At 70.5% G+C, this 56,474-nt stretch carries 52 protein-coding genes and 1 pseudogene (1 of these 53 running past the window's edge); 40 read left to right on the forward strand and 13 right to left on the reverse strand.

Annotated features, from left to right (window positions below):
• Window positions 1-120: 120 nt before the first annotated feature.
• On the reverse strand, window positions 121-594 hold the full coding sequence (locus ACFYNU_RS17415; RefSeq protein WP_356586605.1) for a PLD nuclease N-terminal domain-containing protein: 474 nt from the start codon (window positions 592-594) through the stop codon (window positions 121-123).
• An 86-nt stretch (window positions 595-680) separates the two neighbouring features.
• Between ACFYNU_RS17415 and ACFYNU_RS17420 the strand changes: the two genes are divergently transcribed.
• Complete coding sequence (locus ACFYNU_RS17420) at window positions 681-2,138, forward strand: menaquinone biosynthesis decarboxylase (RefSeq protein ID WP_356586607.1); 1,458 nt, start codon at window positions 681-683, stop codon at window positions 2,136-2,138.
• Window positions 2,135-3,112: a menaquinone biosynthesis prenyltransferase MqnP gene (mqnP, locus tag ACFYNU_RS17425; RefSeq protein WP_356586609.1), complete on the forward strand. Its 978-nt coding sequence runs from the start codon at window positions 2,135-2,137 to the stop codon at window positions 3,110-3,112. The genes ACFYNU_RS17420 and mqnP overlap by 4 nt, the downstream gene beginning before the upstream one ends.
• 51 nt (window positions 3,113-3,163) lie before the next feature.
• Here mqnP and ACFYNU_RS17430 read toward each other — a convergent pair whose 3' ends face one another.
• A complete protein-coding gene (locus ACFYNU_RS17430; RefSeq protein ID WP_356586611.1) occupies window positions 3,164-3,769 on the reverse strand; it encodes a rhomboid family intramembrane serine protease in 606 nt (201 codons plus the stop codon).
• 104 nt (window positions 3,770-3,873) lie between these two features.
• Between ACFYNU_RS17430 and ACFYNU_RS17435 the strand changes: the two genes are divergently transcribed.
• From ACFYNU_RS17435 to ACFYNU_RS17460, 6 genes are all read left to right on the forward strand, one after another.
• Window positions 3,874-4,632 carry a UbiX family flavin prenyltransferase gene (locus ACFYNU_RS17435; RefSeq protein WP_356586613.1) on the forward strand — a complete coding sequence of 253 codons (759 nt, stop codon included), beginning with the start codon at window positions 3,874-3,876 and terminating at the stop codon, window positions 4,630-4,632.
• A 99-nt stretch (window positions 4,633-4,731) separates the two neighbouring features.
• Entirely contained in the window at window positions 4,732-5,187 is a 456-nt protein-coding gene (locus ACFYNU_RS17440) for an Lrp/AsnC family transcriptional regulator (RefSeq protein ID WP_023539462.1), read from the forward strand.
• 85 nt (window positions 5,188-5,272) lie between these two features.
• Window positions 5,273-6,436: an aminofutalosine synthase MqnE gene (gene mqnE, locus ACFYNU_RS17445; protein WP_356586973.1), complete on the forward strand. Its 1,164-nt coding sequence runs from the start codon at window positions 5,273-5,275 to the stop codon at window positions 6,434-6,436.
• 140 nt (window positions 6,437-6,576) lie between these two features.
• A complete protein-coding gene (locus ACFYNU_RS17450) occupies window positions 6,577-7,116 on the forward strand; it encodes a GNAT family N-acetyltransferase (RefSeq protein ID WP_356586615.1) in 540 nt (179 codons plus the stop codon).
• Window positions 7,117-7,224: 108 nt separating this feature from the next.
• Entirely contained in the window at window positions 7,225-7,521 is a 297-nt protein-coding gene (locus tag ACFYNU_RS17455; protein WP_356586617.1) for a DUF4229 domain-containing protein, read from the forward strand.
• Window positions 7,522-7,954: 433 nt separating this feature from the next.
• Window positions 7,955-9,322 carry a dicarboxylate/amino acid:cation symporter gene (locus ACFYNU_RS17460; protein WP_356586619.1) on the forward strand — a complete coding sequence of 456 codons (1,368 nt, stop codon included), beginning with the start codon at window positions 7,955-7,957 and terminating at the stop codon, window positions 9,320-9,322.
• A gap of 66 nt (window positions 9,323-9,388) precedes the next feature.
• Here the strand turns inward: ACFYNU_RS17460 and ACFYNU_RS17465 are convergent, their stop codons facing one another.
• Window positions 9,389-10,315 carry an alpha/beta hydrolase gene (locus ACFYNU_RS17465; protein WP_356586975.1) on the reverse strand — a complete coding sequence of 309 codons (927 nt, stop codon included), beginning with the start codon at window positions 10,313-10,315 and terminating at the stop codon, window positions 9,389-9,391.
• Window positions 10,316-10,583: 268 nt separating this feature from the next.
• Here ACFYNU_RS17465 and ACFYNU_RS17470 point away from each other — a divergent pair, with 268 nt between their 5' ends.
• On the forward strand, window positions 10,584-11,198 hold the full coding sequence (locus ACFYNU_RS17470; RefSeq protein WP_356586978.1) for a TetR/AcrR family transcriptional regulator: 615 nt from the start codon (window positions 10,584-10,586) through the stop codon (window positions 11,196-11,198).
• Window positions 11,199-11,427: 229 nt separating this feature from the next.
• Window positions 11,428-13,311, forward strand: a complete 1,884-nt coding sequence (locus ACFYNU_RS17475; RefSeq protein WP_356586980.1) for an AMP-dependent synthetase/ligase — start codon at window positions 11,428-11,430, stop codon at window positions 13,309-13,311.
• Between the two features lie 12 nt (window positions 13,312-13,323).
• Here the strand turns inward: ACFYNU_RS17475 and ACFYNU_RS17480 are convergent, their stop codons facing one another.
• Window positions 13,324-14,247, reverse strand: coding sequence for a MurR/RpiR family transcriptional regulator (locus ACFYNU_RS17480; protein WP_356586621.1), 924 nt, complete (start codon window positions 14,245-14,247; stop codon window positions 13,324-13,326).
• Window positions 14,248-14,366: 119 nt separating this feature from the next.
• On the opposite strand from ACFYNU_RS17480, the gene ACFYNU_RS17485 reads away from it, so the two are divergent.
• From ACFYNU_RS17485 to ACFYNU_RS17510, 6 genes are read left to right on the forward strand one after another with little or no spacing between them, the layout of a single operon-like run.
• On the forward strand, window positions 14,367-15,629 hold the full coding sequence (locus tag ACFYNU_RS17485; RefSeq protein ID WP_356586623.1) for a C45 family peptidase: 1,263 nt from the start codon (window positions 14,367-14,369) through the stop codon (window positions 15,627-15,629).
• A complete protein-coding gene (locus ACFYNU_RS17490) occupies window positions 15,626-17,317 on the forward strand; it encodes an ABC transporter substrate-binding protein (RefSeq protein ID WP_356586625.1) in 1,692 nt (563 codons plus the stop codon). The genes ACFYNU_RS17485 and ACFYNU_RS17490 overlap by 4 nt, the downstream gene beginning before the upstream one ends.
• Before the next feature lie 5 nt (window positions 17,318-17,322).
• Entirely contained in the window at window positions 17,323-18,270 is a 948-nt protein-coding gene (locus ACFYNU_RS17495; protein WP_356586627.1) for an ABC transporter permease, read from the forward strand.
• Window positions 18,267-19,112, forward strand: coding sequence for an ABC transporter permease (locus tag ACFYNU_RS17500; RefSeq protein ID WP_356586629.1), 846 nt, complete (start codon window positions 18,267-18,269; stop codon window positions 19,110-19,112). The genes ACFYNU_RS17495 and ACFYNU_RS17500 overlap by 4 nt, the downstream gene beginning before the upstream one ends.
• Before the next feature lie 4 nt (window positions 19,113-19,116).
• The gene (locus tag ACFYNU_RS17505; protein ID WP_356586631.1) at window positions 19,117-20,115 is read left to right on the forward strand and encodes an ABC transporter ATP-binding protein; all 999 of its coding nucleotides are present in this window, start codon (window positions 19,117-19,119) and stop codon (window positions 20,113-20,115) included.
• Window positions 20,112-20,918, forward strand: a complete 807-nt coding sequence (locus ACFYNU_RS17510; protein ID WP_356586633.1) for an ATP-binding cassette domain-containing protein — start codon at window positions 20,112-20,114, stop codon at window positions 20,916-20,918. Before ACFYNU_RS17505 ends, ACFYNU_RS17510 begins: the two co-directional genes overlap by 4 nt.
• Before the next feature lie 100 nt (window positions 20,919-21,018).
• Here the strand turns inward: ACFYNU_RS17510 and ACFYNU_RS17515 are convergent, their stop codons facing one another.
• Window positions 21,019-21,222 carry a cold-shock protein gene (locus tag ACFYNU_RS17515; RefSeq protein ID WP_003967102.1) on the reverse strand — a complete coding sequence of 68 codons (204 nt, stop codon included), beginning with the start codon at window positions 21,220-21,222 and terminating at the stop codon, window positions 21,019-21,021.
• Between the two features lie 385 nt (window positions 21,223-21,607).
• Between ACFYNU_RS17515 and ACFYNU_RS17520 the strand changes: the two genes are divergently transcribed.
• The 5 genes from ACFYNU_RS17520 to ACFYNU_RS17540 all read left to right on the forward strand — a co-directional run bounded on the left by ACFYNU_RS17520 (window position 21,608) and on the right by ACFYNU_RS17540 (window position 27,104).
• Window positions 21,608-22,501 carry a menaquinone biosynthetic enzyme MqnA/MqnD family protein gene (locus tag ACFYNU_RS17520; RefSeq protein ID WP_388766591.1) on the forward strand — a complete coding sequence of 298 codons (894 nt, stop codon included), beginning with the start codon at window positions 21,608-21,610 and terminating at the stop codon, window positions 22,499-22,501.
• Between the two features lie 48 nt (window positions 22,502-22,549).
• The gene (locus tag ACFYNU_RS17525) at window positions 22,550-24,307 is read left to right on the forward strand and encodes a serine/threonine-protein kinase (RefSeq protein ID WP_356586635.1); all 1,758 of its coding nucleotides are present in this window, start codon (window positions 22,550-22,552) and stop codon (window positions 24,305-24,307) included.
• 140 nt (window positions 24,308-24,447) lie between these two features.
• Window positions 24,448-25,647, forward strand: coding sequence for a cyclic dehypoxanthinyl futalosine synthase (mqnC, locus tag ACFYNU_RS17530; protein ID WP_356586637.1), 1,200 nt, complete (start codon window positions 24,448-24,450; stop codon window positions 25,645-25,647).
• Window positions 25,648-25,651: 4 nt separating this feature from the next.
• Window positions 25,652-26,320 carry a hypothetical protein gene (locus ACFYNU_RS17535; RefSeq protein WP_388766595.1) on the forward strand — a complete coding sequence of 223 codons (669 nt, stop codon included), beginning with the start codon at window positions 25,652-25,654 and terminating at the stop codon, window positions 26,318-26,320.
• 34 nt (window positions 26,321-26,354) lie between these two features.
• On the forward strand, window positions 26,355-27,104 hold the full coding sequence (locus ACFYNU_RS17540; protein WP_356586639.1) for a demethylmenaquinone methyltransferase: 750 nt from the start codon (window positions 26,355-26,357) through the stop codon (window positions 27,102-27,104).
• Here ACFYNU_RS17540 and ACFYNU_RS17545 read toward each other — a convergent pair.
• On the reverse strand, window positions 27,085-27,600 hold the full coding sequence (locus tag ACFYNU_RS17545) for a GNAT family N-acetyltransferase (RefSeq protein ID WP_356586986.1): 516 nt from the start codon (window positions 27,598-27,600) through the stop codon (window positions 27,085-27,087). The two genes, ACFYNU_RS17540 and ACFYNU_RS17545, sit on opposite strands and share 20 nt — an antisense overlap.
• 157 nt (window positions 27,601-27,757) lie before the next feature.
• Here ACFYNU_RS17545 and ACFYNU_RS17550 point away from each other — a divergent pair, with 157 nt between their 5' ends.
• On the forward strand, window positions 27,758-29,041 hold the full coding sequence (locus ACFYNU_RS17550; RefSeq protein ID WP_356586641.1) for a geranylgeranyl reductase family protein: 1,284 nt from the start codon (window positions 27,758-27,760) through the stop codon (window positions 29,039-29,041).
• Window positions 29,042-29,084: 43 nt separating this feature from the next.
• Here the strand turns inward: ACFYNU_RS17550 and ACFYNU_RS17555 are convergent, their stop codons facing one another.
• On the reverse strand, window positions 29,085-29,633 hold the full coding sequence (locus ACFYNU_RS17555) for a GH25 family lysozyme (RefSeq protein ID WP_356586643.1): 549 nt from the start codon (window positions 29,631-29,633) through the stop codon (window positions 29,085-29,087).
• Window positions 29,634-29,894: 261 nt separating this feature from the next.
• On the reverse strand, window positions 29,895-30,707 hold the full coding sequence (locus ACFYNU_RS17560) for a C40 family peptidase (RefSeq protein ID WP_356586645.1): 813 nt from the start codon (window positions 30,705-30,707) through the stop codon (window positions 29,895-29,897).
• 829 nt (window positions 30,708-31,536) lie between these two features.
• Between ACFYNU_RS17560 and ACFYNU_RS17565 the strand changes: the two genes are divergently transcribed.
• Genes ACFYNU_RS17565 through nuoN form a run of 14 tightly spaced genes read left to right on the forward strand, consistent with a single transcriptional unit; the run spans window position 31,537 to window position 47,609 of the window.
• A complete protein-coding gene (locus ACFYNU_RS17565) occupies window positions 31,537-31,896 on the forward strand; it encodes an NADH-quinone oxidoreductase subunit A (RefSeq protein WP_023539436.1) in 360 nt (119 codons plus the stop codon).
• 19 nt (window positions 31,897-31,915) lie between these two features.
• Window positions 31,916-32,470 (forward strand): NADH-quinone oxidoreductase subunit B family protein, encoded by a 555-nt coding sequence (locus tag ACFYNU_RS17570; protein ID WP_023539435.1) that lies wholly within the window; start codon window positions 31,916-31,918, stop codon window positions 32,468-32,470.
• Window positions 32,467-33,246: an NADH-quinone oxidoreductase subunit C gene (locus ACFYNU_RS17575; protein WP_388766600.1), complete on the forward strand. Its 780-nt coding sequence runs from the start codon at window positions 32,467-32,469 to the stop codon at window positions 33,244-33,246. Before ACFYNU_RS17570 ends, ACFYNU_RS17575 begins: the two co-directional genes overlap by 4 nt.
• Window positions 33,243-34,565: an NADH-quinone oxidoreductase subunit D gene (locus tag ACFYNU_RS17580; protein ID WP_356586648.1), complete on the forward strand. Its 1,323-nt coding sequence runs from the start codon at window positions 33,243-33,245 to the stop codon at window positions 34,563-34,565. Before ACFYNU_RS17575 ends, ACFYNU_RS17580 begins: the two co-directional genes overlap by 4 nt.
• A gap of 32 nt (window positions 34,566-34,597) precedes the next feature.
• Window positions 34,598-35,416 (forward strand): NADH-quinone oxidoreductase subunit NuoE, encoded by an 819-nt coding sequence (nuoE, locus tag ACFYNU_RS17585; protein ID WP_356586990.1) that lies wholly within the window; start codon window positions 34,598-34,600, stop codon window positions 35,414-35,416.
• Complete coding sequence (gene nuoF / locus ACFYNU_RS17590; RefSeq protein ID WP_356586650.1) at window positions 35,416-36,771, forward strand: NADH-quinone oxidoreductase subunit NuoF; 1,356 nt, start codon at window positions 35,416-35,418, stop codon at window positions 36,769-36,771. The genes nuoE and nuoF overlap by 1 nt, the downstream gene beginning before the upstream one ends.
• Window positions 36,768-39,305, forward strand: coding sequence for an NADH-quinone oxidoreductase subunit G (locus ACFYNU_RS17595; RefSeq protein WP_356586652.1), 2,538 nt, complete (start codon window positions 36,768-36,770; stop codon window positions 39,303-39,305). Before nuoF ends, ACFYNU_RS17595 begins: the two co-directional genes overlap by 4 nt.
• Entirely contained in the window at window positions 39,302-40,696 is a 1,395-nt protein-coding gene (gene nuoH, locus ACFYNU_RS17600; RefSeq protein ID WP_356586654.1) for an NADH-quinone oxidoreductase subunit NuoH, read from the forward strand. Before ACFYNU_RS17595 ends, nuoH begins: the two co-directional genes overlap by 4 nt.
• On the forward strand, window positions 40,689-41,348 hold the full coding sequence (nuoI, locus tag ACFYNU_RS17605) for an NADH-quinone oxidoreductase subunit NuoI (protein WP_356586656.1): 660 nt from the start codon (window positions 40,689-40,691) through the stop codon (window positions 41,346-41,348). Before nuoH ends, nuoI begins: the two co-directional genes overlap by 8 nt.
• Window positions 41,345-42,178: an NADH-quinone oxidoreductase subunit J gene (locus ACFYNU_RS17610; RefSeq protein ID WP_356586658.1), complete on the forward strand. Its 834-nt coding sequence runs from the start codon at window positions 41,345-41,347 to the stop codon at window positions 42,176-42,178. Before nuoI ends, ACFYNU_RS17610 begins: the two co-directional genes overlap by 4 nt.
• The gene (gene nuoK / locus ACFYNU_RS17615; RefSeq protein ID WP_069927518.1) at window positions 42,175-42,474 is read left to right on the forward strand and encodes an NADH-quinone oxidoreductase subunit NuoK; all 300 of its coding nucleotides are present in this window, start codon (window positions 42,175-42,177) and stop codon (window positions 42,472-42,474) included. The genes ACFYNU_RS17610 and nuoK overlap by 4 nt, the downstream gene beginning before the upstream one ends.
• A gap of 14 nt (window positions 42,475-42,488) precedes the next feature.
• Window positions 42,489-44,384: an NADH-quinone oxidoreductase subunit L gene (nuoL, locus tag ACFYNU_RS17620; protein WP_356586661.1), complete on the forward strand. Its 1,896-nt coding sequence runs from the start codon at window positions 42,489-42,491 to the stop codon at window positions 44,382-44,384.
• A gap of 4 nt (window positions 44,385-44,388) precedes the next feature.
• Complete coding sequence (locus ACFYNU_RS17625; protein ID WP_356586663.1) at window positions 44,389-45,960, forward strand: NADH-quinone oxidoreductase subunit M; 1,572 nt, start codon at window positions 44,389-44,391, stop codon at window positions 45,958-45,960.
• Window positions 45,957-47,609 carry an NADH-quinone oxidoreductase subunit NuoN gene (nuoN, locus tag ACFYNU_RS17630; protein ID WP_356586665.1) on the forward strand — a complete coding sequence of 551 codons (1,653 nt, stop codon included), beginning with the start codon at window positions 45,957-45,959 and terminating at the stop codon, window positions 47,607-47,609. Before ACFYNU_RS17625 ends, nuoN begins: the two co-directional genes overlap by 4 nt.
• Before the next feature lie 90 nt (window positions 47,610-47,699).
• Here the strand turns inward: nuoN and ACFYNU_RS17635 are convergent, their stop codons facing one another.
• Window positions 47,700-47,993 carry a hypothetical protein gene (locus ACFYNU_RS17635; RefSeq protein ID WP_356586667.1) on the reverse strand — a complete coding sequence of 98 codons (294 nt, stop codon included), beginning with the start codon at window positions 47,991-47,993 and terminating at the stop codon, window positions 47,700-47,702.
• Entirely contained in the window at window positions 47,990-49,213 is a 1,224-nt protein-coding gene (gene fahA, locus ACFYNU_RS17640) for a fumarylacetoacetase (RefSeq protein ID WP_356586669.1), read from the reverse strand. The genes ACFYNU_RS17635 and fahA overlap by 4 nt, the downstream gene beginning before the upstream one ends.
• Before the next feature lie 318 nt (window positions 49,214-49,531).
• On the opposite strand from fahA, the gene ACFYNU_RS17645 reads away from it, so the two are divergent.
• From ACFYNU_RS17645 to ACFYNU_RS17660, 4 genes are all read left to right on the forward strand, one after another.
• Window positions 49,532-50,542 carry a polyprenyl synthetase family protein gene (locus ACFYNU_RS17645; protein WP_356586671.1) on the forward strand — a complete coding sequence of 337 codons (1,011 nt, stop codon included), beginning with the start codon at window positions 49,532-49,534 and terminating at the stop codon, window positions 50,540-50,542.
• A gap of 269 nt (window positions 50,543-50,811) precedes the next feature.
• Window positions 50,812-52,080 carry a DUF2092 domain-containing protein gene (locus ACFYNU_RS17650; RefSeq protein WP_356586673.1) on the forward strand — a complete coding sequence of 423 codons (1,269 nt, stop codon included), beginning with the start codon at window positions 50,812-50,814 and terminating at the stop codon, window positions 52,078-52,080.
• 137 nt (window positions 52,081-52,217) lie between these two features.
• Complete coding sequence (locus ACFYNU_RS17655) at window positions 52,218-53,168, forward strand: ABC transporter ATP-binding protein (RefSeq protein WP_356586675.1); 951 nt, start codon at window positions 52,218-52,220, stop codon at window positions 53,166-53,168.
• On the forward strand, window positions 53,155-54,114 hold the full coding sequence (locus ACFYNU_RS17660; RefSeq protein ID WP_388766612.1) for an ABC transporter permease: 960 nt from the start codon (window positions 53,155-53,157) through the stop codon (window positions 54,112-54,114). The genes ACFYNU_RS17655 and ACFYNU_RS17660 overlap by 14 nt, the downstream gene beginning before the upstream one ends.
• Window positions 54,115-54,129: 15 nt before the next feature.
• On the opposite strand, the pseudogene ACFYNU_RS17665 reads toward ACFYNU_RS17660, so the two are convergent.
• The 3 genes and pseudogenes from ACFYNU_RS17665 to ACFYNU_RS17675 all read right to left on the reverse strand — a co-directional run.
• Window positions 54,130-55,044, reverse strand: a pseudogene (locus tag ACFYNU_RS17665) (M28 family metallopeptidase); the annotation flags it as partial.
• A gap of 593 nt (window positions 55,045-55,637) precedes the next feature.
• A complete protein-coding gene (locus ACFYNU_RS17670) occupies window positions 55,638-56,192 on the reverse strand; it encodes a GNAT family N-acetyltransferase (RefSeq protein WP_356586677.1) in 555 nt (184 codons plus the stop codon).
• A 58-nt stretch (window positions 56,193-56,250) separates the two neighbouring features.
• Window positions 56,251-56,474, reverse strand: the final stretch of a protein-coding gene (locus tag ACFYNU_RS17675; RefSeq protein ID WP_356586679.1) for a VOC family protein. The gene runs 226 nt beyond the window's last position; the window shows 224 of its 450 coding nt (coding positions 227-450); its start codon lies beyond the right edge, outside the window; it ends in the stop codon at window positions 56,251-56,253.

Genomic DNA, 56,474 nt, shown 5'->3' on the forward strand with positions numbered 1-56,474 from the left:
GCGCCCCCCCCGGCCGCGGGCCCGCCCCGCCGCCCCCCCCCCGCCCCCCCCCCCCCCCCCCCCCCCCCCCCCCCCCCCCCCCCCCCCCCCCCCGCCGCTGTGTCGTGGTGAAGCTCGGGCTCAGGCCGTCGGCGGGACGTCGTCGGCGCTGCCGCCCTTCTCGCGGCGCTCGATCTCGGCCTCCCGGCGGCGCAGATCGGCCTCGCGCCGCTCCAGTTCGGCCAGCGCGTCCGTGCTGCCCGTGTCGTCCGCGCGATCCGCGACCGGCGACTCTTCCTTCTTCCCGTCGTCCTTCGCCGCCGCGTCCGTCTTGCCGTCCTTCTTGCCGTCCCTCTCAAGGGACTTGAGGAAGTCGGGGTTGTCGTCCGGCGCGACCCAGCCGCCCCGGCGGCCACCCGCCGAGCCGATGCCGGCCGTGGGCTTCTTGCCCACCATCAGCCACGCGATCGAGCCGACCAGCGGGAAGAGCAGCACCAGGATGGCCCAGATGGGCTTGGGGATATGACGGATGTCCTTCTCGTCGGTGGTGATGCAGTCGATGAACGCGTAGATGCTGAGAGCCAGCGGCACCAGAATCATCAGCACCCGAAGCATGGCGGTCCCCCTGGGAATGGAGATCGAGTACGGGGCGGTGGCCCCGGTTACAGGTCCAGGGTAGCGAGTAGCAGATACTGGACGGCATGGCTTACGACGATCTTCGCTCTCTGCTCCGGGCGCTGGAGCGCGACGGCGACCTCAAGCGTGTCAAGGCGGAGGTCGATCCTTATCTGGAAGTCGGCGAGATCGTCGACCGGGTGAACAAGGCCGGCGGGCCGGCGCTCCTCTTCGAGAACGTCAAGGGCTCCGACATGCCCCTGGCGATGAACGTGTACGGGACGGACCGCCGGCTCCTCAAGGCGCTCGGCCTCACCTCGTACACGGACATCAGTGACAAGATCGGCGGGCTGCTCAAGCCCGAACTGCCGCAGGGCTTCGTGGGAGTACGCGAGGCGTTCGGGAAGCTCGGCACGATGACGCACGTGCCGCCGAAGAAGGTGAAGCCCGGCAGCGCGCCCGTGCAGGAGGTCGTCCTCACCGGTGACGACGTGGATCTGGACCGGCTGCCCGCGCTGTTCACCTGGCCCGAGGACGGCGGCTCCTTCTTCAACCTCGGTCTGACACACACCAAGCACCCGGAGACGGGTGTCCGCAACCTCGGGCTCTACCGGCTCCAGCGCCACGACAAGCGCACCATCGGCATGCACTGGCAGATCCACAAGGACAGCCGCAACCACTACCAGGTCGCCGCCAAGCGCGGTGAACGGCTGCCCGTCGCCATCGCCTTCGGCTGTCCGCCCGCCGTGACGTACGCCTCCACCGCCCCGCTGCCCGGTGACATCGACGAGTACCTGTTCGCCGGCTTCGTCCAGGGCAAGCGGATCGAGATGGTCGACTGCCGTACGGTGCCGCTCCAGGTGCCGGCCAACGCCGAGGTCGTCATCGAGGGCTGGCTGGAGCCGGGGGAGACGCTGCCCGAGGGGCCGTTCGGCGACCACACCGGTTTCTACACACCGCAGGAGCCGTTCCCGGCGCTGACCATCGACTGCGTGACGATGCGCAAGCGTCCGCTGCTCCAGTCGATCGTGGTCGGCCGGCCGCCGACGGAGGACGGGCCGCTGGGGCGCGCGACGGAACGGTTCTTCCTGCCGCTGCTCAAGATCATCGTGCCCGACATCGTGGACTACCACCTGCCGGAGTCGGGCGGCTTCCACAACTGCGCGATCGTCTCGATCGACAAGAAGTACCCGAAGCACGCGCAGAAGGTGATGCACGCCATCTGGGGCGCCCACATGATGTCGCTCACCAAACTGATCGTCGTCGTGGACGCCGACTGCGACGTCCACAATCTGCACGAGGTGTCCTGGCGGGCGCTGGGCAACACCGACTACTCGCGGGACCTGACGGTCGTGGAGGGCCCGGTCGACCATCTCGACCACTCCTCGTACCAGCAGTTCTGGGGCGGCAAGGCCGGTATCGACGCGACGCGCAAACTCCCCGAGGAGGGGTACACGCGGGACGGCGGCTGGCCGGAGATGGTCGAGTCCGACCCGGAGACCGCGGACCGGGTGACGAAGCGCTGGAGGGAGTACGGCCTGTGACCAGTGCCGCCGAGGGAGCCGACGGTCTCGTCGGGCAAGGACGACAGGGACGGCAGGGCAGGCCGGGACGGCCGGGGGGGCCGGGCGGCCCCGCGTCGTCGGGCGGCAGAACGCGGGCGTTCCTGCGGCTCGTGATGATCGAGCACTCGGTCTTCGCGCTGCCGTTCGCGTACATCGCCGCGCTGACGGCCATGTTCCAGCTCGACAAGACCATCCACTGGGGCCGGCTGCTGCTCGTCACGGTCGCCATGGTGGGCCTGCGGACCTTCGCGATGGCCTGCAACCGGATCATCGACCGCGAGATCGACGCCCGTAACCCCCGTACCGCGGGCCGTGAGTTGGTGACCGGCGCGGTGTCGGTGCGCTCCGCGTGGACGGGCGCGCTCGTCGCCCTCGTGGTGTTCCTGGGCGCCGCCGCCCTGCTCAATCCGCTCTGTCTGGTGCTCGCTCCCGTCGCCGTGGTCCCGATGGTCGTCTATCCGTACGGGAAGCGCTTCACGAACTTCCCGCACGCCATCCTCGGCCTCGCCCAGGCCATGGGCCCGGTCGGCGCCTGGATCGCCGTCACCGGCGAGTGGTCGTGGGACGCGGTCATCCTCGGGCTGGCCGTCGGCATCTGGATCGGCGGCTTCGACCTGATCTTCGGCAGCCAGGACGTCGAGGCGGACCGCGCGCACGGCGTGAAGTCCGTCCCGGCGCGCTTCGGCATCCCGGCCGCGCTGTACGGCGCACGTGTCGCGCACGCCGTGACCACGGGCCTGCTGGTCTGGTACGCGCTGGCCACCGACGCCGGGGTGTTCTTCTGGGTCGGGCTGCTGATCGTCGCCGCGGCGTTCCTCTACGAGCACCAGGTCGTGAAGCCGAACGATCTGTCCCGGCTCAACCGGGCCTTCTTCACCGTGAACGGCTTCATCGGGATCGCGCTCTTCATCTGCGCGCTGCTCGACCTGCTCGTACGGGGACTGACCCCCTGACGCGACGCGACGTGACGTGATGTGGCGTGACGGAGCGGTCGGTGGGCGCGGTCAGTAGTTGAGCGCGCCCGCCGGGGCCCGGCGCCCCGGGCGGCGGAACATGAACGCCGCCACCACGCCGCCTATCAGCCCGAAGAGATGCCCCTGCCAGCTCACGGTCGGATTCGTCGGCAGGACGCCCCACAGCGCCGACCCGTACATCACCAGGACCAGCACGCCGACCACGATGTCGACCATGCTGCGATTGACGAAGCCGCGCACCAGCAGATAGCCGAGCAGCCCGAAGACCACACCGGACGCCCCGGCCGTGACGGAGTTGTCCGCCGCCGTGAGCCAGACGCCCAGGCCGCCGACCACCATGATCGTGAGAACCACGCGCAGGAAGTGGCCCGTGCCGCTGAGGGCGGCGAGGAAGCCGAGCACGAGCAACGGCACGGAGTTGGCCATCAGATGGTCGAAACCGTGGTGCAGGAAGGCCATCGGGATGACATCGCGCAGCTCGCCCAGGTCACGCGGGCTCAGCCCGTACGTGTCGAGCGCGCCCGTCGAGGAGTCCACGGCCTCCAGGACCCAGAGCAGCGCCAGCCAGCCCAGCATCAGCGCCGCCGCGGCCTTGATACGGCCCACAGCGTTCCTGTCGATGGATGAATCCGGCATGTCGCCCCCCAAGGGTCGTCGCGCTCCCATCCCTGGAACGCGCGAGGCCCCGTCCCCGGTTCCTGCTTCCGGACGCCTTCTGGACGCCGGATAGGGTCGGACGCGTGAACCCCGGATCGGACCCAGCGGACCAGCGCCCTGTCGAGCGGCCCACGGCGGCGCCCCGGCGCCCGTGGGTCGTCGGAGTCTCCGGCGCGTCGGGGACCCCGTACGCGGCGGCCGTGCTGCGCGGACTGCTGGCCGCCGGCGAGAGCGTGGACCTGATCGTCAGCCGCGCCTCACGCCTCACGCTGCTCGACGAGACGGGCATCTCCTTCCGGGACGCGCACTGGCGGGACGATCTGCGTACGTGGCTGGCCCGGGGCGCCGACGGCAAGCCGGACACCTTCGACCCCGATGTGTCGGACGTACGGCACTGGGCCGCCGGTGATCTGGCGGCCGGGCCGTCCTCGGGGTCGTACGCGACGCGGGGGATGCTGATCGTCCCCGCCTCCACGGCCTGTGTGGCGGGCGTCGCGCTCGGGCTGTCGAAGGATCTGCTGCAACGCGCGGCGAGTGTCACGCTCAAGGAGCGCCGCACACTGGTGGTCGCCGTCCGGGAGACCCCGTTGGGCGGACAGACCCTCAAGCATCTGGTGACCCTGGACGAGGCGGGCGCCGTGGTGCTGCCCGCGTCCCCGGGCTTCTACGCGGGGGCGACGCACATCCAGGATCTGGTGGACTTCGTCGCCGGGCGCGTGCTGGACGCGGCGGGGGTGCCGCACCGGCTGTACCGCCGCTGGGAGGGGGAGCTGGGCCGGGCGATCTCCGCCGGGCCCGGACAGGACCCGGGCGGCTCCCGTACGGAACCGGAAGCACCCTAGTCGGCCCCGTACCCCGTACATACACCGCTGTACCGCCACACTGCCTTAGATTGCATACATCACTTGCGAGATTGCTGAACAATGGAAGGCTTCAGGCATATGGACGCCGTGGATAGGCAGCTCATCCAGGCCCTCAGGGAGAACGGCAGAGCCTCGTACGCCGAGCTGGGCCGGCTCGTCGGGCTCTCCGGGCCCAGCGTGACCGACCGCATCAACCGGCTGGAGGCGGCGGGCGTCATCATCGGCTACCGCGCCACCGTCGACTCGGCCTCGCTCGGCCTCGGTGTCACCGCGCTGATCGGCATCTCGCTCTCGGACGCCGCCGACCACGAGGACGTCGCGCACCGGCTGCGCGGACTGAGCGAGATCGAGGACTGCTGGTTCATCGCGGGCGACGACTCGTACATGCTCAAGGTCCGCGCCGGTGACGTCGACGGTCTGGAGAAGACGATCCGCCGCCTCGGCAGTACGAAGGGCGTCTCGCGGACCCGTACGACCATCGTGCTCTCCACCAAATGGGAGAACCGGGTCGGCGAACTTCCCGACGAAACGTAGGCGTACGGTTGGTGGGAACTGGTAACCGGGTGTTCGGCGGACATATGGCACACACAGTGGGAGGCGCCGCATGACTGCATCTGTCATGGATGTGGGGCTCAAGCGCGAGTTGGAGCAGAAGGTCAGGGCCGGTGAGCGGCTGACCCGTGAGGACGGCATCGCCCTCTACGAGTCGGACGACCTGGCCTGGCTGGGCGGTCTCGCGCACGAGGTGCGGACCCGTAAGAACGGTGACGTCGTCCACTTCAACGTCAACCGGCACCTCAACATGACGAACGTCTGCACCGCGTCGTGCGCCTACTGCTCGTTCCAGCGCAAGCCGGGCGAGAAGGACGCGTACACGATGCGTATCGAGGAGGCCGTCCGGCTCGCCGAGGCGATGCGCGGCGAGAGCCTCACCGAGCTGCACATCGTCAACGGGCTCCACCCGACGCTCCCTTGGCGCTACTACCCGCGCTCGCTCAAGGCTCTCAAAGAGGCGCTGCCGGAGGTCTCGCTCAAGGCGTTCACCGCCACCGAGATCCACCACTTCGAGACGATCTCCGGGCTGTCCGCCAGTGAGATCCTCGACGAGCTGATCGACGCGGGCCTCGAATCGCTGACGGGCGGTGGCGCCGAGATCTTCGACTGGGAGGTCCGGCAGCACATCGTCGACCACCGCACCCACTGGGAGGACTGGTCGCGCATCCACCGGCTCGCGCACGAGAAGGGTCTCAAGACCCCGTGCACGATGCTGTACGGCCATATCGAGGAGCCCAGGCACCGGGTCGACCACGTACTGCGGCTGCGCGAACTCCAGGACGAGACCGGCGGGTTCCAGGTCTTCATCCCGCTGCGCTACCAGCACGACTTCGTGGACATGCAGGACGGCAAGGTCCGCAACCGCCTCCAGGCGCGTACGACGATGGCCACCGGCGCCGAGGCGCTGAAGACCTTCGCCGTCTCCCGGCTGCTGTTCGACAACGTCCCGCACGTGAAGGTCTTCTGGGTGATGCACGGCGTGCAGACCGCCCAACTCGCGCTCCAGCACGGCGCGGACGACATGGACGGCTCGGTCGTCGAGTACAAGATCACGCACGACGCCGACAACTACGGCACGCCGAACAAGCTCGGCCGCGAGGATCTGCTCGACCTGATCCGCGACGCCGGCTTCCGGCCCGTCGAGCGCAACACGCGCTACGAGATCATCCGGGAGTACCCGGGCCCCGACGCGGACCGGCGCGAGACGCCGCAGCCGATGCGGCTCTGATCTCCCGGCGGCTTTCCGCCGAGCGCCGGTCGAGTGCCCGTTGAGCGCCCCGTTCGAGCGGCCCCAGCTCGTTGAGCTGGGGCTTCTCGCGTTCTGGAATGGGGTTGAGGCCGAGCTCGCGTAATGGTTAGTGTTGCAGAATGCCACTTACGTCGCCGCCGCTCGTGTTCACGCTGGACCCGCCCGTCGACCCGGCCCTGCGCGACGGCGTCGTCACGCTCTGGGCGGACGTCTCCGACGCGGGCGGCGCCGTCGGCTTCGTACCGCCGGTGAACCCGGACGACGTACGGGCCGAGCTGGTCAAGCACCTCGCGTCGATGGCCGAGGGCCGGACCCGGCTGCTCGTCGGGTACGACGAGGACGGCGCCGTGGCCGCCACCGCCTTCCTCGCGCTCAACACCCACCGGCTGATGGGGCACTGGCTCTGGCTCTACACGGTGATGGTCCACCCGAGGCACCAGGGCAAGGGATACGGCCGCGACCTGATGCGGGCGGCGGCCGACGCCGCCCGCGGCATCGACGGCATCGAGGCGATACGGCTCACCTGCCGGGGCGGCCTGGGGCTGGACCGGTTCTACGCGGCCTGCGGTTACAAGGAGGTCGGCCGGGTGCCGGACGCGATACGGGTGGCGCCCGGCGACGACCGCGACGACATCACGATGCTGCTGTCGCTGCGCTGAGCCAACCCCCCTATATGGGGCGCCGGACGGCGTGCTTCACTGGTCGGGTACGCCGGACACATCCGGACGCGTACGCCGCCACGAGGAGCACGAGCAGAGAGGGCCGCCGTGACCGCCGCCAGAACGAGCGCCACGATCCGCTACACCGCGATGCGCCTGGGCATCTTCGTCGGCTGCTTCGTCGTTGTCGCCGTCCTGGTCCAGTTCGGCGCGCTGCCCAAGGGGCTCGGCGACTCGAACTTCGTCTGGGTGCTGCTGCTCGCGCTCGTCGTCTCCGCGCCGCTCAGCTTCGTCCTGCTGCGCAAGCAGCGCGACGAGATGTCCACGCAGCTCGTCAACAAGGTCGACTCCGCGAAGGCCAAGCTTGAGGCGAACCGCGCGCAGGAGGACGGCGCGACCCGGTAGGGCGCGCGTTCTGTCCCGTATGGGCGCCCTAAGCGCCGCGTAAGCTTCGTCACATCCGTACGCCGGTCCATGCCCGGTTCGTCACGCCCCGGCCGCCCACGCGCCGGGGCGTCGGTGTGTCCGGGGGCAGTTGGCGCGCTCCGCCGACCGATACCTCAAAGCAGACCTTTGAGTTCCCCAAAGCCCCGGTGTTAATGTATCGGGCATGAAGACAGCAGTGCGCCATCACGCCGTGAGCCTCCCGCTCGTGGCGCGCCTGCATGTCGATCTCTGCCGCTGCATGTCCGCGGTCTGTTGCCGCTAGGGCCTGTCGGCACTGATCCGACCCGGCACCATGCGGCGGCGCCACCTCTGAAGCACGGGCGCCGCACCCCCCAGTTCCACCCCCTTCCTCTCGTCCCCCTATCCCCGTACGCCCAACTGGAGTGTGTCCGTGTCCGCGAATTCCGAGCCCGCCACCACCGGCAAGGCCGACCAGGCCGACAAGCCGGCCGGTTCCGGCCCAGGTCTCTCCCTGCCCAAGGTCCCGTTCTGGGCCCAGATAGTCGCCGGTCTCGTCCTCGGCGTCCTGCTCGGCTGGCTCGCCCGCAGCCAGGACATCAACTGGCTGTACACCACCCTCGACAAGATCGGCAGCATCTTCGTCCAGCTCCTGAAGCTGGCCGTCGCCCCGCTGGTCTTCTTCGCGATCCTGGTGTCGATCACCAATCTCCGTAAGGTCAACAACGCCGCCAGGCTGGCCTCGCGGACGCTGCTCTGGTTCCTGATCACCTCCCTGATCGCCGTCGTCATCGGCATCGTGATCGGCCTCGTCACCAACCCCGGCTCCGGCACCGGCCTCACGCCCAAGGACGGCGCGAAGCCCGAGGGCTCCGGCTCCTGGATCGACTTCCTGACCGGCATCGTGCCGACGGACGTGATCACCCCGTTCACCGAGCTGAACGTCCTCCAGATCGTCTTCATGGCCGCCGTCGCGGGCATCGCCGCGCTCAAGCTCGGCGAGCGCGCCGCGCCGATCCTCGCGCTCAGCGAGTCCGTGCTCGAACTGCTCCAGAAGGCCCTGTGGTGGGTCATCCGCCTCGCCCCGCTCGGCACCGTCGGCCTCATCGGCTACGCCATCGCGGACTACGGCTGGGACCTGATCGGCGACTACGCGACCTTCACCGCCGACGTGTACATCGGCTGCGCCCTGGTCCTGTTCGGTGTGTACCCGCTGCTGCTGGCGACCGTCGCCAAGGTCAGCCCGATCCAGTTCTTCAAGGGCGCCTGGCCCGCGATCCAGCTGGCCTTCGTCTCCCGCTCCTCGGTCGGCACGATGCCCGTCACCCAGCGGGTGACCGAGCGTCTCGGCGTGCCGAAGGAGTACACCAGCTTCGCGGTCCCGTTCGGCGCCACCACCAAGATGGACGGCTGCGCCGCGATCTACCCGGCGCTGGCGGCGATCTTCATCGCGGAGATCTTCAACGTCCAACTGGGCATCCAGGACTACCTGCTGATCGTCTTCGTCTCGGTGGTCGGCTCGGCCGCCACGGCCGGTCTCACCGGCGCGACGGTCATGCTGACCCTGACCCTCTCGACGCTGGGTCTGCCGCTGGAGGGCGTGGGTCTGCTGCTCGCGATCGACCCGATCCTCGACATGATGCGTACGGCCACGAACGTCGCCGGCCAGGCCCTGGTCCCGGTCATCGTCGCGTCCCGGGAGAAGATCCTGGACCACGACAAGTACAACTCGGCTTCGGCGAACCCGATCGACGAGCCCGAGACCAGCGACCGCGACAGCGCGGTCCCGGTCGCCGCGTGACGCGGTAGCCCACGGCGAGTCCCTAACGGCGCCCCCGGTCCTTCGGCCGGGGGCGCCGCCGCGTCGTCATCCCTTCCGTCCCGCGTGTTGTCCCGCGAGGGTGTGCAGGGCTGCCGCGACCGGGGTGGGGTCCAGGGGCCCGACATGTGACGCGCTGGGGAAGTCCTGCACGCGGAAGCGGTTGCCGGGTGTGTACGCGTCGGCCTCCGCGATCATCCTGTCCTGGAGCGCGGTGGCGATCGTGCGGTCCGCGCCGAACCGCAGATAGGTACGGGGAACGCGTCCCCAGCTGCCCGCCCGGCCGACCGCGCGGCCCGCGTAAGCGGTGACGGGCTCGTCGGTCTGCATGCCGGCGAGTATCCGGCGGTAGTCGGCGTCGGGGTGGTCCGCGCAGATCATCTCCTTCAGGAGGGCGAGTTCACGACTGTCTCCGGTCCGGAAGTTCAGCCGGAGGACACCGAGCCGCTCCGGGTCGCCCACCGTCAGCTCGACCGGGCTGACGGCGTTCGCGTTCTCGGGCGCCGCCGTACAGGCGTCCGCCGTGGGCAGCGCCCGGCTGGGACAGAAGGCCGCCATGTAGCAGATGTGGTCGAGCAGATGCGGGACGGCGTCACCGACCCGGCTGACCGACACACCGCCCAGGCTGTGCCCGACCAGCACCACCGGGCCGTTGCGCGCCGCCCGCCGCACGACGCCCGTGACGCGCGCCTCGTACTCGTCCAGCCCGAGGCCCTTCAGCGGGGACGGCTCGGTCGCCATCGCTCCGAGGTCCTGCCGCTGATACGCCTCCGGTATGAAAGCCTCCGCGCCGTGCAGCGGCTGGTCCACCGTGACGACGCGGTGGCCGCGCAGCGTCAGCTCACGCGCGATCGGTGTCCAGAACGCGCCCGCGCTGTGGGTGCCGTGCACCAGCACATAGGTGGTGACTCCGCGGCGCGGGTCCGCCGCGGCCGGCGAGGCTCCCAGCCCGGTGGCCAGTGCCGCGCCCCCCACCGCGAGTCCGAGCCCGCGCAGTGCCGACCGCCGGGTGGTGCCTGTCCGTTCTTCGTTCTTCGCGTTCATCATGGCCACGACGCTATAAACGGCCCGATCGGCCCGCCAGCGCTCCAGAACCACCATCGAGGTGGACCCAGCGCCACCCTCCGACGTGGCGGTTTTTCGATCGGGCAGGGGATCTGACCGTAGGCTTGACCGGGTTCGGGGGTACGTGGGCGGGAGGTCGGGCCAGGTGGGTTCCGCAGGTGTGGGGAAGAGCAAACGGATGCCGCGCGAGGTGCGTGAGCGGCAGATGCTGGACGCCGCGGTGGCGACCTTCGGGCAGCGGGGATACCGCGCGGCGTCGATGGACGAGATCGCCGAACTGGCCGGTGTCTCCAAGCCGTTGGTGTATCTCTATCTGAATTCCAAGGAGGACCTGTTCACCGCGTGCATCCGGCGCGAGGCCGGCGCGCTCCTCGCGGCCGTACGCGCCGGTGTCGTCGAGCCGGACCTCGCGCCGGACGAGCAACTGTGGGCCGGGCTCACGGCGTTCTTCGCGCACACGGCCGACCACCCCGACGCCTGGTCGGTGCTGCACCGGCAGGCCCGTACGCACGGGGAGTCGTTCGCCGCCGAAGTGGCCGCGATGCGCGAGGAGTTGGTCGCCCTGGTGACCGGGCTGCTGGGGGACGCGGGCCGCGCGTCACCCGCCTCGCCGGATCTGGCCGACCGGGATGTCGCCGGTGTCGCGCAGGCTCTCGTCGGTGCGGCGGAGGCGCTGGCCGGGTGGGCGAACGAGACGCCCGACGTCTCGGCCAAGGAGGCCGCCTCCACGCTGATGAACTTCGCCTGGACGGGGCTGGGGAGACTGCTGGAGGGCGAACGCTGGTCACGGTGACGCCCGTTGGGCCGGCCCGGCGCCCGATGCTCCGCCACCACCGGCCGAGCACGGAAGCGCCTTTCGCGCGGGCCTCAGGTCAGTGGTGACGCTCCGCACCCGTGCGGTGTCACTGTCTTGATTTCGCGACCGGCTCCCGGTGTAATCGCCGGATCGGAGCCCCACGCTCCGCGCAGAGATGAGGGAACAGCGCGTGTCCGCAGACGTGCCCGCCGGGGCTGAGGCGTCCCTGTCCCCGTCGGTACCTCCGCTCTCCCACGCCGAGCCCGAGAAGCTGTGGGTGGACGGAGTCGTACGGCAGGTCTTCGTACCGGCCCTCGTGCCGCCCGCACCCGACGGCTCGCTCGCCGACATCCCCTTCGACAACGCGCGGGACGCCCCGGACGAGGCCGTCCTCAGCGTCAAGCAGACGGACGGGCGTTGGCGGGACGTCACCGCCGCCGCCTTCGCCGACGAGGTCCGTGCCGTCGCCAAGGGGCTGATCGCCGAAGGGCTGCGGCCCGGGGACCGGCTCGCGATCATGGCCCGTACGACCTACGAGTGGACGCTGCTCGACTTCGCGGCCTGGGCCGCCGGACTGGTCACCGTCCCCGTCTATCCGACCTCCTCCGCCTTCCAGACCCGCTGGATCCTCCAGGACTCGGGCGCCGTCGCGTGCGCGGTCGAGAGCGAGGAGCAGGCCAGGCTGGTCACCCAGGAGCAACTGCCGGACCTGGCCCACCTCTGGACCTTCGACGCCGGCGCCGTGGACGCGCTGCGCGCGGCCGGCGCCGATGTCCCCGACGCGGAACTCGACGCGCGCCGCGACGCGCTCTCGCCCGCCTCACTCGCGACCCTCGTCTACACCTCGGGCACCACGGGAAGCCCCAAGGGCTGCGCCCTCACGCACGGCAACTTCTTCGCGGAGGTGGACAACTGCATCGAACTGCTGCACCCCGTCTTCAAGTCGGTGAGCGAGGAGCCCGCCTCCACACTGCTCTTCCTGCCGCTCTCCCACATCTTCGGACGCATGGTCGCGGTGGGCTGTCTGCGCGCCCGGGTGCGGCTCGGGCACGCGCCCTCGCTGCGCACCGACGACCTCATCGCGGATCTCGCGGGCTTCCGCCCGACGTTCCTGCTCGCCATCCCGTACGTCCTGGAGAAGGTCTTCAACACCGGCCGCGCCACCGCCGAGAAGATGGGCCGCGCCGCGTCCTTCGACCGCGCCGCGCGGATCGCGCGGCGGTACGGGCAGGCCGTCGAGGCCGCCACGGCCGGGACGGGCCCCGGCCCCACGCTGCCCCTCAGAGCCGCCCGCGCGCTCTACGACCCGCTGGTCTACCGGCGCATCCGGTCCGCGCTCGGCGGCAAGGTGGTGCAGGCCATCTGCGGCGGCTCCCCGCTCGGGCGCCCCCTCGCCTCCTTCTACGCGGGCGCGGGAATCACCGTCTTCGAGGGGTACGGCCTGACGGAGACCACGGCCGCCGCCACGGTGACCCCGCCGCTCCGGCCCCGGCTGGGCACGGTCGGCCGGCCGCTGCCCGGCACCTCCGTACGGATCGCCGACGACGGGGAGGTACTGCTGCGCGGCGGCCAGGTCTTCACCGGCTACTGGGACCGGGAGCGCGGCGAGCCCGTACCGGCCCTGGACGAGGGCTGGTTCGCGACCGGGGACCTGGGCGCGCTGGACGACGACGGCTATCTGACCATCACCGGCCGCAAGAAGGACATCCTCATCACCTCGGCCGGCAAGAACGTCGCCCCGGCCCCGCTGGAGGACTGGCTGCGCGCCCATCCGCTGATCGGCCAGTGCCTGGTGCTCGGCGACAACCGCCCGTACGTCACGGCCCTGATCACCCTGGAGCCGGACGGCCTCGCGCACTGGCGCCAGATGCGGAAGAAGGAGCATCTGACACGCGAGGAACTGGTCACCGACGAGGACCTGCTGGCCGCGCTGCAACGGGCGGTCGACGAGGCCAACCGGCTGGTGTCCAGGGCCGAGTCGATCCGCCGCTTCCGGGTGCTGCCGGTCTCCTTCACCGAGGCGAGCGGGCAGTTGACGCCGTCGCTGAAGGTCCGGCGGACGGCGGTGACCGAGGACTTCGCGGCGGAGATAGAGGAGTTGTACAGCTGACGGCCCCGGCGCTCACCCCTTCCGGCGCGGTGCCAGCAACTGCTCCCGCAGCGCCGTCAGTTGGTGGGACGACTCGACCGCGCGTGTCTCGTCCAGCGCGGTGAGCGCCAGCAGCAGGACGTCCGCCACGACCAGCCCCGTCAGGGACTCCGCCGTGATGCCGGTCGGGGTGTGCGGGGCGGTGAGGACCGACTCCACGCGGGCCGCGAAGCGCTCGCCCAGCTCGTCCGTGACCAGCACGACCTTGGCGCCGACCGCCCTGGCCCGCTCCACCAGCACGGTCAGCTCTATCAGTTCGCGGCCGGGCTGGAAGATCACCACCGCGTCCCCCTGGCCCACCGCCAGCAGCGCGTCCGCCAGGGCGAAGCCCGTCTCGCCGACGAAGCGGGCCCGGCGGCCGATCCGGCCCAGGGCCAACGCCAGGTGCCGGGCGGCCAGTTCGGAGGCGGCCACCCCGTAGCAGAAGACCTCGCGCGCCGGGGCGAGCGCGGCCACCGCGCGGTGCAGCGCCTCCGGTTCGGTGAGACGGCTGCCGTGGTCGACGCGGTCGCGGGCCTCGGCGAAGACGTCGCGCCAGATGGTGTCCAGGTCCTGGCCGACATGGTCGATGCGCTGCTTGAGCCGTACCTCCGGGGCGACCGTCGCCGTGAAGTCGGCGGCCAGCTCTCGCTTGAGGGCGGGCAGTCCCGCGTAACCGAGGCGCTGGAGCGCCCGGACGACCGACGCGTTGCTGGTGCCGCTCGCGGCGCCCAGCTCCTGGGCGCCGGCGAAGAGCAGCTGCTCGACCGGGGCGCTGGCCAGATACTGCGCCACCGCCCGCTCGGAGGCGGACAGCTCCTCCCACTGGTCGCGCACGGCCGCCCGCAGCCGGGTCACGCCCGCGCCCGGGGGTCCCGATTCCTGGCCCGCCGGCTGTCCGGACTCTGGAATCTTCATTACACCCATTGACTTCCCTGTCTCCGGCATTACTCTCCTGGACAACGCATTCCAAGAGGAACGTTCCCTGAAATCAACGTTACAGGACTACGGGATCGCGTTCCGTCGCGAGGAGAACAATGGCACCCCGCTCCCTTCCGGTCATCGAGATCTCCGGCTCACCGCGCGAGCGCGGCCGGCAGTACGGCGAGGCCGTACGCCCCCAACTGCACACCGCCCTCGGCTACTACGCACAGGCCTTCGGGCAGTCCGCCGGTCTGACCTGGGACCGCGTCACCGCACGCGCCGAGCGCTGGCTCGACCCCGTCGACGCCTACGCCCCCGACCTCGTCGAGGAGATGCGCGGCATCGCCGACGGCGCGGGCGTGAGCCTGCTCGACGTCCTCGCGCTCAACGCCCGCGGCGAGGTCATCTACGACAAGTCGTTCGCCTCGATGAGCGAGAACGGCGCGCGCCCGGCCGAGGACGAGGAGCCCGCCGACGGCTGCACGTCCTTCGCCGCGTACGGCGCCGCCAGCGGCGACGGTCATGTCTACGCCGGGCAGAACTGGGACTGGCGCGCGGGCGTCGCCGACACCGTCGTCATGCTGCGGATCGTCCAGCCGCCCAAACCCACCCTGATCATGCAGGTCGAGGCCGGACAGGTCGGCCGCCAGGGCGCCAGCTCCGCCGGTATCGCGCTCAACGCCAACGGCCTCGGCGGCAGGTTCGACGACACGGTGGGGCTGCTCCAGACCGTCGTACGCCGCTCGGTGCTCGACCAGCCCACCATCACCGACGCGCTCGACGTGCTCTGCCGCACCCGCGCCCATATCGCCAGCAACGCGCTGCTCACCTGCCGCGAGGGCTTCGCCATCGACCTGGAGACGACGCCCGCCGGGCACGGCTGGCTCTACCCCACCGACGGCCTGCTCGTGCACGGCAACCACTACCAGGCCGGCATCCCCGCCGCCCTCGCCGCGGGCTACCGGCCCATGTCGTCCGACTCCCTCGTCCGCGTCCCGCGCGCCGAGGAAGGGCTGCGCCGGCTGCGCGGCTCCACCGGGCCCGAGGAGTCCCGCCGGCTGATCAAAGAGGCGATGTCCGACCATCTCGGGCTCCCCGAATCGCTGTGCACACACCCCGATCCGAGGCAGCCGGAACTCCGGCACTGGACCACCCTCGTCTCCTCCTGTGTGGACCTGACCAGCGGTGACTACCACGTCACGGCCGGTACGCCCTGCGACAGGGACTACCAGCGGATGCCCTGGAACCTGTACGACGGTCCCTATGGAGACCGCCCGTACGACCCGGCGCACGACCCCGCGCACGACTCCGCGTACGAGACCACCGAAGACCACCTTCCGCACCACGCGATGTCCACCACGGGAGCCCAGCGATGAGAAGCACCCGCACCACCGTCGGCACGGCCGCCCTGGCCGTCGCGACCCTGCTCGCCGCCGCCGGCTGTAGCGGCGCGGACCAGACCGGCACCGGAGGCGAGGCCGCCGACGCCGCCTCCCTCAAGCTCGCCGCGACCACGCCCGCCGCCAAGGGCGGTCTCACCGAGGCCAACTGGCTCCTGGAGGACGAGCCCGACTCCCTGGACCTCGACACCCAGGGCACCAGCGCGGGCCGCGTCGTCCTCACCAACGTCTGCGAACGGCTCTACCAGCTCCAGCCGGACATGTCGGTCAAGCCGCTGCTCGCCGAGAAGGCCGCGACCCCCGACGACCGCACCCTCGTTCTTACCCTCCGCTCCGGCGTCACCTTCCACGACGGCACGGACATGACCGCCGACGACGTGCTGTACAGCCTGAAGCGGCACGCCGACCCGGACATGGAGCAGAGCGACGAGTTCGGCAACGTCAAGGCCATGACCAAGAGCGGCGACCGCGAGATCACCGTCACCTTCAAGCAGCCCGACGCCCTCTTCACCAAGGCGCTCGCCGGGGACGCGGGCCTCGTCTGGAACAAGGAACAGGTCGAGAAGTCCGGCGAGGACTTCGGTACGCCGGGCCGGCCGGACGCCTGCTCGGGGCCGTACGAACTCGTCAGCTGGAGCTCCGGCGACTCGATCATCATCCACAGCTACGACGACTACTGGGGCAAGAAGGCGCTCACCGACAGGATCGTCTTCCGCTGGGCCTCCGACAGCGCGCTCGTCAACGCCGTGACCACCGGCGCCGCCGACGGCGCGTACACCGAGTCGCCCAACACCGCGTCCGCCCTGCGCGGCAAGAAGGGCATCGACCAGCACTACGGCCCCTCCACCGCCTCGCTCGTGCTCATCCCCACCGAACGCGGCGGCCTGAAGAACGCCGCCGTCCGCCAGGCGCTCTCCCTCGCGATCGACCGCGACGGCATCGCCAAGTCCGGTTACGGCGGCCTGGTCGAGCCCTGGGCGACGCCCGTCGGCGCCGGGGCCTGGGGGTACGAGAAGCCCGCCTTCGAGGCCGCGCAGAAGGAGATCACCAACGCCCCCGACAGCCCGTCCGCGAAGGACCTGACCCGCGCGAAGAAGCTCGTGGACGAGTCGGGCGTCGACAAGGCCGCACCGATCGTCATCGGCACCGACGCCAGCCAGGGCCGCACGGTCGTCGCCAACGCGACCCGCTCCGCGCTCCAGCGCATCGGACTCAAGGGCCAGATCAAGACGGTGCCGACGGCGCAGTTCGAGCAGTTCTACAGCGACCCGCAGATCCGCTCCGAGATCGACGTCCTCGTCGGTGACTGGTACATCTCCAAGTCCGACCCGATGGGCTTCTACGACAACGGGCTCTCCGACTCCTCCAACAACTGGGTCGGCTTCAAGGACGCCACGTACGACGCGCAGGTCAAGAAGGCACTCGGCACGCTCGACGACGCCGAGCGCGCCAGGCTCGCCACAGAAGTGCAACGGAAGTTCACCGACGCGGCCGTCTGGATCTCCGTCGCCCAGGTGCCGTCCGTGCTGGTGCTGAACGACAAGCTGACCGGGCCGCCCGCCTCGATGGCGTATCTCTACTACCCGTGGGCCGCCGAGCTGGGCACCAAGGGCGCCGACAGCGCGTCCGGCACCGGCACGGCCGACGGCACCGGGAAGGGCTGACCGCCATGCTCGCCCGTATCTCCCGGCGCCTCGCCGGCCTGCTCGCCACCCTCTTCGCCGCCTCGTTCGTGATCTTCGCGGCCGTGTACGCGGCGCCCGGCGACCCGGCCGTCTTCCTGGCCGGCGGTCGCGACAAGCTGACCCCGGAGAAGCTGGAACTGGTCCGGCAGCAGTACCACTTGGACGAGCCGCTGGCCGTCCAGTACGGCCGCTGGCTCTGGGACGGCGTCCATCTCGATCTCGGCCGGTCCTTCAAATACAGCGACCAGGTGGCCGACCTGCTGGCCGCCCGTCTCCCCACCACCCTCGCCCTGGTGGCGTACGCGACCGTCCTGTTCGTCGTCATCGGCGTCGGAGCGGGCGTGCTCGCCGCCGTCCGGCGCGGCAGCTGGGTCGACTCGACGGTCGTCGGCGGTACGACACTGGCCGCGTCCGTCCCGTCCTTCGTCTCCGCCATCGCGCTCGTCGCGCTCTTCGGCGTCCAGCTCGGCTGGTTCCCCGTCACCGGCGGCGGCACGGGCCTCGGCGGGACGCTGCACCATCTGACGCTGCCCGCCGTCTCCCTGGCGCTCGGCGCCCTCGCGCTGATCAGTCGGGTCACCCGGCAGGCGATGGTCGACGCGGGCGCCGCCGACCATGTGGAGGTGGCACGCGCCTCCGGCCTGCCCGAACGCGAGATCGTCCGCAGACATGTCCTGCGCAACGCGCTCGGCCCCATCGTCACCATGTGCGGCCTCGTCATGGCGGGCATGCTCGCCGGCACCGTCGTCGTGGAGACGGCCTTCGGCATCAGCGGCATCGGCTCGCTGCTCGTCGGCGCCATCAACACCCACGACTTCCCGGTCGCCCAGGCCGTCCTGCTGCTGATGGTCACCGGCTACATCGTGGTCACCACCCTCGTCGACCTCCTCCATCCGCTGCTCGACCCCCGAGTGAAGGAGCGTGCGGCATGACGGCGCTGACCCTCGCCCCCGTCGGCGGGACACGGTCCCGCGGCTCCCTCGGCGTCCGCGTCGCGGGCGGGTTCCTCGTCCTCGTCGTGCTGGCCGCCGTCCTGGCGCCGCTCGTCGCGCCGTACGCCCCCGACGCCATCGACCTCTCCGCGTCACTGGTCGGCACCTCCGGCGACCATCCGCTCGGCACCGACTCCTCGGGCCAGGACCTGCTGTCGCGGGTGCTGTACGGGGCGCGTACGAGCCTGATCGCGCCGGTCCTGCTGCTGGCCCTCGCGGCGCTGCTCGGCGTCACCCTCGGCACGCTGGCCGCCTGGCGCGGCGGCTGGGTGGACACGCTCGTGTCGCGGATCACGGACGTCATGTACGCGTTCCCCGGGCTGCTGTTCACCGTCCTGATCATCGCGGTCTTCGGCGCCGGGATGACCACGTCCGTACTGGCGCTCGGCCTCGCCTACACACCCACCGTCGCCAAGTACACCCGGTCCGTGGCGCTCGCGGAGTGCCGCAAGCCGTACATCGACTCCTACCGGGTGCAGGGCATGGGCGGCGCCCGGATCTGCGCGCGGTATCTCGTGCCCAATCTGGGCCGCTCCATCGTCGGCTATCTCGTCGTCCTCTTCGGCGAGGCCCTGATGTCGCTCGCGACCCTGTCCTACCTCGGCTTCGGCGCCCAGCCGCCCAGCTCCGACTGGGGGTTGATGGTCCAGGAAGGCCAAGCCGCCGTCGTGCAGGGCGCGTTGCTCCCGGCGCTCGTGCCGGGCGTGGCCATCGCCCTCGTCGTGGTGTCCTTCAACGTCGTCGGGGTGCGGGCCGCCGACCGACTCGGCAGCGGGAGGTAACCGCATGCTCCTCGACATCGAGCACCTGACCGTCCAACTCCCGGGCACCGCCCGGCCCGTGCTCACCGACGTCACCCTGCGCGTGGCGAGCGGCGAGGTCGTCGGCCTGGTCGGCGAATCGGGCTCCGGCAAGTCCACCACCGCCAACGCCGCGCTGCGGCTGCTGCCGGGCGACGCCACCGCCACCGGCCGGATCACCGTCGACGGGACGGACGTCCTGTCCCTCACCGGCGACGCGCTGCGCGCCCATCGCTCGCGTACGGTCGCGATGGTCCACCAGGACCCGCGCTCCGCCCTCAACCCGGTGCGCCGGGTGGGGGACTTCCTCACCGAACGGCTGCGCGGCGCGGGCCTCGACCAGCGCGCGGCCCGCGCCCGCGCGGTCGAACTCCTCGCCGCCGTCGGCCTCCCCGACCCCGAACGGCGCGTGCGGCAGCGCCCGCACGAACTGTCCGGCGGCATGCTCCAGCGCGTCGTCATCGCGGGCGCGCTCGCCGCCGAACCGCGCCTGCTGCTCGCCGACGAGGCGACCAGCGCCCTGGACGTGACGACCCAGGCGGAGATCCTGGCGCTGCTCAGGTCCGTGCGGACGTCCGGCGGCGGCCGGGCGCCGGGGATGCTCTTCATCACCCACGATCTCCAACTGGCCGCCGCCTACTGCGATCGCGTGTACGTCATGTACGCGGGCCGGGTCGTCGAGGAGGGCGCCGCGGGCGAGCTGTTCGCCCGGCCCCGGCACCCGTACACCCGGGGGCTGCTCGACTGCTCCCCGACGCTGGACACGGAGGTACGCGAGATCCGCCCCATCCCCGGCCGGCCGCCCTCGCTCGCCGACGCCTTCACCGGCTGCGAGTTCGCCGCGCGCTGCCCGCACGCGGAGGCCGCGTGCGAGACCTGGCGGCCGGAGCCGGTCGCACTGGACGGCGGCGGTACGGCGGCCTGCCGCAGGCTGCCGGACTCGGTCATGGCCCCGGTCACGGCCACGGAAGGGAGCGTCCGATGACGGAGACCGGACAGGAACACGCCCTCGCGGTGGACGGGCTGCGCAAGGAGTACCCGCTGCCCGGCGGCGGCCGGCTCACCGCCGCCGACGCCGTCGGCTTCACCGTCCCCGCGGGCGGCTCGCTCGGCATCGTGGGGGAGTCCGGCTCGGGCAAGACGACCGTGGCGCGGATGCTGGTGGGTCTGGTGCGGCCCGACGCCGGCTCCGTACGGGTCGCGGGCCGCCTCCGCGAGACCCGCACCCCACGCGGCGGACGCGCCCGGCTGGCCAGGGCCAGGGAGATCCAGATGGTCTTCCAGGACCCGTACGTCTCGCTCGACCCGCGGCTGACGTCCCGTCAATGCCTCACCACCGCACTGCGGTTGCACGGCCGCGACGACTCACTGGCCGACGGGCTGCTGGACCGGGTGGGGCTCGGCGCCCGCGAGGCCGGGGCGCGCCCGCACGGGATGTCCGGCGGTCAGCGGCAGCGGCTCGCCATCGCGCGGGCGCTGGCCGTCGACCCGAAGGTGCTGGTGCTCGACGAGGCGGTGGCCGCGCTGGACGTGTCCATCCAGGCGCAGATCCTCCAACTGCTCGGCGAGATCCGCCGGGACACGGGCGTCGCGCTGGTCTTCGTGAGCCACGATCTGGCCGTGGTGCGGCACATCACCGACGAGGTGCTGGTGATGCGGCGTGGCGTGGTGGTCGAACAGGGCCCGACGGACGGGGTGTTGGCCGCGCCCGGCCACGCGTACACCCAGCGGCTGCTCGCGTCGGTGCCCCGGCCGGGCTGGGACCCGGCGGCGGTGGGCGCCTCGTAACCCCCGCGCAAAGGCAGGAGCCCTGCTCCCCGCACTGGACATGCGGGGACAGGGCTCCTTGGTACTGCTATTTTCGTGCGCGATCTTCCGACCCGGGCAACTAGGCCGGGGTTACGTTCTCCGCCTGCGGGCCCTTCGGACCCTGGGTGACGTCGAAGTTCACGACCTGGTTCTCCTCGAGGGAGCGGAACCCGGACGCGTTGATCGCGGAGTAATGGACGAAGACATCCGGGCCGCCGCCGTCCTGGGCGATGAAGCCGAAGCCCTTTTCAGCGTTGAACCACTTGACGGTTCCGGTAGCCATAAGCCCTCCTTGGGCCAAAGGGTTGCCCTGCTCCAGAACCTGCAAACAAGTCTGAAAACTACAAAAGCCTGCGGGTCACATGCTCCGCAGGCTCTGTACTGCAAGGGAAACCAAACTGCAACTTGCGGCGAGCCTAGCACGCGTCTCGCGGGCAGCGGTAGGGGGAAAGATCACCCAAAGATCACCTCACCCGGACGTTTGAAGAGACCTCCGGCGGGGTGACGCGGCGGGGGTCCTGACGTGCGAAGGAGACCCGCGCGAAGTCCGGCCGGAGTGCGTCCGGAGTGCGCCCGGGGCCCGCCCGGAGTCCCGTCGCCGTCCGCGCGAAGACCCGCCCGACACCCCCTGACCGTCTCGCGCGCCGCACAGGTCTAGCCTCGCCCTTGTGGACAGCTCCCTTGAAAGCACAGCACGCCCCGAGGCGGACGGAAGCGCTCCGCCCCGCGTACGGCCGCGCGTCGGTCACATCCAGTTCCTGAACTGCCTCCCTCTTTACTGGGGCCTCGGCAGAACCGGAGCACTCTTCGATCTTGAGCTGACGAAGGACACCCCGGAGAAGCTCAGCGAACAGCTGGTGCGCGGAGATCTCGATATCGGTCCCGTCACCGTGGTCGAATTCCTCCGCAATGCCGACGACCTCGTCGCATTCCCCGATCTCGCGGTCGGCTGCGACGGCCCCGTCATGTCCTGCCTGATCGTTTCGCAGGTGCCGCTCGACCAGCTCGACGGGGCGCGGGTCGCGCTCGGCTCGACCTCCCGCACCGCCGTACGGCTCGCGCAGCTCCTGCTCGCCGAGCAGTACAAGGTCACGCCCGAGTACTACACGTGTCCGCCCGATCTCGGCGTGATGATGCAGGAGGCGGACGCGGCCGTCCTGATCGGCGACGCGGCGCTGCGCGCCTCGCTGCACGACGCGCCCCGCCTCGGGCTCCAGGTCCATGACCTCGGGCAGATGTGGAAGGAGTGGACGGGGCTCCCGTTCGTCTTCGCGGTGTGGGCGGCGCGCAAGGACTATCTGGCGCGTGAGCCGGAGACCGTACGTCTGGTGCACCAGGCCTTCCTCGCCTCCCGTGACGTGTCGCTGGAGGAGGTCGCGAAGGTCTCGGAGCAGGCGGCCCGCTGGGAGAGCTTCGACGCGGAGCTGCTGGAGCGCTACTTCACCACGCTCGACTTCCGGTTCGGGCCCGACCAGCTCGCGGGCGTACGGGAGTTCGCCCGCCGCACCGGACCCACGACCGGCTATCCGGCCGACCCCCGCGTCGAGTTGCTCCCCTCCTGAGAAGGTAGGAGCGACACACGGGGGACGGGGAACGGGGAGGGGACGGGTATGCAGCCGCTCGACGCGGACGGGCCGCGCGCCATCGGCCCGTACCGGCTGCTGGGCAGACTCGGTTCCGGCGGTATGGGCCGGGTCTATCTGGCCAGGTCGGAGGGTGGCCGCACGGTCGCCGTGAAGGTCATCCATCCGCATCTCGCGCTGGACGAGGAATTCCGGGCCCGTTTCCGCCGCGAGGTGGCGGCGGCCCGCCGGGTCGGCGGCGCCTGGACGGCGCCGGTGCTCGACGCCGACCCGGAGGCGGCCACGCCCTGGGTCGCCACCCGCTATGTGGCGGGCCCCTCGCTGACCCAGGCGGTCGCCTCGTACGGGCCCCTGCCCGAGCAGACCGTACGGGCGCTGGGAGCCGGGCTCGCCGAGGCGCTGGGCGCGGTCCATGAACTGGGCCTCGTCCACCGCGACGTCAAACCCTCCAACGTCCTGCTGGCCCTCGAAGGACCCCGGCTGATCGACTTCGGTATCGCGCGCGCCACGGACGGCACCGCCTCGCTGACCTCCACGGGCGTCTCCGTCGGCTCGCCCGGCTACATGGCGCCCGAGCAGATCCTCGGCAAGGGCGTCACGGGCGCGGCCGACATCTTCTCGCTGGGCGCGGTGCTCGCGTACGCCACCGCCGGAGTGAGCCCCTTCTCCGGCGACTCGTCGGCCGCGCTGCTCTACAAGGTCGTCCACGAGGAGCCCGAACTGGGCGCGCTGGACGGCGACATGAAGGAACTGGTCGCCCACTGTCTGGCCAAGGACCCGGCCGCGCGCCCCACGCCGGCCGACATCGCCGAGCGGCTCGCACCCGGCGGGGCCGCCCCGCTGGTGGACACCGGCTGGCTGCCGGAGACGCTGGTACGGGAGGCCGGCCGGGCCGCCGTGGAGCTGCTGGACCTGGAGCCGGCGGGGCCCGTACGGAGCGCTCCGGGGTCGTCGGTGCACTGGCCCACGCCCCCGCCGCCCGACACACCCCCGCCCGGTGAGTTCGGGCCCCCGACACAGCCGGACGCGCTCGCGCACCCGGGCGGCCTGCCCGGACCGCGTACCGGCGACGGCCGCCCCCAGGACGCCCGGGACGCCCGGCCCGCGCACGCCCAGGACACCCACGGCCCGCACGGTCCACACGACCCGCACGACCCGCGGATGTCCCTCTCCGTCACCGCCGGCCGGGCCGGGAACCGGCGCCGCAGGATCAGCTGCACCGTCGCCCTCGCCGTGGCGGGAGCGCTGGCCGTCGTCACGCTCGGTGGCACCCTGCTCCTCGACCAGTTCTCGAACGACTCCTCCGGCGATTCCTCCAACGACGCCTCCGACAAGGCCAAGCCGTCGGGCGGCGGCCCGAGCGCGTCGGCGACCCGCGACGGCGCCACGCACGACGGGGCCACGGGCGCGGTCTCCGCCGTGCCCAAGGAGTTCGTCGGCACCTGGAAGGGCCCGACCACCGAGCGCAGCGGGCTGCCGCACGGCGACTACACGGTGGAGATCACCGCGGGCGGCAAGGGCGACAAGGTGCTCCGCTCCACCAGCTTTCTCTCGCTCCTCGGTGTGGAGGCCGAGTGCTACGGCGTGGGCACGCTGGTGTCCGCCACCCCGAAGGAGATCCGGATCGAGGAGTCGACCGATCCCGACCGGCCCGGCAGGGCGGGGATGTGCACGACCACTGAGGCCGCGGCGCTCACGTTCACGCTCACCGACAAGGGCGATCTGCGATTCGTCTCGAAGGAGGAGGCGGCGGGCAACCCGACCGGCACGCTGACGAAGCAGTAGCCCGCCCCGGCGGTTGCCCGCCCCGGCGGCAGCCCGGCGAAGCGGCGGTCCGCGGAGGCGCAGCCGGTCGGCCCGTACCCCTGGCGTACGCTGGATCGGTCCGTAGATCCCCTGATACACCGCCGAAAGGTGACGCCCCGGTGACCGAGAAGGCCGACCAGCAGTCTGTCCTCGACCGCGCTGCCGAGGGTGGCCGGATCACCCCCGAAGAGGCGCTCGACCTCTACCGATCGGCCCCCCTGCACGCGCTCGGCTCCGCCGCCGACCGTGTGCGCCGCCGCCGCTACGCCGGCACGGAGCACATCGCGACGTACATCATCGAGCGGAACATCAACTACACGAACGTCTGCGTGACGGCGTGCAAGTTCTGCGCCTTCTACGCGGCCCCCAAGGACACCGACAAGGGCTGGACCCGCGATCTCGACGACATCCTGCGCCGCTGCGCGGAGACCGTCGAACTCGGCGGCACCCAGATCATGTTCCAGGGCGGCCACCACCCCGACTACGGCGTGGAGTACTACGAGAAGCACTTCGGTGCCATCAAGGCCGCGTTCCCGCAGCTGGTCATCCACTCCCTCGGCGCGTCCGAGGTCGAGCACATGGCCCGGATCTCCGACGTCACCGTGGAGGAGGCGATCCGCCGGATCCACGCGGCGGGCCTCGACTCCTTCGCGGGCGCCGGCGCCGAACTGCTGCCGGCCCGCCCGCGTACGGCGATCGCGCCGCTCAAGGAGTCCGGCGAGCGCTGGCTGGAGATCATGGAGACCGCGCACGGACTCGGCGTCGAGTCGACGTCCACGATGCTCATGGGCACCGGCGAGACGAACGCGGAGCGGATCGAGCATCTGCGGATGATCCGCGACGTACAGGACCGGACGGGCGGCTTCCGGGCGTTCATCCCGTACACCTACCAGCCGGAGAACAACAAGCTGAAGGGACAGACGCAGGCCACGCTCTTCGAGTATCTGCGGCTGATCGCCATCGCCCGGCTCTTCCTCGACAACGTCGCCCATATCCAGGGCTCCTGGCTGACCACGGGCAAGGAGGTCGGCCAACTCTCCCTGCACTACGGCGCGGACGACCTCGGCTCGATCATGCTGGAGGAGAACGTCGTCTCGTCGGCCGGCGCCAGGCACCGCTCGAACCGGCTGGAGATCATCGACCTGATCCGCAAGTCGGGGCGGGTGCCGGCGCAGCGCACCACGACGTACGAGCACATCGTCGTGCACGACGACCCGGCGGACGACCCGGTCGACGAGCGCGTCGTCTCGCACATCTCCTCGACGGCGATCGCGGGCGGTACGGCCCACCCGGAACTCAAGCTGCTCGACGCCAACTGACCGCGTGGCACTGACGGTTCACCGGGCCGACCTGCTGCTGCCCGGCGCCGGACACGCGCCCGTGCCGGGCGGCGCCGTCCTGGTCGACGGCCGGACCATCCAGGCCGTCGGCCCGTACGGGGAACTGGCGGCGGCCCACCCGGCCGCCCGGGTCCGGCGCTGGCCGGGCGTCCTCACCCCGGGGCTCCGCAATCCGTACGGCCCCGAACTGCTGGAGCGGGCCTACCACCCCGACCCGCGCGAGGCCGACGAGCTGGGCACCGAACCGCTCACCGGCACCGCGCTCGCCGCGCTGGAGATGACCGAGTCCCGCTGGGGCGCGAGCGCGCGGCGCGGGGTACGGGCGATGCTGGCGCACGGGACCGTCGCGGTCGTGGGGAGGCTGTGGCGGGAGACGGTGGCGGACGCGGTCGCGCGCTCGGGCCTCGCCGTCGAGCAGCGCCTCACCGAACCACCGGGCCCGCCGACGCCGGACCCCCTCGCACAGGACCGGCCGGTCGAGGAGGCTTTCGTGCTGCCGCCGTTGGACTCCCCGGGCCGCCGGGCGGACTTCGCGGTGTTCGACGTGACGGTCCCGGCGGACGACGACCCGTACACCGCGCTCGCGCGGGCCGGCGCGGTCAGCTGCGTGGCCACGATCCTGGACGGCCGGCTGGTCCACCGACGCGCGTGAGGTCTCGCCGGAGGCGTGCTGCTTCAATGGAGCGGTGACCCGAGCTTCCCTGGACAAGCAGCCGCACGAAGTCGCCTCGATGTTCGACGACGTGGCGGCGAACTACGACCTCACCAACGACGTGCTCTCCCTCGGCCAGGCGCGGCTCTGGCGCAAGGAGGTCGCCAGGGCGGTGAACGCCCGCCCCGCGCAGAAGATCCTCGACCTCGCCGCGGGCACCGCCACCTCCTCCATGCCCTTCGCCGCCACCGGCGCGTACGTCGTGCCGTGCGACTTCTCGCTCGGCATGCTCCGCGAGGGCAAGAAGCGCCACCCCTGGCTGCCGCTGACCGCGGGCGACGCGACGAGGCTGCCCTTCCGGGACGACGTCTTCGACAGCGTCACGATCTCCTTCGGCCTGCGCAACGTCCAGGACACCGACAGCGCGCTGCGCGAGCTGTTCCGGGTGACCAAGCCCGGCGGGCAGGTCGTGATCTGTGAGTTCTCACAGCCGACCTGGGGGCCGTTCCGGACCGTCTACACGGAGTATCTGATGCGCGCGCTGCCGCCGGTGGCGCGCGGAGTGTCCTCCAACCCGGACGCGTACGTGTATCTCGCCGAGTCCATCCGCGCCTGGCCCGACCAGCCGGGCCTCGCCGCCCTGCTCCAGAAGGCGGGCTGGTCGAAGGTCGCGTGGCGGAATCTGACCGGCGGGGTCGTGGCGTTGCACCGAGGCATCAAGCCCGGTCAGGACCAAGGCATCAAGCCGGGGCAGGAGCGAGGCATCAAGCCCGGTCAAGTCTGAGCCGGAAGCGGTACGCCTTCCGTCTGCCCACCGGCGTCACGAACGTCTCCTCCAGGTCCATCCCGAGGCGCCGGGCCACGGCGACCGAGCGCTCGTTGCGGGCGTCGACCATGGCCACGACGGTGGGCACACCCGCCGCCCGTACCCGCTCCAGCGTCGCGTGCGCGGCGGCCGTCACGTACCCCTTGCCCCAGTACGCGCGGCCGAGGCGCCAGCCGATCTCGATCTCGCCGACCGGGCCGAACGACGTGTGCGGCCACGGCTGCGCGCCGGTGAAGCCGATGACCTCGTCGTTGTCGTCGAGCATCGTCCAGAGGCAGAAGCCGAGTTCGGCGGCGTGCGCGCGCTGGCGGGCGGTGAACTCCTCGTACTCGGCGAGTGGCGCGGGGCCGCCGTGGAACTCCATGACGTCCGGATCGTCGAAGACCCGGTGCCACACGCGCGCGTCCTCCTCCGTGGGCACACGGAGCCGTACGACGGGGACCGGTCGGGTGATGTCGTTCACGTGGGTGGCCCTTCAACTCGTCGATCAATACGCACCCATAGACTGCACCTGTCCAGTGCCGAACATGTCCACAGCCGCGACGGTGGCCGTCGGTACGCCATGATGGGACCCGCCAGCCGAGTCCCACGAGTCTTCGGGAGATCCCGCTGTGACCGAGCCCCTCTCCGAACACACCGCAGATGTGATCGTCGTCGGGGCGGGCCCGGCCGGCTCCACGACGGCGTACCACCTGGCCAAGTCGGGTCTGGACGTCCTGCTGCTGGAGAAGACCGCGTTCCCGCGCGAGAAGGTGTGCGGCGACGGTCTGACCCCGCGCGCCACCAAGCAGCTGGTGGGGATGGGCATCGACATCTCCGAGGAGGCCGGCTGGCTCCGTAACAAGGGCCTGCGGATCATCGGCGGCGGTGTACGGCTCCAGCTCGACTGGCCCGACCTGGCCAGCTACCCGGACTACGGACTCGTCCGCAAGCGCGACGACTTCGACGAGCAACTGGCCCGCCAGGCGCAGAAGGCCGGCGCACGGCTGCACGAGCGCTGCAACGTCGGTGCGCCGATCATCGACCCGCGCACCGGCCGTATCACCGGCGTCAACGCCAAGATGGGCGAGGAGAAGACGCCCGTCACCTTCCACGCGCCGCTCGTGGTCGCCGCCGACGGCAACTCCACGCGGCTGTCGCTCGCGATGGGTCTGCACCGGCGCGAGGACCGGCCGATGGGCGTCGCCGTCCGTACGTACTTCACCTCGCCCCGGCACGACGACGACTATCTGGAGTCCTGGCTGGAGCTGTGGGACCGGCGAGGTCCGCAGGACCGGCTGCTGCCCGGCTACGGCTGGATCTTCGGCATGGGCGACGGCACCTCCAACGTGGGCCTGGGCATCCTCAATTCGTCGTCCGCCTTCAAGGAGCTGGACTGGCGCGAGGTGCTGAAGGCGTGGTGCGCCTCGATGCCGGCGGACTGGGGCTACACCCCCGACAACATGACGATGCCGATCCGCGGCGCCGCGCTGCCGATGGCGTTCAACCGGCAGCCCCACTACACCAAGGGCCTGCTGCTGGTCGGTGACGCGGGCGGGCTGGTCAACCCGTTCAACGGCGAGGGCATCGCGTACGCCATGGAGTCCGGCCAGATCGCGGCGGACGTCATCGTGCAGGCCCAGTCCCGGCAGACGCCCGGACAGCGCGAGATGGCCCTCCAGCGCTATCCGCAGGTCCTCAAGGACACCTACGGCGGCTACTACACGCTGGGCCGCGCCTTCGTGAAGCTGATCGGCAACCCGAAGGTCATGAAGATCGCGACGCAGCGGGGGCTGACGCACCCGCTGCTGATGAAGTTCACGCTGAAGATGCTGGCGAATCTGACGGACCCGACGGGCGGCGACGCGATGGACCGGGTCATCAACGGTCTGAGCAAGGTCGCGCCCAAGTCGTAGGGGCGGGCCGAAGTCGCTGGACGGTGCGGGGCGGTGGGCCGGGTTATCCCTCGGCCCACTTCCGCAGGGCGGCGGCGTCCGCGAACCTGCCGACGTTCGTGTCGAGCGGCGTGTCCGTGTACTGGTGGAACTTCCACGCGGCCTTGATCCGGGGTTTGCCCGCCGTCACGTAGTCCGCGATCCACAGGGCGTCGCCCGCCTCGCTCGTGGTGTCGCGGTTGAGCCAGAAGTCCCGGTTGCAGTACAGCCCGACGCGGTGGTCCGCGCCCCGCAGCCGCTTCAGCTCCGCCAGGAACGAGTCCTTCGAGGCGCAACTGACGTCCGCGTCCTCCCAGTCGACGAACAGCGGGTCACCGGCCCGTGAGACGGCCTTGTCCGCGAAGTACTCCGCCTGCGCCTTCATGCTGCCGGGCCGCAGGAAGTGGTAGAAGCCGACGACGAGCCCGGCCTCCCGCGCGTGTGCGGCCTGGTCGTTCATACGGGGGTTGATGTACGAGGTGCCCTCGGTGGCTTTGACGATGGCGAAGTGCAGGCCCTGCGTGGAGAACGACGAGCTCTGGTACGACGAAACGTCGACGCCGTTGACGGTCATCGGTGGTGCCTCCAGCGTGATGCGTGTGTGGGGGGAGAGATTCCCTGTCCCTCCGATGCCCCCTGTGACAGCGCCGCACTCTCGAACAGGCGCGTCCGGAGGGTCTGGTGGGAGTGCTCCGGCGCGCGTCACGACCACGCGGCACGACCGAGCGGCACGACCAAAGGGCCGCCGCTCCCCGGGGCGGGGGAGTGGCGGCCCTTCGGTCCTGCGGTCGTGACAGTCCTGCGGTCGTGATGGCCGTGCGGTCGTGCCGGTCGGTCAGAGGAGCCGGACGGCGCCGCTCGGCGGGTCCCAGTCCAGCGTCTTCTCGACGACGCCCGTACCGGAGTTCTGCGCGCCGATGAACTTGCCGCCGCCGGAGTAGATCCCCACGTGGTACGCGCTGCCCGCGCCGCCCCAGTAGAGGATGTCGCCGGGCTGGAGGTTGTCCAGGGAGACCTGGGTGCCGGCCGTCGACTGCGGCTGCGAGGTACGCGGCAGGTCGATACCGGCCTGGCGGTACGCGGCCTGGACGAGGCTGGAGCAGTCCCACGAGTTCGGCCCGGTGGAGCCGAGGACGTACGCGTCGCCGACCTGGGCACGCGCGAAGGCCAGGACGGCGGCGGCCGAACCGGTGGCCTGCGTGGTGCCGTACGAGGCGGGGGCGGAGGAGCCGGACGAGGCGGAGAGCGTCGTGCGCTCCTCGGAGCGCGAGGCGCGCTCCTCGGCGGCCTCGGCGCGAGCGGCGGCGGCTGCCTTCTCCTTGGCCTCCGCCTTGCGCTGGGCCTCGGCCTTGGCCTTCTTGGCGACCTTCGCGGCGTGGGTCGCCGCGGCGTCCTCCTGGGCACGCAGTTCGAGGTCGACCGCGACCTGCTGGGTGGCGTCGGCGGACTGCGCGACGCTGCCGGCGAGACCCGCGGTCAGCGTGGGCATCTCGATGGTCTCGGTGACCGGCTCGGCGTTGGCCGGAGCGGCGGCACCGGCCAGCGCGATGGTGCTGAGGACGCCACCGGCAACTCCGGACCGTATGGCGGTTTTCGACGCGCCTCGGCGGGGCTTCCGGTGGCTGGGTATGTGAGCGGTGTGGGACATGAGGACAATCGCTATCAGGGCTTTCGGGTTCCCTTCAAGCAAAGTGTGTTGCGCCACAGTTACGTTCGGAACGTCCCAATCCGCTTACCGGTGGCCTTTATTGACGCCGTAACGGGCATAACGGTCACTCGTGATCATGGCTGTGATCATAGGCTTTCGGTGAATCGCCCGAATTGCCCTGCACCTACCATCCGTTCGCTCTGTTGGCCAAGCCCCACTTTTAGGACGGTTGAGTGGAGTGGCGCAGGTCACTGAATGGTGAACGCGGGACTCCCGGACGCTCGTGAACGCGTGCACGTGATCCGTGTTCGTCCGTTCCCGTCCGCGTCTGCCCGACCTCGTTCCCCGCACTCCGTCCCGGCGCGCGCTCCGGGCGGTCGATTCGCCGGTCGATTCGGCGGTTGCTCCGGCGCGCGTTCACGCCCCCGTCCATCCCCGTCCACCTCCGTCCCGTGACCTCCCCCGGGCGGGTGGCGCGCGCGCCTATCACTCGCGCGCGTCCATCTCCAATTTGCCGCTCTCCGCATTGTCTTGATAGGGCCGCACGCCTCCGACCAGCGGTGACTCTCCGCATTGTTACCTCAAGTGACCGACCGGACGCTGCCCGTTCGAAGATCCGACGGACCTCCGACGTGTGATCGATCGTCAGGTGGTGGAGATCACAAACTCGTTGTCGCACCCCGTGTCGCACGTCACAGACGGGGAGGCATAGGATGCGGGGCAGTCCGGCTTGTGAACTGCCTCACATACGCGTGATCTTCGCGGGGGTGGCGAGACAGAAGCTCGGTTGAGGACCAACGGTCAGGGACGACTGGAAGGAGCGAGGAGCGTGAATGCCTACGCGCCAATCCTCGTGCTCGGCGCTCTCGGTGCCGCGTTTGCGATCTTCTCCGTGGTGGCGGCCACGCTTATCGGCCCGAAAAGGTACAACCGGGCAAAACTCGAAGCGTACGAGTGCGGCATCGAGCCCACTCCCACGCCGGCCGGAGGTGGCCGCTTTCCCATCAAGTACTACCTGACGGCGATGCTCTTCATCATTTTCGACATCGAGGTCGTCTTCCTTTACCCCTGGGCCGTCACCTTCGACGCGCTGGGGCTTTTCGGGCTCGTGGAGATGTTGCTCTTCGTGCTCACCGTCTTCGTCGCCTACGCGTATGTGTGGCGGCGCGGCGGTCTGGAATGGGACTAAAGGCGCGGAGGGGCAACCAATGGGACTCGAAGAGAAGCTGCCGAGCGGTTTTCTGCTGACCACCGTCGAGCAGGCCGCGGGCTGGGTACGCAAGTCGTCCGTCTTCCCGGCGACCTTCGGCCTCGCCTGCTGCGCCATCGAGATGATGACGACGGGCGCCGGCCGGTACGACCTGGCCCGGTTCGGCATGGAGGTCTTCCGCGGCTCGCCGCGCCAGGCCGACCTGATGATCGTGGCAGGACGGGTGAGCCAGAAGATGGCGCCCGTCCTGAGGCAGGTCTACGACCAGATGCCGAATCCCAAGTGGGTCATCTCCATGGGGGTTTGCGCGTCGTCCGGCGGGATGTTCAACAACTACGCGATCGTCCAGGGCGTCGACCACGTCGTCCCTGTCGACATCTACCTGCCGGGCTGCCCACCGCGGCCGGAAATGCTGATGGACGCCATCCTCAAGCTCCACGAGAAGATCCAGACCTCCAAGCTCGGGGTCAACGCGGAGGAGGCCGCCCGCGAGGCGGAGGAGGCGGCGCTCAAGGCGCTCCCGACGATCGAGATGAAGGGGCTGCTGCGGTGAGCGACGAGCAGCGATCCGGAAGTTCCCCGGACAACGACCAGCCGACCGACGCCCGGCCGGCCGACGAGGCGGGCAGCAGTGTGCCGTCCGCGCGCGGCCAGGCCGCCGAGGTCATCGGCGTACGCAAGGGCATGTTCGGCACCGACAGCGGCGGCGGTGACACCAGCGGCTACGGCGGTCTCGTCAGGACCGTGAGCCTGCCGGGCGCCGCCAGCCGCCCGTACGGCGGCCGGGACGGTGTCTTCGACGAGATCGCCGACGAACTCGAAGGCGCGCTGGAGGAGCAGGGACTGCTCCCCGCCAACGCCATCGAGAAGACCGTCGTCGACCGTGGCGAGATCACCTTCCACATCGCCCGCGAACATCTGGTCCAGGTGGCCAGGACCCTGCGCGACGACCCGGCGCTCCGCTTCGAGCTGTGCACGGGTGTGTCCGGCGTCCACTTCCTGGGCGACAAGGGCCGCGAGCTGCACGCCGTCTACCACCTGCGCTCACTGACGCACGGCCGGCTGATCCGTCTCGAGGTGTCCGCACCGGACGCCGACCCGCATGTGCCGTCCCTGGTCGAGGTCTATCCGACCAACGACTGGCACGAGCGCGAGACGTACGACTTCTTCGGCCTGATCTTCGACGGCCACCCCGCCCTCACCCGGATCATGATGCCGGACGACTGGCAGGGCTTCCCGCAGCGCAAGGACTACCCCCTCGGCGGCATCGCCGTCGAGTACAAGGGCGCCCAGATCCCGTCTCCGGACCAGCGGAGGTCGTACTCATGACCACCCCCCATGCCACTCCCCGTGCCACCACCGAGGGCACCGTCTACACCGTCACCGGCGGTGACTGGGACGAGGTCGTCGAGACCGCGGCCAAGTCGGACGACGAGCGCATCATCGTCAACATGGGTCCCCAGCACCCGTCGACGCACGGTGTGCTCCGGCTGATCCTGGAGATCGAGGGCGAGACCGTCACCGAGGCCCGCTGCGGCATCGGCTATCTGCACACCGGTATCGAGAAGAACCTCGAATTCCGCAACTGGACGCAGGGCACCACCTTCGTCACGCGCATGGACTATCTGACGTCCTTCTTCAACGAGGCGGCGTACTGCCGCGCCGTGGAGACGCTGCTGGGTATCGAGGACGACATCCCGGACCGGGCGAACATCATCCGCGTCCTGCTGATGGAGCTGAACCGGCTCTCCTCGCACCTGGTCTGCATCGCCACCGGCGGTATGGAACTCGGCGCGACCACGATCATGATCTACGGTTTCCGCGATCGTGAACTGATTCTCGATGCCTACGAGTTGATCACCGGACTGCGCATGAACCACGCGTACATCCGGCCCGGCGGCCTCGCCCAGGACCTTCCCCCGGGCGCCGTCGACCATCTGCGCGAGCTGCTGAAGACCCTGCGCAAGAACCTGCCGGAGTACGACAAGCTCGCCACCGGCAACCCGATCTTCAAGGCCCGTATGCAGGACGTCGGCTATCTCGACCTGGCCGGCTGCATGGCGCTCGGCGCCACCGGACCGATCCTGCGCTCGGCCGGACTGCCGCACGACCTGCGCAAGACCGACCCGTACTGCGGCTACGAGACGTACGACTTCGACATCCCGACCGCCGAGACCTGCGACGCCTACGGGCGCTTCCTCATCCGGCTGGAGGAGATGCGCCAGTCGCTGCGGATCGTCGAGCAGTGCCTGGACCGGCTGGAGCCGGGCCCGGTCATGGTCGGCGACAAGAAGATCGCCTGGCCCGCGCAGCTCGCGCTCGGCCCGGACGGACTCGGCAACTCGCTCGACCACATCAAGAACATCATGGGCACGTCCATGGAGGCTCTGATCCATCACTTCAAGCTGGTGACGGAGGGCTTCCGGGTCCCGCCGGGGCAGGCGTACGCCGCCGTCGAGTCGCCCAAGGGCGAACTCGGCGTGCACGTCGTCTCCGACGGGGGCACGCGTCCCTACCGGGTCCACTTCCGCGACCCGTCGTTCACCAATCTCCAGTCCATGGCGGCCATGTGTGAGGGCGGCCAGGTCGCCGACGTCATCGTCGCCGTCGCGTCCATCGACCCCGTGATGGGAGGCGTCGACCGGTGACCACCACACCGAATTCCGAGGTCAGCCTCGGAATGCCCCAACTCCCCGCCCCCGACTACCCGGCCGATGTACGCGCCCGGCTGGAGACGGACGCGAAGGAGGTGATCGCCCGCTACCCCGACAGCCGCTCGGCCCTGCTGCCGCTGCTGCACCTCACCCAGTCCGAGGACGGGTACGTCACCCGTACCGGCGTCCGGTTCTGCGCCGAGATGCTGGGGCTGACCACGGCCGAGGTGACCGCGGTCTCCACCTTCTACTCGATGTACCGGCGCAAGCCCTCCGGCGACTACCAGGTCGGCGTCTGCACCAACACGCTGTGCGCGGTGATGGGCGGCGACGCCATCTTCGACGGGCTCAAGGAGCACCTGGGCGTCGGCAACAACGAGACCACCGAGGACGGCAAGGTCACGCTGGAGCACATCGAGTGCAACGCGGCCTGCGACTTCGCGCCGGTGGTGATGGTCAACTGGGAGTTCTTCGACAACCAGACCGTCGAGTCGGCGAAGCAGCTCGTGGACGACCTGCGGGCCGGCGAGCAGGTCGCACCGACGCGCGGCGCGCCCCTGTGCACGTACAAGGAGACCGCGCGGATCCTGGCCGGCTTCCCCGACGAGCGCCCCGGCGCCGTCGACGCCACCGGCGGCGCGGGCCCGGCCTCGCTGATCGGCCTCCAGCTCGCCAAGGGCGAGGCCGTACCGGCCCGTACGCCGCGCCCGCGCGGCGACGCGGCCCCGCGGGACACCCCGCCGCAGCCCGGCTCCGAGCACCTCAGCTCCCATGACGCGCCGCAGCAGACCGCGCCGTCCGACCCCGCGAACCCCACGGGCCCGGTAGACGGGGAGGGGAAGTGATGACCACAGCACCCGAGATGAGCGACACCGGCCCGGAGAAGCTCCTGACCCCGGTCCTGTCCGCGTTCTGGGACCAGCCCGACGCGTGGACGCTGGACACCTACCGGCGGCACGAGGGGTACGAGGGCCTGCGCAAGGCGCTCGCCATGACGCCCGACGACCTCATCGCGTACGTGAAGGACTCCGGTCTGCGCGGCAGGGGCGGCGCGGGCTTCCCCACCGGGATGAAGTGGCAGTTCATTCCGCAGGGCGACGGCAAACCGCACTATCTCGTCGTCAACGCCGACGAGTCGGAGCCCGGCACCTGCAAGGACATCCCCCTTCTCTTCGCCAACCCGCACTCCCTCATCGAGGGAATGATCATCGCCTGCTACGCGATCCGCTCGCAGCACGCCTTCATCTATCTGCGCGGCGAGGTCGTGCCCGTACTGCGCAGGCTGCACGAGGCCGTGCGCGAGGCGTACGAGGCGGGCTACCTCGGCAAGGACATCCTCGGCAGCGGGATCGACCTCGACATCACCGTGCACGCGGGGGCCGGCGCGTACATCTGCGGCGAGGAGACCGCGCTGCTGGACTCGCTGGAGGGGCGGCGCGGACAGCCCCGCCTGCGCCCGCCGTTCCCGGCGGTCGCGGGTCTCTACGCGTGCCCCACTGTGGTGAACAACGTCGAATCCATCGCCTCGGTTCCCGCGATCCTCAACCGCGGCAAGGACTGGTTCAAGTCGATGGGCAGCGAGAAATCCGCGGGCTTCACGCTCTACTCGCTCAGCGGCCATGTCACCAGCCCCGGCCAGTACGAGGCCCCGCTCGGCATCACCCTGCGCCAGCTGCTCGACATGGGCGGCGGCATGCGCAAGGGCCACCGGCTCAAGTTCTGGACGCCGGGCGGCTCCTCGACCCCGATGTTCACCGACGAGCACCTGGACGTGCCGCTCGACTACGAGGGCGTCGGCGCCGCCGGCTCCATGCTCGGCACCAAAGCCCTCCAGTGCTTCGACGAGACGACCTGCGTGGTGCGGGCCGTCACCCGGTGGACCGAGTTCTACGCCCACGAGTCCTGCGGCAAGTGCACCCCCTGCCGCGAAGGCACCTACTGGCTGGTGCAGTTGCTCCGCGACATCGAGGCCGGCAAGGGCGTCCCGTCCGACCTCGACAAGCTCAACGACATCGCCGACAACATCAACGGCAAGTCGTTCTGCGCCCTCGGCGACGGCGCCGCCGCGCCGATCTTCTCCTCGCTCAAGTACTTCCGCGAGGAGTACGAGCAGCACATCACCGGCAAGGGCTGCCCCTTCGACCCGGCGAAGTCCACCCTGTGGGCCGACCAGCACGCGCACCTGGAGGTGAACGCATGACAGTCACCACCTCCGCCCCCACCGGCGGCGGCGAGGCGGCGGTCCCGCCCGAAGATCTCGTCTCGCTGACGATCGACGGCATCGAGATCTCGGTCCCCAAGGGGACCCTGGTGATCCGCGCCGCCGAACTCCTCGGCATCGAGATCCCCCGGTTCTGCGACCACCCGCTCCTCGACCCGGCCGGCGCCTGCCGGCAGTGCATCGTCGAGGTCGAGGGCCAGCGCAAGCCGATGGCCTCCTGCACCATCACCTGCACCGACGGCATGGTCGTCAAGTCGCAGATCACCTCGCCGGTCGCCGAGAAGGCGCAGCGCGGTGTGATGGAGCTGCTGCTGATCAACCACCCGCTGGACTGCCCCGTCTGCGACAAGGGCGGCGAGTGCCCGCTCCAGAACCAGGCGATGAGCACCGGTCAGGCCGACACCCGGTTCGAGGGCCAGAAGCGGACCTTCGAGAAGCCCGTACCGATCTCCACCCAGGTGCTGCTCGACCGTGAGCGGTGCGTGCTCTGCGCGCGCTGCACCCGCTTCTCCAACCAGGTCGCCGGCGACCCGGTGATCGAGTTCCTGGAGCGCGGCGCGCTCCAGCAGGTCGGCATCGGCGTGGGCGACCCCTTCGAGTCGTACTTCTCCGGCAACACCATCCAGATCTGCCCCGTCGGCGCGCTGACCTCGGCGGCGTACCGCTTCCGCTCCCGTCCGTTCGACCTGGTCTCCTCGCCGAGCGTGTGCGAGCACTGCGCAGGCGGCTGCGCCACCCGCACCGACCACCGGCGCGGCAAGGTCATGCGGCGCATGGCCGCCGACGACCCCGAGGTCAACGAGGAGTGGATCTGCGACAAGGGGCGCTTCGGCTTCCGCTACGCGCAGCGCCCGGACCGGCTCACCACGCCTCTCGTACGCGGCGAGGACGGCGAGCTGGCACCGGCGAGCTGGCCGGAGGCACTTGAGGCCGCCGCGAACGGTCTCGCCGCCGCGCGCGGCCGGGCCGCCGTCCTGACCGGCGGCCGGCTCACGGTCGAGGACGCCTACGCGTACGCCAAGTTCACCCGCGTCGCGCTCGACACCAACGACATCGACTTCCGCGCGCGCGTACACAGCGCCGAGGAGGCCGACTTCCTCGCCGCCCACGTCGCCGGACACGGCGTCGACCTGGACGGCACGGGCATCACGAACACGACGCTGGAGAAGGCCCCGGCCGTCCTGCTCGTCGGGTTCGAGTCCGAGGAGGAGGCGCCCGGTGTCTTCCTGAGGATGCGCAAGGCCCACCGCAAGCACGGGCAGCGCAGCTTCTCGATCGCCACGCACGCCACCCCCGGTCTGACGAAGGCGGGCGGCACGCTGCTGCCCGCCGCGCCCGGCACCGAGACCGAGTGGCTCGACGCGCTCGCCTCGCAGACCGGCCTCGAAGGCGCGGGCACCCGCGCCGCCGACGCCCTGCGCGAGAGCGGCGCGGTGATCGTCGTGGGCGAGCGGCTCGCCGCCGTCCCCGGCGGGCTCACCGCCGCCGAAAGGGCCGCCACCGCGACCGGCGCGAAGCTCGTCTGGGTGCCGCGCAGGGCCGGTGAGCGCGGCGCGGTCGAGGCCGGCGCGCTCGCGACGCTGCTGCCCGGCGGCCGTCCCGCCACGGACCCGCGGGCCCGCGAGGAGACCGCCGAGGTCTGGCGGCTGCGTGAACTGCCGCAGCGGCACGGCCGCGACACCGGTCAGATCGTCGAGGCCGCCGCGACCGGCGAACTCGGCGCGCTGGTCGTCGCGGGCGTCGAGGTCGCCGACCTGCCGGACCCGGCACGCGCGCGTGAAGCCCTCGCGGCCGTCGGTTTCCTGGTCTCGCTGGAGCTGCGGCCCAGCGAGGTCACCGACCACGCCGACGTCGTCTTCCCGGTCGCCGCCGTCGCCGAGAAGGCCGGCACCTTCCTCAACTGGGAAGGCAGGGCGCGGATGTTCGAGGCGGCGCTCAAGCCGGAGCAGATGACGCGCCGGCTGGCCACGGACGACGCGCGAGTGCTGCACATGCTCGCCGACGCCATGGACATCCCCTTCGCGCTGCCCGACCTGAAGTCCGTACGCCGCGAACTGGACCGGCTGTCCAACTGGACCGGTGCGCACGCCGAACCGCCCGTCGAGTCCTCCCGTCCGCTGCCCCGTCCGGGCGCGGGCGAGGCGGTGCTCGCCGGTCACCGGCTGCTGCTCGACCAGGGTCGGCTCCAGGACGGCGACGAGGCCCTGGCGGGCACCCGCCACGCGGCCGTCGCCCGGCTCTCCGCCGCCACGGCGGCCGAGACGGGCGTCAAGGACGGCGACGTCCTGGCCGTCACCGGCCCCGCCGGCACGGTCGAACTGCCGCTCAGCGTCACCGAGATGCCCGACAAGGTCGTCTGGCTGCCGCTGAACTCGACCGGTGGCGGTGTCCTGTCCGACACCGGCTCCCGGCCGGGCACGCTCGTCCGGATCGGCCCCGCCGAGGGGCGGGCCCCGGCGGACGCGCGGCCGTCCGGCGCCCCGGAGTCCGACGCACCGGAGGTGCGCGCATGACCGCCCTCGACCGACTCGGCGCCCCCGCGCAGAGCGTCCTCGCCGCCGAGGACCTCTCGATGTTCGGCACCGACCCGTGGTGGCTGGTGGCCCTCAAGGCCGTCTTCTGCTTCGCGTTCCTGATGGTGACCGTGCTGGTCGCCATCGTCTGGGAGCGCAAGGTCGTCGCCTGGATGCAGCTGCGTATCGGCCCCAACCGGCACGGCCCCTGGGGCATGCTCCAGTCGCTCGCCGACGGCATCAAGCTGATGCTGAAGGAAGACGTCGTCGTCAAGCGGGCCGACAAGGTCGTCTACGTCCTGGCGCCGGTCATCGCGGCGGTGCCCGCCTTCATGGCGATCGCCGTGATCCCGTTCGGCCCCGCGGGCAACGAGGTCTCGATCTTCGGCCACCGTACGACGATGCAGCTGACCGACCTGCCGATCGCGATGCTCTACATCCTCGCGGTCGCCTCGGTCGGCATCTACGGCATCGTCCTCGCCGGCTGGTCGTCCGGATCGACGTATCCGCTGCTCGGCGGCCTGCGCTCGTGCGCGCAGATGATCTCGTACGAGATCGCCATGGGCGCCGCGTTCGCCTCGGTGTTCCTCTACTCCGGGACGATGTCGACGTCGGCGATCGTCGAGGCGCAGGCCGACCGGTGGTACATCATCCTGCTGCCGGTCTCCTTCATCATCTACATCGTCACGATGGTCGGCGAGACCAACCGCGCGCCGTTCGACATGCCCGAGTCCGAGGGCGACCTGGTCGGCGGCTTCAACACCGAGTACTCGTCGATCAAGTTCGCGCTGTTCATGCTGGCCGAGTACGTCAACATGGTCACCGTCTCCGCCGTCTCCGCCACGCTCTTCCTGGGCGGCTGGCGGGCCCCGTACCCGATCTCCTCGTTCTGGGAGGGTGCGAACCACGGCTGGTGGCCGATGCTCTGGTTCATCATCAAGGTCCAGCTGCTGCTGTTCTTCTTCATCTGGCTGCGCGGCACGCTGCCGCGCGTGCGCTACGACCAGTTGATGAAGCTCGGCTGGAAGGTGCTGATCCCGGTCTCGGTCGTCTGGCTGATGCTGGTGGCGACCGTGCGCGCCCTGCGCAACGAGAACTACGACTTCCAGGACATCGTCCTGTACGTCGCCGGGGCCGTCATCGCGATCCTGCTGCTCTCCTTCGTCGCCGACATCTTCCGGGACAAGAAGGAGAAGGCCGCAGCCGCGGCCGAACCACCACCGCCGCCGTTCGACCCGATGGCCGGTGGATTCCCGGTGCCTCCGCTGCCGGGGCAGACCCTGCCGCCCGTGCCGCGCCGACGCTCACGCGGTGAGCGCGAACTGGTTGTCAGTGGCGGAGTCAATACTGAGAGTGACGCGAGTGACGGAAAGGAGGCTGACGGTGCCTGACAACGCTTCCAAAGGTTCGACGGGGGACGACCCCGGCGCGCGCCGGCTGAATCCGGTCGCCGGCTTCGGCGTGACCTTCAAGGCCATGTTCAAGAAGCGGCTGACCGAGCAGTATCCGGAGACGGAGAAGGTGACGGCGCCGCGCTTCCACGGCCGCCATCAGCTGAACCGCCATCCGGACGGCCTGGAGAAGTGCATCGGCTGCGAGCTGTGCGCCTGGGCCTGCCCGGCGGACGCGATCTATGTCGAGGGCGCGGACAACACCGAGGAGGAGCGCTACTCCCCGGGCGAGCGTTACGGCCGCGTCTACCAGATCAACTACGCCCGCTGCATCCTGTGCGGCCTGTGCATCGAGGCGTGCCCCACGCGGGCGCTCACGATGACCAACGAGTTCGAGCTGGCGGACAGTTCGCGCGAGAGCCTCATCTACACCAAGGAGCAGCTCCTCGCCGGTCTGACCGAGGGCATGGTCGAGTCCCCGCACTCGATCTTCCCCGGCACGGACGAACAGGACTACTACCGGGGCCTGGTGACCGAGGCCGCCCCCGGCACGGTCAGGCAGGTCGCGTACACCAAGGGCGAGGTTCCGCAGGAGAGCGCCTCCACCTTCGGCGAGGACGAACCGGCGTCGAAGAAGGTGATCGGCGGATGAACACGCTCGCCGCTTCCCTCACCTCGACCGGCGAGGCCGTCCAGTTCTGGATTCTCGGCACCGTCGCCGTGATCGGCGCGCTCTGCACGATCCTGATGAGGCGGGCCGTGCACAGCGCGCTCTGTCTCGCCGGGACCATGATCATCCTGGCGGTCTTCTACCTGGCCAACGGGGCGTACTTCCTGGGCATCGTGCAGATCGTCGTCTACACCGGCGCGATCATGATGCTGTTCCTCTTCGTGGTCATGCTCGTCGGCGTCACCGCCGCCGACTCGCTCACCGAGACGATCAAGGGCCAGCGCTGGTGGGCCGCCGCCTGCGGCCTCGGCTTCGGCATCCTGCTGATCGCCGGTATCGGCAACGCGTCGCTGACGACCTTCACCGGACTCGGCGTCGCCAACGCCGGTGGCAACGTCGAGGGCCTCGCCGCTCTGATCTTCACCAAGTACGTGTTCGCCTTCGAGATCACCGGCGCCCTGCTGATCACGGCCTCCGTCGGCGCGATGGTGCTCACGCACCGCGAGCGCACCGAACGGGCCCTGACCCAGCGGGAGATGTCCGAGCAGCGCATCCGCAGCAAGCAGCTGCCGCCGCTGCCCGCGCCCGGTGTCTACGCCAGGCACAACGCGGTCGACATCGCCGGTCTGCTGCCCGACGGCAGCGCGTCGGAGCTGACGGTCAACAAGACGCTGAAGGACCGCGGCCAGATCCGGGACGTCTCCGGTGAGGCCATCGCCGATCTGAAGGCGCTGGAGCAGCGGTCGAGCGAGCGGCTGGGCCGTGCGGACCGACTCGACCGCGAGGACCGTGAGGAGGGCGTCACCAAATGAATCCGGTCAACTACCTCTATCTCGCAGCGCTGTTGTTCACCATCGGCGCGGCGGGAGTGCTGATCCGGCGCAATGCGATCGTCGTCTTCATGTGCGTCGAGCTGATGCTCAACGCGTGCAACCTCGCGTTCGTCGCCTTCTCCCGGATGCACGGCAATCTGGACGGCCAGATCATCGCCTTCTTCACGATGGTCGTCGCCGCCGCGGAAGTCGTCGTCGGGCTCGCGATCATCGTGTCGCTGTTCCGTTCGCGCCACTCGGCCTCGGTCGACGACGCCAGCCTGATGAAGCTCTGAGGGGTCGCTGAATCGTGGAGAACTTGATTGCGCTGCTCATCGCGGCGCCCCTGCTCGGAGCAGGTCTTCTGCTGTGCGGCGGGCGGCGTTTCGACCGGGTGGGCCATATCCTCGGCACGCTGCTGGCGGGTGCCTCCTTCGTGATCGGCGTGGTGCTGTTCGCGGACATGCTGGGCAAGGGCGGCGAGGACCGCGCCCTGCACCAGCACCTGTTCAGCTGGGTTCCCGTCGAGAGCTTCCAGGCGGACATCGCCTTCCAGCTCGACCAGCTGTCCATGACGTTCGTGCTGCTCATCACCGGCGTCGGCACCCTGATCCACATCTACTCCATCGGGTACATGGAGCACGACGAGCGGCGCCGCCGCTTCTTCGGCTATCTGAACCTGTTCCTCGCCGCGATGCTGCTGCTGGTCCTCGCGGACAACTACCTGCTGCTGTACTTCGGCTGGGAGGGTGTCGGCCTGGCGTCGTACCTGCTCATCGGCTTCTGGCAGCACAAGCCCAGCGCGGCCACGGCGGCCAAGAAGGCCTTCCTGGTCAACCGCGTCGGCGACATGGGCCTGTCGATCGCGATCATGCTGATGTTCACCACCTTCGGCACGTTCGCCTTCGGACCCGTCCTGGAGTCCACCGGTGAGGCCAGCGGCGGCACGATCACCGGCATCGGCCTGATGCTGCTGCTCGCGGCCTGCGGCAAGTCGGCCCAGGTGCCGCTCCAGTCCTGGCTCGGCGACGCGATGGAGGGCCCGACCCCGGTCTCGGCCCTGATCCACGCGGCGACGATGGTGACGGCGGGCGTGTATCTGATCACCCGGTCCGGCGCGATCTTCAACGCCTCGCCGGACGCTCAGCTGGTCGTCGTGATCGTCGGAGCCGTCACGCTCCTGTTCGGTGCGATCGTCGGTTGCGCGAAGGACGACATCAAGAAGGCCCTGGCGGGCTCGACGATGTCGCAGATCGGCTACATGATCCTGGCCGCGGGCCTCGGCCCCATCGGCTATGTCTTCGCGATCATGCACCTGGTGACGCACGGCTTCTTCAAGGCCGGGCTGTTCCTCGGCGCCGGCTCGGTCATGCACGGCATGAACGACGAGGTCGACATGCGCAAGTACGGCGGTCTGCGCAAGTACATGCCGGTCACCTTCGTCACCTTCGGTCTCGGCTATCTCGCGATCATCGGCTTCCCGGGGCTCTCCGGCTTCTGGTCGAAGGACAAGATCATCGAGGCGGCGTTCGCCAAGGGAGGCACCGAGGGCTGGATCCTCGGCGCCGTCACCCTGCTGGGCGCGGCCCTCACCGCGTACTACATGACGCGCGTGATGCTGATGACCTTCTTCGGCGAGAAGCGCTGGCAGCCCGACGCGGACGGCAACGAGCCGAAGCCGCACGAGTCGCCCAAGTCGATGACGATCCCGATGATCGTCCTCGCCTTCGGCTCGGTCTTCGCGGGCGGTCTCTTCTCGGTCGGCGAGTCGTTCGTGAAGTGGCTGGAGCCGGTCACCCAGTTCGAGCACGGCCACCCGCCGATCAGCGCGGCGGCCGTCACCACCTGCACGGTCGTGGTGCTGCTCATCGGTGTCGGTGTGGCGTATCTCCAGTACGGCCGCAAGCCGGTGCCGGTCACCGCGCCGCGCGGCTCGCTGGTCACCCGCGCCGCCCGCCGCGACCTGCTCCAGGACGACTTCAACCATGTGGTCCTGGTCCGCGGCGGCGAGCACCTCACCCGCTCGCTCGTGTACGTCGACCACACCCTGGTCGACGGTGTCGTCAACGGCACCGCGGCGTCGTTCGGCGGGCTCTCCGGCCGGCTGCGCAAGCTACAGAACGGCTACGCCCGCTCCTACGCGGTCTCGATGTTCGGAGGTACGGCAGTGCTCATCGCCGCGACCCTGCTGATGAGGGCGGTGTAATCAGATGTCGTTCCCCCTTCTGACGGCGACGGCGGCCGTCCCGGCGATCGGCGCCATCGTCACGGCGGCCGTCCCGGCCGCCCGGCGCACCGCCGCCAAGTGGATCGCGCTGGCCTTCTCGCTCGCCACGCTCGTCCTGGCGGCGATCGCGCTGGTCCGCTTCGAACCAGGCGGCGACCGCTACCAGTTGACGGAGTCCCACGCCTGGATCTCCGACTTCGGGGTCAGATACGAACTGGGCGTGGACGGCATCGGTGTGTCGCTGATGGCGCTCACCGCCCTGCTGATCCCCTTCGTCATCGCGGCGGGGTGGCACGACGCCGACCCGCTGGAGACCAAGAGTTCCCGCTGGCGGCCGACGCAGGGCTTCTTCGCCCTGATCCTGATGGTCGAGGCGATGGTGATCCTCTCCTTCGAGGCCACCGACGTCTTCCTCTTCTACATCCTGTTCGAAGCCATGCTCATCCCGGTGTACTTCCTCATCGGCGGCTTCGGGGACCGGGCCCACGCGGGCGGCGACGAGGCCGGAGCCACCCAGCGGTCGTACGCGGCCGTGAAGTTCCTCCTCTACAACCTGGCCGGCGGCCTGATCATGCTGGCCGCCGTCATCGGTCTGTTCGTGGAGGCCGGCACCTTCTCGCTCACCGAGATCGCGGCGGCGCGGGCCGACGGCACGCTGGACATGTCGACGGGCATGGAGCGGTGGCTCTTCCTGGGCTTCTTCTTCGCCTTCGCCGTCAAGGCGCCGCTGTGGCCGGTGCACACCTGGCTGCCCAACGCCATGGGCGAGGCCACCGCGCCCGTCGCCGTCCTGATCACCGCGGTGGTCGACAAGGTCGGCACGTTCGCGATGCTGCGCTTCTGCCTCCAGCTCTTCCCGGAGGCGTCCAAGTGGGCCACCCCCGTCGTCCTGGTGCTGGCGCTGATCAGCATCATCTACGGGGCGCTGCTCGCGGTCGGCCAGCGTGACATCAAGCGGCTGATCGCCTACGCGTCGATCTCGCACTTCGGCTTCATCATCATGGGCATCTTCGCGATGACCAGCCAGGGCCAGTCGGGCGCGACGCTCTACATGATCAACCACGGCATCTCGACGGCCGCGCTGCTGCTGGTCGCGGGCTTCCTGATCTCGCGGCGCGGCTCCCGGCTCATCTCGGACTACGGCGGAGTGCAGAAGGTCGCCCCGGTCCTGGCCGGCACGTTCCTGATCGGTGGACTGGCGACGCTCTCGCTGCCGGGGCTCGCCCCGTTCGTGAGTGAATTCCTGGTCCTGGTCGGCACGTTCAGCAGATATCCGGTGATCGGCATCATCGCGACCATCGGCATCGTGCTCGCCGCGCTCTACGTCCTGGTCCTCTACCAGCGCACGATGACGGGCCCGGTCAACGAGTCGGTCCGCCATATGCCGGACCTGAAGCTCCGCGAACTGGCGGTCGTCACCCCGCTGATCGCGCTCCTTCTCTTCCTGGGCGTCTACCCGAAGCCGCTGACCGACATCGTGAACCCGGCGGTGGAGCACACCATGAGTGACGTCCAGAAGTCCGACCCCAAGCCCGAGGTGGAGGCAGCACCGTGAGTGCGACAGCTGTCCACAGCCTGTGGACAACGACGGCGGCCGAGGGGATCGACAAGATCCAGGCCCCCAAGATCGAATACGCGCAACTGGCTCCCGTGCTGATCGTGCTGGGCGCCGCGGTCGTCGGGATCCTCCTTGAGGCGTTCGTCCCGAGGAAGGGGCGCTACTACGCGCAGCTCTTCCTCTCGGTCGTCGCCCTGGCCGCCGCGTTCGCCGCGGTGGTCGCGCTGGCGGCGGGCGGATACGGCAGCACCAAGGCGCACCTTGCCGCCATGGGCGCCATCGCCGTGGACGGCCCCGCGCTGTTCCTCCAGGGCGTCATCCTCCTGACGTCGGTCGTCGCCGTGTTCACCTTCGCCGAGCGCAGGCTCGACCCGGCGAGCCACGGCACCCGGATCGACTCCTTCGCCGCCGAGGGCGCCTCGGTGCCCGGCAGCGAGGGCGAGAAGGCGGCGATCAAGGCCGGGTTCACCACGACCGAGGTCTTCCCGATCATGCTGTTCGCGGTGGCGGGCATGCTGGTCTTCCCGGCCGCCAACGACCTGCTGACGCTCTTCATCGCGCTGGAGGTCTTCTCCCTCCCGCTCTACCTCCTGTGCGCGCTGGCCCGCCGCAAGCGGCTGATGTCGCAGGAGGCCGCGGTGAAGTACTTCCTGCTCGGGGCCTTCTCCTCGGCGTTCCTGCTCTTCGGCATCGCGCTGCTGTACGGCTACGCGGGCTCGGTCTCGTACGCGCGCATCGCCGCCGTCGTCGACGGCACGGTGGGCACGGTCGACCCGGTCCTCGCGGACACCATGGGCAACGACGCGCTGCTGCTCATCGGCGGCGCGATGATCCTCATGGGCCTGCTCTTCAAGGTCGGCGCGGTGCCGTTCCACATGTGGACCCCGGACGTCTACCAGGGCGCGCCGACACCGGTCACCGGCTTCATGGCCGCCGCGACAAAGGTCGCGGCGTTCGGCGCGCTGCTGCGGCTGCTCTACGTGGTCCTGCCGGGCCTGCGCTGGGACTACCGGCCGGTGATGTTCGGCGTCGCGATCCTCACCATGCTGTTCGGTGCGATCGTCGCCATCACACAGACGGACATCAAGCGCCTCCTGGCGTACTCGTCGATCGCGCACGCGGGCTTCATCCTGGCCGGTGTCATCGCGATGTCGGACGACGGCATCTCCTCCGTCCTCTTCTACCTGGCGGCGTACTCGTTCGTCACGGTCGGCGCCTTCGCCGTCGTCACGCTGGTCCGCGACGCGGGCGGCGAGGCGACGCACCTGTCGAAGTGGGCGGGCCTCGGCCGGCGTTCACCCCTGGTGGCCGCCGTCTTCGCGGTCTTCCTGCTCGCCTTCGCCGGCATCCCGCTGACGTCGGGCTTCTCCGGCAAGTTCGCCGTCTTCAAGGCGGCGGCGGACGGCGGGGCCGGGGCGCTGGTCGTGGTCGGTGTGATCTCCTCGGCGATCGCCGCGTTCTTCTACATCCGGGTCATCGTGCTGATGTTCTTCAGCGAGCCGAAGGCGGACGGCCCCACGGTCGCCGTGCCCTCACCGCTGACGATGGCCACGATCGGCGTAGGAGTGGCAGTCACCCTGGTCCTGGGCCTCGCCCCCCAGTACTTCCTGGACCTGGCAAGCCAGGCGGGCGTCTTCGTGCGGTAGCCCGTACGGGCCCCTAGGCCCGTACGGCCGTACACAAGCGCGGCGGGGCTCCACCGGCACGGTGGGGCCCCGCGTGTTCGTGGCCGGGCCTCAGGAGGCCGGGGGTGACTTCGGGAGGCCCAGGGCGCCGTCGACGCAGCCGGCCGTCCAGGCGGTGGTCGTTCTGATGCCGTCCGTCTCCGCGTGTTCACCGCACTCGGACATGGCCGCACCGGTGTCGGACGGGTCGGCCCCGCCCAGATGGCCGCGTGGGCCCTTGTCGCGGCCGAAGTCGTAGCCCTCCGCGTAGCCGGGCTCGGGCCCCCGGCCCCGGAGGGTGAGCGCCGTCAGCAGGGCCGCCAGGAGGACGAGCAGCAGGGTGAGCGGGCGTCGGGCCGTTCTCATGCCGTGGTGATACGGCCGGACACTTCGCCGAGGCCGACGCGGGTGCCGTCGGGGCCCGGGGCCCAGGCCGTGAGGGTGATCTCGTCGCCGTCCTCCAGGAACGTCCGTTTGCCGTCGGGCAGTTCGAGGGGCTCGGTGCCGTTCCAGGTCAGTTCGAGGAGGGAGCCGCGTTCCTCGCGGCGGGCGCCGCTGACCGTGCCCGAGGCGAAGAGGTCTCCCGTACGGAGCGAGGCGCCGTTGACCGTCATATGGGCCAGTTGCTGGGCCGCCGTCCAGTACATGGCGGAGAACGGGGGTTCGGAGATCACCCGGCCGTTGAGGGACACGGAGATCCGCAGGTCGAAGCCGCCGGGCTCCTCGTCGTCCGCGTCGTCCAGATAGGGGAGCAGTTCGTGCGTACGGGCCGGGGGTGCCACGCGGGCCGCGTCCAGGGCCTCCAGCGGGGTCACCCAGGCGGCGACGGACGTGGCGAAGGACTTGCCGAGGAACGGGCCGAGCGGGACGTACTCCCAGGCCTGGATGTCCCGCGCCGACCAGTCGTTGAGCAGCGAGAGGCCGAAGACATGGTCGCGGAAGGAGGCCAGCTCCACCGGGCTGCCCCGGCGCGAGGGCGTACCGACGACGAAGCCGACCTCCGCCTCGATGTCGAGCTTGACGGACGGCCCGAAGACGGGCGCGGGGTCGGCGGGCGCCTTGCGCTGCCCGGACGGGCGCGTCACGTCCGTGCCCGAGACGACGATCGTGCCGGCCCGGCCGTGGTAACCGATCGGCAGATGCTTCCAGTTGGGGGTCAGCGCGTCACCGTCGGGCCGGAAGATCCGGCCCACGTTGGTGGCGTGGTGCTCGCTCGCGTAGAAGTCGACGTAGTCCGCGACCTCGTACGGCAGATGCAGGGTGACCGAGTCGAGCGGGTGCAGCAGGGGCTCTATGTCCGGCCGGTGGGCGGGGACCGTGACCCAGGCGGTGAGCGCCCGGCGTACGTCGCGCCAGGTGGTGCGCCCGGCGGCCATCAGCGGGTTGAGGCTGGGCCGGTCCAGCAGCGCGGCGTACGGGGAGCCCAGCGCGTACGCTGCTGCCCCCGCGTCGAGCACATGGCCGCCGACACGGACCCCGAGCCGACGGCGCTCGGGCTCGTCGGCCGTGGTGAAGACGCCGTAGGGGAGGTTGTGCGGACCGAAGGGATCACCCTCGGCCAGTTCGAGCGGGCTCTGCTCGGGCATCGGTGCTGCCTCGCTTTCCGGATCGCTGCGGTCCACGTTACGTCGGTGTTGCCCGGTGGCGGCAGTGATAAAAAGCGCGCAATGACCGAAAGGGCCAGAGTGGGGTGGGGTGTTGGGGCACCGTACCGGCGGTAGCCCGAACGGGCGGGCGGTGCGGACAAACGGGGTCAGTTCTGGTCGTATTTACTGATCACGAACATACGGGTGGAGCCGGGAAGGCGCCCATGGTGATCGAAACCCGACCGGATACGCTGACTTGAATGACAGCAGCGACACATCGACAATCCATGTGATCGTCAGCAGACAGGAGTACCCCTCGTGACCGTCGTCGGGCCGTTCGGGCTGAGCGTGCGGGACCCGGCTCTTGAAGCCGATGTCCTGGCGGGATTGTCGGCCGTGGAGGCGGGTCTCCTCGAAGCCACCAAGAGCGAGGTCCCTTTCATCACGGAAGCGGCGCAGCACCTGGTGCGCGCCGGGGGCAAGCGGTTCCGGCCGCTGGTCGTGATGCTGGCGGCCCAGTTCGGTGACCCGTACGCCCCGGGGATCGTCCCCGCGGCCGTGGTCGTCGAGCTGACCCACCTGGCGACGCTGTACCACGACGACGTGATGGACGAGGCGGACGTACGCCGGGGGGTGGACAGCGCCAACAGCCGCTGGGGCAACTCCGTCGCGGTCCTCACCGGTGACTTCCTCTTCGCGCGCGCCTCGCACATCCTGGCGGACCTCGGCCCCGAGGCCGTACGGATCCAGGCCGAGGCGTTCGAGCGGCTGGTGACGGGTCAGATCCTGGAGACGGCCGGACCGCGCGATGGGCGCGACCCGGTCGGCCACTACCTCGACGTGCTCGCCGGCAAGACCGGCGCGCTGTTCGCCGTGTCCGGCCGCTTCGGCGCGCTGACGTCCGGCGCCGACGAGACGGTCACCGACATCCTCACCCAGTACGGCGAGCGGCTCGGGGTCGCCTTCCAGCTCGCCGACGACGTCCTGGACGTCGCCAGCGACTCCCACGAGTCCGGCAAGACCCCCGGCACCGACCTCCGCGAGGGCATCCCCACGCTGCCGGTGCTGCTGCTGCGCGCCCAGGCCGAGGCGCACGGCCGCCCGGAGGACATCGCGCTGGTCGAGCTGCTGGACGGCGATCTGACGGACGACGCCCGGCACGCGGAGGCGCTGCGCGGGCTGCGCGCCCACCCGGCGCTGGAGCAGGCGCGGCGGGACACCGTGCGGTACGCCGAGGAGGCGCGTACGGCGCTCACCCCGCTGCCGGAGTGCTACGCGAAGTCCGCGCTGGTCGAGCTGTGCGACCTGGTGGTCCACCGGGCGGGCTGAGTACGCCCGTTGACGCCCCCGACGACGGTCGGGGGCGTTCGGCCGTTCCGGGGCCGCGTAGTCCGGGCGTCCCCTACTGGATGGGGGAGCGGACGGCGCCGGCCGTCATCCCAGAGCAGTACGCGAGGTTGCCTCTGCGGGTTGACGCTTCCGATTAGCCGATTTGGTCTTATGGACAACACCACCCCGGACCAATTCGAGTGAGAATGGCGGCAAGGGGTGGACGAGTGCAAGGGACGGAAGCCGCCGACCACGGAGGTAGGGCACACATGGCACCGAACGACAGCGCACAGATCACCGGCGAGACCGGCGAGACCGGGGAAGTTCCGGCGGGCCGTCGCAGAGCGGCGCGCTATGTCGTCCCGGTCGCGGTCGCGGGAATCACGGCGGCCACCATCGGTCTCGTCCCGGCGCTCGCCTCGACCGGCGATCCGGATCTGCCGAAGATCAGCGCGGCCGAGCTGATCGAGAAGATCGCGGCGTCCGACACCGAGCAGTTGTCCGGCCACGTCAAGATCACCACGGACCTCGGCATCCCGGCGCTGGGCGGCCTCGGCGGTTCGGCCGCCGGGACCTTCGCGCCGAAGGCCGGCGCCGAGGGCGCCGAGGAGGGCGGTTCCGCCGCCGAGCCGAGCGGCCGGCTGATGGAGCTGGCCTCCGGCGAGCACACGCTGCGCGTCGCCGCCGACGGCCCCGACAAGCAGCGGCTGTCGATCCTGGACAGCGCCGCCGAGTACAGCCTGATCCACAACGGCGGCGAGGTGTGGGCGTACGACAGCGCCTCGAACGAGGCGTACCACGCCAAGGCTCCGGCCGGCGCCGCCAAGGGCTCGGAGAAGGGCGCGAAGGGCAAGGACCAGGCCGCGCCGGAGGATCTGCCCGCCACGCCCCAGGACTTCGCACAGGAGGCCCTGAAGGCCGCGGGCGACACCACCTCGGTGACCGTCGACGGCACGGCGCGGATCGCGGGCCGTGACGCCTACCAGCTGGTCATCAAGCCCAAGCAGGCCGGCTCGACGATCGGCTCCATCAAGGTGGCGGTCGACTCCAAGACCGGTACGCCGCTGAAGTTCACGCTCCTGCCCAGCAGCGGTGGCAAGGCCGCGATCGACGTGGGCTTCACCAAGGTCGACTTCTCGAAGCCGGCCGCGTCCACCTTCGACTTCACGCCCCCCAAGGGCGCGAAGGTGACGGAGGCCGACGAGGCGAAGGCCGCGGGCAAGGGCAAGGACCAGTCGCACAAGGCGCCCGAGGACCTCAAGGGTCTCGGGTCGGAGCCGAACGTCATCGGGGAAGGCTGGACCACGGTGGTCCAGCTCGACACCGGCGGCGTGGGCCCGGCCGCCGCGTCGAAGGACATGCCCGCGCAGGCGCGGGAGTTCGTGGACGCGCTGGGCGACAAGGTCGAGGGGAAGTTCGGCTCGGGTACGGTCTTCAAGACGCGCCTGGTGAATGCCCTGATGACGGACGACGGCAAGGTCTACGTCGGCGCCGTCACCAAGGACGCGCTGGTAAAGGCGGCCGACGCGGAGAAGTAGCGCGAAGCGCGGCGCGTGCCACGCAGGACCACGCGTACGCGCAGCACCACGCATGGACGGGCCGCCCCGTCGTACGCTCCGTACGGCGGGGCGGACCGCTGTCCGCACCGGGAACGGGGAGAAGGGATGGCCGCGGGATGACTGTCGTCATAGAGACGCGCGGGCTCACCAAGCGCTACCGGGGCGGGCAGCTCGCGGTCGACCGGCTCGACCTCGCCGTACCGGCCGGCAGCGTCTTCGGCTTCCTCGGCCCCAACGGCTCCGGGAAGACCACCACCATCCGCATGCTGATGGGCCTCATGGAACCGACCGCCGGCACCGCGTCCGTCCTCGGCCGCGCCATGCCGCGCGCCGCCGGAGCCGTACTGCCGCAGGTGGGCGCGCTGATCGAAGGCCCGGCGCTGTACGGGTACTTGAACGGCCGCGACAATCTCCTGCGGTACGACTCCGCCGACCCGACCGCCGATCCCCGCACCCGCCGGGCCCGCGTGGCCGGGGCGCTGGAGCGCGTCGGGCTCACGGCGGCGGGCGGCAAGAAGACGAAGGCGTACTCCCTCGGCATGAAGCAGCGGCTCGCGCTCGCCGCCGCGCTGCTCCAGCCGAGGAAGCTGCTGGTGCTCGACGAGCCGACGAACGGCCTCGACCCGCAGGGCATGCGTGAGATCCGGGCCCTCGTACGGGAGCTGGCGGGCGAGGGGACCACGGTGTTCCTCTCCTCGCATCTGCTGGACGAGATCGAGCAGGTGTGCACGCACGCCGCCGTGATGGCGCGCGGGCGGCTGCTGACCCAGGGCACGGTCGCGGAGCTGGCGGCCGGCACCCGGGGGCGGCTGGCGGTCACGACGCTCGATCCGGCGGACGCCGCGCGGGTGCTGAAGGAGCTGGGGGTCACCGATGTGACGGTGGCCGGGGACCGGGTGAGCGGGGAGCTGCCGGTGACCGGCGAGGGGGAGCCGGCCGAGCCGGCCGACCTGAACGCCGGGCTCGTACGGGCGGGGGTGCGCGTACGGGCCTTCGGGGTCGAACGGGCCTCGCTGGAGGACGCGTTCGTGGCACTGACCGGGGAGGGATTCGATGTCGCGGGCTGAGGACTTGCATACGGACGCGGACGTGCGTACGGACGCGGATGTGAACGGGAACGCGGACGCCGACGTGGATACGGCTGTGGGTACCCGGGCCCGCCCCGTGTCGCCGCTCTGGATGTTCGGGCTGCTCCGCTCCGAGCTGGTCACCACCTTCCGCCGCTGGCGCACCCTCGCGCTGCTGGCCGTACTGGCGGCCGTACCGGTGCTGATCGGCATCGCCATCAAGATCGAGACGAGCGACGGCGGCTCGGTCGGCGGCGGCGGCCCCGAGGGCGGCGGCCCGGCCTTCCTCACCCAGATCACCAACAACGGGCTGTTCCTGGTCTTCGCCGCGCTCGCCGCGACGCTGCCGGTCTTCCTCCCGATGGCGGTCGGCGTCATCGCGGGCGACGCGGTCGCGGGCGAGGCGAACGCCGGCACCCTGCGCTATCTGCTGGTCGCGCCGGCGGGCCGGACGCGGCTGCTGCTGGCCAAGTACACGGCGACGCTGGTCTTCTGCCTGGCCGCGACCCTGGCGGTGGCGGTGTCCGCGCTGATCGTGGGGGCGCTGCTGTTCCCGCTCGGCGATGTCACGACGATCTCGGGTACGAGCATCTCCTTCGGCGACGGGCTGGTCAGGGCGGTGCTGATCGCCCTGGTCGTCGCCGCGTCACTGATCGGGCTCGCGGCGCTCGGCCTGTTCGTCTCCACCCTGACCAACAGCGGGATCGCCGCCATGGCGACGACGGTCGGGCTGGTGATCACGGTGCAGATCCTGGACACGATCCCGCAGTTGCACGGGATCCACCCGTATCTCTTCCCGCACTACTGGCTGTCCTTCGCCGATCTGCTCCGCGAGCCGTTCTACTGGGACGACGTGCTGAAGAATCTCGGCCTGCAAGGCGTGTACGCGGCCGTGTTCGGCTCGGCGGCCTGGGCGCGTTTCACGGCGAAGGACATCAATGCCTGAGGAGCGCGGCGATCAGCTCGCCAGCTCCCAGATCGCGTAGGCGACGGCGTCGCTGTTGCGGTTCAGCGCGGTGTCGTTGATGCTCGCCGTCGTGTCGCACGACGAGTGGTAGCAGCGGTCGAAGGCCTGGCCGGCCGTGCCGCCCCACTTCTGGGCCTGGGCGCTGGTCTTCGTACGCCCGGCGCCGGTGAACAGTCCGCCGACCGGGATGCCGATGCTCTTGAAGGAGGCGTGGTCCGAGCGGCCGTCGCCCTCGGTCTCGATCTCCGTCGGGACGCCGAGTCCGGCGAAGTACGTCTTGAAGGTCTGCTCGATGGTGGGGTCGTCGTCGTAGACGAAGTAGCCGGCGTTCGACGAGCCGATCATGTCGAAGTTGAGGTAGCCGTCGAGCTTCGCGCGCTCGGCGGACGGCAGGTTGTTCGCGTAGTAGCGGGAGCCGACCAGCCCCAGCTCCTCCGCGCCCCACCAGGCGAACCGCAGATGCTTCGTCGGCTGGAGCCCGGCTCTGGACACCGCGAGCGCGGTCTCCAGTACGGCGGCGGAGCCGGACCCGTTGTCGTTGATCCCGGCGCCCGAGGTCACCGAGTCGAGGTGGGCACCGGCCATCACGACCTGGTTGGGGTCACCGCCGGGCCAGTCGGCTATCAGGTTGTAGCCGACCCTCCCGCCGGAGCTGAACTGCTGTACGGAGGTGGTGAACCCGGCCGCGTCCAGCTTGCCCTTCACATAGTTGACGGAGGCCAGATAGCCGGGCCTGCCGTGCGCGCGGTTGCCGCCGTTGGCGGCGGCTATCGAGGAGAACTGCGTGAGGTGCGCCTTGACGTTGGCGAGGGATATGTCGGGGGCGGCGAGGACCGTGGCCGCGGTGGCGGGGGCCGGTGCGGGCGCGGGCGCCGCGGCTGTCGCGGCGGGCGCGAGGGACGCGAGCATCCCGCCGATCGCGAGGGCGCCGACGAGGACGGAACGTGCGGGAACGGAGAGCTTGGAGAGCTTCATGTGGGGGCTCCGGATTCCGTACGGGGACTGACGGAAGGTGGTGCGCACGATGCGTGCTGATGGTCAATGCGCGCTTGACTCAACGTCAAGGGCGGGAATCGGACACGCGCGTTCGACTTCCGGATACTTGTGCCGCTGACATGCGTCCCTACGTTGCCCCCGACCGGGCTCGTTGGCACTGGAAGTCCCGGGGCGTGTCCGGGTGCCCGGGTGTTCGCGTGCCCGCGCGTGGCCGCGACTCCGCGAGGGATCGCTGTCCGCCTGCGGGGCGGCTGACGGGCCCGTTGGCGCGGTGCGTCGCACGGCGGAGGACCGCCGTCGCCCGACGGCCCGGCCGGTCCTGCTCGGCCGACGCCGACCAGGCAGGAGGCACCTTCGGCGGTCCCCTGGGGCCGGGGGGAGGGATGCCGTTCAGGCGCCGCGGACCCGTCGGGTTCTCGCGAACGCGGCCCGGCAGCACAGCCGGACCTCGGGGTGCCGGCCAGTGGCGGGGCGTGGGCTGTCCGTACGGGCTCAGCCCGACGGTGTCACTGACCGCGCGGTGACCACACGCCGAACCACTGCTCCGCGCCGTACTCCTCGAACCGCCCCACCTCGGTGAACCCGAGCTTCGCCGCGAGGCGCATCGCGCGGTCGTTGGCGGTCCGGGTGCTGAGCACCAGCGGCTCGCCGGGCCGCGCGCCGGCGAACCAGCCGAGTGCCGCCGCGCACGCCTCGGCCGCGTATCCGTGTCCCCACGCCTCCGGCAGGAACAGATAGCCGAGTTCGGCCTCCCCGCCGTCCGGGCGGACCCGACCCGGGCGCTCCGCGTCGCGCCGATCGAACGTGATCATGCCGATCATCACCCCGTCGAGAGCGACCACGAAGAGGCCGGGCCGCCGTCCGGGCACCTCAGGCACCGCACGCTCAAGCTCGTCGCGCGGTCGGGCCCCACCGATGTACGTGCCCACCTCCGGCGAGGCGAACAGCTCGACGAACCTCGCCCGGTCCCCGGCCCCGGCCTCACGCAGCACGAGCCGCTCGGTCCTGATCGGGGCGGGCGGCCAGGAGGCCGGTCCGGGCTCAACTCCGGGCTCGGTCATGCCGGGCAACGTACCGCACGCCCGAAACGCGGCGGGCCGCCGGAGGCCGTACGCCTCCTCACTGCACACGGAACTCATTGCCCTCGGGGTCCGTCATGGCCACCCACACACCTCCGGGCTCGTTCGCCTCGTACAGCGCCGTCGCCCCCAGCCCCTCCAGCCTGGCCACTTCCGCCGGCCTGCGGCCCTCCCCGGCCTGTACGTCGAGATGGACGCGGCTCTCGCCGGCCTTGCTCTCCGGGACGCGCTGGAAGACGATCCGCCGGCCGGTGCCCTCGCCCG

Origin of the sequence: Streptomyces sp. NPDC006643, assembly GCF_042870175.1 — a bacterium.
In the GTDB taxonomy this organism is placed as follows: domain Bacteria; phylum Actinomycetota; class Actinomycetes; order Streptomycetales; family Streptomycetaceae; genus Streptomyces.

Bases quoted from the DNA above. Each gene is read 5' to 3' on its own strand.
- ACFYNU_RS17415 (WP_356586605.1), bottom strand. From the start codon at position 594: ATGCTTCGGGTGCTGATGATTCTGGTGCCGCTGGCTCTCAGCATCTAC.
- ACFYNU_RS17420 (WP_356586607.1), top strand. From the start codon at position 681: ATGGCTTACGACGATCTTCGCTCTCTGCTCCGGGCGCTGGAGCGCGAC.
- ACFYNU_RS17430 (WP_356586611.1), bottom strand. From the start codon at position 3,769: ATGCCGGATTCATCCATCGACAGGAACGCTGTGGGCCGTATCAAGGCC.
- ACFYNU_RS17440 (WP_023539462.1), top strand. From the start codon at position 4,732: ATGGACGCCGTGGATAGGCAGCTCATCCAGGCCCTCAGGGAGAACGGC.
- mqnE (WP_356586973.1), top strand. From the start codon at position 5,273: ATGGATGTGGGGCTCAAGCGCGAGTTGGAGCAGAAGGTCAGGGCCGGT.
- ACFYNU_RS17450 (WP_356586615.1), top strand. From the start codon at position 6,577: ATGCCACTTACGTCGCCGCCGCTCGTGTTCACGCTGGACCCGCCCGTC.
- ACFYNU_RS17470 (WP_356586978.1), top strand. From the start codon at position 10,584: ATGCCGCGCGAGGTGCGTGAGCGGCAGATGCTGGACGCCGCGGTGGCG.
- ACFYNU_RS17480 (WP_356586621.1), bottom strand. From the start codon at position 14,247: ATGAAGATTCCAGAGTCCGGACAGCCGGCGGGCCAGGAATCGGGACCC.
- ACFYNU_RS17485 (WP_356586623.1), top strand. From the start codon at position 14,367: ATGGCACCCCGCTCCCTTCCGGTCATCGAGATCTCCGGCTCACCGCGC.
- ACFYNU_RS17490 (WP_356586625.1), top strand. From the start codon at position 15,626: ATGAGAAGCACCCGCACCACCGTCGGCACGGCCGCCCTGGCCGTCGCG.
- ACFYNU_RS17495 (WP_356586627.1), top strand. From the start codon at position 17,323: ATGCTCGCCCGTATCTCCCGGCGCCTCGCCGGCCTGCTCGCCACCCTC.
- ACFYNU_RS17500 (WP_356586629.1), top strand. From the start codon at position 18,267: ATGACGGCGCTGACCCTCGCCCCCGTCGGCGGGACACGGTCCCGCGGC.
- ACFYNU_RS17505 (WP_356586631.1), top strand. From the start codon at position 19,117: ATGCTCCTCGACATCGAGCACCTGACCGTCCAACTCCCGGGCACCGCC.
- ACFYNU_RS17510 (WP_356586633.1), top strand. From the start codon at position 20,112: ATGACGGAGACCGGACAGGAACACGCCCTCGCGGTGGACGGGCTGCGC.
- ACFYNU_RS17515 (WP_003967102.1), bottom strand. From the start codon at position 21,222: ATGGCTACCGGAACCGTCAAGTGGTTCAACGCTGAAAAGGGCTTCGGC.
- ACFYNU_RS17525 (WP_356586635.1), top strand. From the start codon at position 22,550: ATGCAGCCGCTCGACGCGGACGGGCCGCGCGCCATCGGCCCGTACCGG.
- ACFYNU_RS17555 (WP_356586643.1), bottom strand. From the start codon at position 29,633: ATGACCGTCAACGGCGTCGACGTTTCGTCGTACCAGAGCTCGTCGTTC.
- ACFYNU_RS17560 (WP_356586645.1), bottom strand. From the start codon at position 30,707: ATGTCCCACACCGCTCACATACCCAGCCACCGGAAGCCCCGCCGAGGC.
- ACFYNU_RS17570 (WP_023539435.1), top strand. From the start codon at position 31,916: ATGGGACTCGAAGAGAAGCTGCCGAGCGGTTTTCTGCTGACCACCGTC.
- ACFYNU_RS17580 (WP_356586648.1), top strand. From the start codon at position 33,243: ATGACCACCCCCCATGCCACTCCCCGTGCCACCACCGAGGGCACCGTC.
- nuoE (WP_356586990.1), top strand. From the start codon at position 34,598: ATGCCCCAACTCCCCGCCCCCGACTACCCGGCCGATGTACGCGCCCGG.
- nuoF (WP_356586650.1), top strand. From the start codon at position 35,416: ATGACCACAGCACCCGAGATGAGCGACACCGGCCCGGAGAAGCTCCTG.
- ACFYNU_RS17595 (WP_356586652.1), top strand. From the start codon at position 36,768: ATGACAGTCACCACCTCCGCCCCCACCGGCGGCGGCGAGGCGGCGGTC.
- nuoH (WP_356586654.1), top strand. From the start codon at position 39,302: ATGACCGCCCTCGACCGACTCGGCGCCCCCGCGCAGAGCGTCCTCGCC.
- ACFYNU_RS17610 (WP_356586658.1), top strand. From the start codon at position 41,345: ATGAACACGCTCGCCGCTTCCCTCACCTCGACCGGCGAGGCCGTCCAG.
- nuoK (WP_069927518.1), top strand. From the start codon at position 42,175: ATGAATCCGGTCAACTACCTCTATCTCGCAGCGCTGTTGTTCACCATC.
- ACFYNU_RS17625 (WP_356586663.1), top strand. From the start codon at position 44,389: ATGTCGTTCCCCCTTCTGACGGCGACGGCGGCCGTCCCGGCGATCGGC.
- ACFYNU_RS17635 (WP_356586667.1), bottom strand. From the start codon at position 47,993: ATGAGAACGGCCCGACGCCCGCTCACCCTGCTGCTCGTCCTCCTGGCG.
- fahA (WP_356586669.1), bottom strand. From the start codon at position 49,213: ATGCCCGAGCAGAGCCCGCTCGAACTGGCCGAGGGTGATCCCTTCGGT.
- ACFYNU_RS17650 (WP_356586673.1), top strand. From the start codon at position 50,812: ATGGCACCGAACGACAGCGCACAGATCACCGGCGAGACCGGCGAGACC.
- ACFYNU_RS17655 (WP_356586675.1), top strand. From the start codon at position 52,218: ATGACTGTCGTCATAGAGACGCGCGGGCTCACCAAGCGCTACCGGGGC.
- ACFYNU_RS17660 (WP_388766612.1), top strand. From the start codon at position 53,155: ATGTCGCGGGCTGAGGACTTGCATACGGACGCGGACGTGCGTACGGAC.
- ACFYNU_RS17670 (WP_356586677.1), bottom strand. From the start codon at position 56,192: ATGACCGAGCCCGGAGTTGAGCCCGGACCGGCCTCCTGGCCGCCCGCC.